This is a genomic window from Desulfovibrio sp. JC022 (assembly GCF_010470665.1).
Classification (GTDB): Bacteria; Desulfobacterota; Desulfovibrionia; order Desulfovibrionales; family Desulfovibrionaceae; genus Maridesulfovibrio.
This window is the reverse complement of record NZ_VOPZ01000014.1, coordinates 1-57,671: the sequence shown is the minus strand read 5'-3', so window position 1 is coordinate 57,671 and position 57,671 is coordinate 1. Positions and strand designations below refer to the sequence as shown.

46 protein-coding genes (1 of these 46 running past the window's edge) are annotated in these 57,671 nt (G+C 45.1%); 14 read left to right on the top strand and 32 right to left on the bottom strand.

Annotation, left to right across the window (positions count from 1 at the left end; all coding sequences use genetic code 11):
• The 18 genes from FMS18_RS18880 to FMS18_RS18795 all read right to left on the bottom strand — a co-directional run.
• Positions 1 to 73, bottom strand: partial view of a type II toxin-antitoxin system RelE/ParE family toxin gene (locus tag FMS18_RS18880; RefSeq protein ID WP_163296226.1) — the beginning only. Its footprint begins 212 nt before the window's first position; only the first 73 of its 285 coding nucleotides appear in the window; its start codon is at positions 71 to 73; its stop codon lies beyond the left edge, outside the window.
• Complete coding sequence (locus FMS18_RS18875; RefSeq protein WP_163296225.1) at positions 60 to 311, bottom strand: CopG family ribbon-helix-helix protein; 252 nt, start codon at positions 309 to 311, stop codon at positions 60 to 62. Before FMS18_RS18875 ends, FMS18_RS18880 begins: the two co-directional genes overlap by 14 nt.
• Before the next feature lie 146 nt (positions 312 to 457).
• Positions 458 to 1,876 carry a carbon starvation protein A gene (locus tag FMS18_RS18870; protein WP_163296224.1) on the bottom strand — a complete coding sequence of 473 codons (1,419 nt, stop codon included), beginning with the start codon at positions 1,874 to 1,876 and terminating at the stop codon, positions 458 to 460.
• Between the two features lie 231 nt (positions 1,877 to 2,107).
• The gene (locus FMS18_RS18865) at positions 2,108 to 2,674 is read right to left on the bottom strand and encodes a flavodoxin family protein (RefSeq protein WP_163296223.1); all 567 of its coding nucleotides are present in this window, start codon (positions 2,672 to 2,674) and stop codon (positions 2,108 to 2,110) included.
• A 184-nt stretch (positions 2,675 to 2,858) separates the two neighbouring features.
• Entirely contained in the window at positions 2,859 to 3,215 is a 357-nt protein-coding gene (locus FMS18_RS18860) for a hypothetical protein (RefSeq protein ID WP_163296222.1), read from the bottom strand.
• A gap of 1 nt (position 3,216) precedes the next feature.
• Positions 3,217 to 3,645 (bottom strand): hypothetical protein, encoded by a 429-nt coding sequence (locus FMS18_RS18855; protein WP_163296221.1) that lies wholly within the window; start codon positions 3,643 to 3,645, stop codon positions 3,217 to 3,219.
• A gap of 66 nt (positions 3,646 to 3,711) precedes the next feature.
• Positions 3,712 to 5,448 (bottom strand): LytS/YhcK type 5TM receptor domain-containing protein, encoded by a 1,737-nt coding sequence (locus tag FMS18_RS18850; RefSeq protein ID WP_163296220.1) that lies wholly within the window; start codon positions 5,446 to 5,448, stop codon positions 3,712 to 3,714.
• Between the two features lie 119 nt (positions 5,449 to 5,567).
• On the bottom strand, positions 5,568 to 6,359 hold the full coding sequence (locus tag FMS18_RS18845) for a LytTR family DNA-binding domain-containing protein (protein WP_163296219.1): 792 nt from the start codon (positions 6,357 to 6,359) through the stop codon (positions 5,568 to 5,570).
• 82 nt (positions 6,360 to 6,441) lie between these two features.
• Complete coding sequence (locus tag FMS18_RS18840) at positions 6,442 to 8,145, bottom strand: mechanosensitive ion channel (RefSeq protein ID WP_163296218.1); 1,704 nt, start codon at positions 8,143 to 8,145, stop codon at positions 6,442 to 6,444.
• 183 nt (positions 8,146 to 8,328) lie between these two features.
• Positions 8,329 to 10,329, bottom strand: coding sequence for an HD domain-containing phosphohydrolase (locus tag FMS18_RS18835; protein ID WP_163296217.1), 2,001 nt, complete (start codon positions 10,327 to 10,329; stop codon positions 8,329 to 8,331).
• 36 nt (positions 10,330 to 10,365) lie between these two features.
• The gene (locus FMS18_RS18830) at positions 10,366 to 11,658 is read right to left on the bottom strand and encodes an HlyD family type I secretion periplasmic adaptor subunit (protein WP_163296216.1); all 1,293 of its coding nucleotides are present in this window, start codon (positions 11,656 to 11,658) and stop codon (positions 10,366 to 10,368) included.
• Positions 11,659 to 11,660: 2 nt separating this feature from the next.
• Complete coding sequence (locus FMS18_RS18825; RefSeq protein WP_163296215.1) at positions 11,661 to 13,928, bottom strand: ATP-binding cassette domain-containing protein; 2,268 nt, start codon at positions 13,926 to 13,928, stop codon at positions 11,661 to 11,663.
• A gap of 11 nt (positions 13,929 to 13,939) precedes the next feature.
• The gene (locus FMS18_RS18820; RefSeq protein ID WP_163296214.1) at positions 13,940 to 14,881 is read right to left on the bottom strand and encodes a hypothetical protein; all 942 of its coding nucleotides are present in this window, start codon (positions 14,879 to 14,881) and stop codon (positions 13,940 to 13,942) included.
• 35 nt (positions 14,882 to 14,916) lie between these two features.
• A complete protein-coding gene (locus tag FMS18_RS18815) occupies positions 14,917 to 22,701 on the bottom strand; it encodes an Ig-like domain-containing protein (RefSeq protein WP_163296213.1) in 7,785 nt (2,594 codons plus the stop codon).
• 2 nt (positions 22,702 to 22,703) lie between these two features.
• The gene (locus tag FMS18_RS18810; protein WP_239061105.1) at positions 22,704 to 24,242 is read right to left on the bottom strand and encodes a TolC family protein; all 1,539 of its coding nucleotides are present in this window, start codon (positions 24,240 to 24,242) and stop codon (positions 22,704 to 22,706) included.
• Positions 24,243 to 24,288: 46 nt separating this feature from the next.
• On the bottom strand, positions 24,289 to 25,371 hold the full coding sequence (locus tag FMS18_RS18805) for a hypothetical protein (RefSeq protein ID WP_163296211.1): 1,083 nt from the start codon (positions 25,369 to 25,371) through the stop codon (positions 24,289 to 24,291).
• A gap of 776 nt (positions 25,372 to 26,147) precedes the next feature.
• Complete coding sequence (locus tag FMS18_RS18800) at positions 26,148 to 27,044, bottom strand: phosphatidylserine decarboxylase (protein WP_163296210.1); 897 nt, start codon at positions 27,042 to 27,044, stop codon at positions 26,148 to 26,150.
• A 109-nt stretch (positions 27,045 to 27,153) separates the two neighbouring features.
• Positions 27,154 to 27,990: a nitroreductase family protein gene (locus FMS18_RS18795; RefSeq protein ID WP_163296209.1), complete on the bottom strand. Its 837-nt coding sequence runs from the start codon at positions 27,988 to 27,990 to the stop codon at positions 27,154 to 27,156.
• 370 nt (positions 27,991 to 28,360) lie between these two features.
• Here FMS18_RS18795 and FMS18_RS18790 point away from each other — a divergent pair, with 370 nt between their 5' ends.
• The 3 genes from FMS18_RS18790 to FMS18_RS18780 all read left to right on the top strand — a co-directional run bounded on the left by FMS18_RS18790 (position 28,361) and on the right by FMS18_RS18780 (position 30,715).
• On the top strand, positions 28,361 to 29,170 hold the full coding sequence (locus FMS18_RS18790) for an SDR family NAD(P)-dependent oxidoreductase (RefSeq protein ID WP_163296208.1): 810 nt from the start codon (positions 28,361 to 28,363) through the stop codon (positions 29,168 to 29,170).
• Between the two features lie 18 nt (positions 29,171 to 29,188).
• Positions 29,189 to 30,061, top strand: a complete 873-nt coding sequence (locus FMS18_RS18785) for a radical SAM protein (protein WP_163296207.1) — start codon at positions 29,189 to 29,191, stop codon at positions 30,059 to 30,061.
• An 84-nt stretch (positions 30,062 to 30,145) separates the two neighbouring features.
• Positions 30,146 to 30,715, top strand: coding sequence for a peroxidase-related enzyme (locus FMS18_RS18780; RefSeq protein ID WP_163296206.1), 570 nt, complete (start codon positions 30,146 to 30,148; stop codon positions 30,713 to 30,715).
• Positions 30,716 to 30,861: 146 nt separating this feature from the next.
• Here FMS18_RS18780 and FMS18_RS18775 read toward each other — a convergent pair whose 3' ends face one another.
• Positions 30,862 to 31,188: a helix-turn-helix domain-containing protein gene (locus FMS18_RS18775; RefSeq protein ID WP_163296205.1), complete on the bottom strand. Its 327-nt coding sequence runs from the start codon at positions 31,186 to 31,188 to the stop codon at positions 30,862 to 30,864.
• Positions 31,189 to 31,446: 258 nt separating this feature from the next.
• Between FMS18_RS18775 and FMS18_RS21005 the strand changes: the two genes are divergently transcribed.
• From FMS18_RS21005 to FMS18_RS18740, 7 genes are all read left to right on the top strand, one after another.
• Positions 31,447 to 33,456, top strand: a complete 2,010-nt coding sequence (locus FMS18_RS21005; RefSeq protein WP_163296204.1) for a methyl-accepting chemotaxis protein — start codon at positions 31,447 to 31,449, stop codon at positions 33,454 to 33,456.
• A 485-nt stretch (positions 33,457 to 33,941) separates the two neighbouring features.
• Complete coding sequence (locus FMS18_RS18765) at positions 33,942 to 35,081, top strand: site-specific integrase (RefSeq protein WP_163296203.1); 1,140 nt, start codon at positions 33,942 to 33,944, stop codon at positions 35,079 to 35,081.
• A gap of 116 nt (positions 35,082 to 35,197) precedes the next feature.
• Positions 35,198 to 36,049: a hypothetical protein gene (locus FMS18_RS18760; protein ID WP_163296202.1), complete on the top strand. Its 852-nt coding sequence runs from the start codon at positions 35,198 to 35,200 to the stop codon at positions 36,047 to 36,049.
• A gap of 20 nt (positions 36,050 to 36,069) precedes the next feature.
• Positions 36,070 to 37,323: an MBL fold metallo-hydrolase gene (locus FMS18_RS21100; RefSeq protein WP_163296201.1), complete on the top strand. Its 1,254-nt coding sequence runs from the start codon at positions 36,070 to 36,072 to the stop codon at positions 37,321 to 37,323.
• Between the two features lie 11 nt (positions 37,324 to 37,334).
• A complete protein-coding gene (locus FMS18_RS18750; RefSeq protein ID WP_163296200.1) occupies positions 37,335 to 37,856 on the top strand; it encodes a hypothetical protein in 522 nt (173 codons plus the stop codon).
• Between the two features lie 135 nt (positions 37,857 to 37,991).
• The gene (locus FMS18_RS18745; protein ID WP_163296199.1) at positions 37,992 to 38,723 is read left to right on the top strand and encodes a DUF6088 family protein; all 732 of its coding nucleotides are present in this window, start codon (positions 37,992 to 37,994) and stop codon (positions 38,721 to 38,723) included.
• Positions 38,720 to 39,667 carry a nucleotidyl transferase AbiEii/AbiGii toxin family protein gene (locus FMS18_RS18740; RefSeq protein ID WP_163296198.1) on the top strand — a complete coding sequence of 316 codons (948 nt, stop codon included), beginning with the start codon at positions 38,720 to 38,722 and terminating at the stop codon, positions 39,665 to 39,667. Before FMS18_RS18745 ends, FMS18_RS18740 begins: the two co-directional genes overlap by 4 nt.
• A 74-nt stretch (positions 39,668 to 39,741) precedes the next feature.
• Here the strand turns inward: FMS18_RS18740 and FMS18_RS18735 are convergent, their stop codons facing one another.
• From FMS18_RS18735 to FMS18_RS18680, 12 genes are all read right to left on the bottom strand, one after another.
• Complete coding sequence (locus FMS18_RS18735) at positions 39,742 to 41,775, bottom strand: DUF6035 family protein (protein WP_163296197.1); 2,034 nt, start codon at positions 41,773 to 41,775, stop codon at positions 39,742 to 39,744.
• Positions 41,776 to 41,879: 104 nt separating this feature from the next.
• Positions 41,880 to 44,162 (bottom strand): hypothetical protein, encoded by a 2,283-nt coding sequence (locus tag FMS18_RS18730; protein ID WP_163296196.1) that lies wholly within the window; start codon positions 44,160 to 44,162, stop codon positions 41,880 to 41,882.
• 12 nt (positions 44,163 to 44,174) lie between these two features.
• Complete coding sequence (locus FMS18_RS18725) at positions 44,175 to 45,800, bottom strand: hypothetical protein (RefSeq protein ID WP_163296195.1); 1,626 nt, start codon at positions 45,798 to 45,800, stop codon at positions 44,175 to 44,177.
• Between the two features lie 17 nt (positions 45,801 to 45,817).
• A complete protein-coding gene (locus tag FMS18_RS18720; RefSeq protein ID WP_163296194.1) occupies positions 45,818 to 46,444 on the bottom strand; it encodes a TerB family tellurite resistance protein in 627 nt (208 codons plus the stop codon).
• A gap of 10 nt (positions 46,445 to 46,454) precedes the next feature.
• On the bottom strand, positions 46,455 to 47,396 hold the full coding sequence (locus FMS18_RS18715) for a YafY family protein (protein WP_163296193.1): 942 nt from the start codon (positions 47,394 to 47,396) through the stop codon (positions 46,455 to 46,457).
• Positions 47,397 to 47,534: 138 nt separating this feature from the next.
• Positions 47,535 to 48,779, bottom strand: a complete 1,245-nt coding sequence (locus tag FMS18_RS18710; protein WP_163296192.1) for a hypothetical protein — start codon at positions 48,777 to 48,779, stop codon at positions 47,535 to 47,537.
• A gap of 183 nt (positions 48,780 to 48,962) precedes the next feature.
• Positions 48,963 to 49,298 (bottom strand): hypothetical protein, encoded by a 336-nt coding sequence (locus FMS18_RS18705; protein ID WP_163296191.1) that lies wholly within the window; start codon positions 49,296 to 49,298, stop codon positions 48,963 to 48,965.
• 15 nt (positions 49,299 to 49,313) lie between these two features.
• Entirely contained in the window at positions 49,314 to 50,849 is a 1,536-nt protein-coding gene (locus FMS18_RS18700) for a hypothetical protein (RefSeq protein ID WP_163296190.1), read from the bottom strand.
• A gap of 12 nt (positions 50,850 to 50,861) precedes the next feature.
• The gene (locus tag FMS18_RS18695) at positions 50,862 to 51,830 is read right to left on the bottom strand and encodes a DUF3150 domain-containing protein (RefSeq protein ID WP_163296189.1); all 969 of its coding nucleotides are present in this window, start codon (positions 51,828 to 51,830) and stop codon (positions 50,862 to 50,864) included.
• Between the two features lie 99 nt (positions 51,831 to 51,929).
• Positions 51,930 to 52,910: an AAA family ATPase gene (locus FMS18_RS18690; RefSeq protein WP_163296188.1), complete on the bottom strand. Its 981-nt coding sequence runs from the start codon at positions 52,908 to 52,910 to the stop codon at positions 51,930 to 51,932.
• A gap of 85 nt (positions 52,911 to 52,995) precedes the next feature.
• Positions 52,996 to 53,673, bottom strand: a complete 678-nt coding sequence (locus FMS18_RS18685; protein WP_163296187.1) for an ERF family protein — start codon at positions 53,671 to 53,673, stop codon at positions 52,996 to 52,998.
• Positions 53,674 to 53,799: 126 nt separating this feature from the next.
• Positions 53,800 to 54,123 (bottom strand): helix-turn-helix domain-containing protein, encoded by a 324-nt coding sequence (locus FMS18_RS18680; RefSeq protein ID WP_163296186.1) that lies wholly within the window; start codon positions 54,121 to 54,123, stop codon positions 53,800 to 53,802.
• A 175-nt stretch (positions 54,124 to 54,298) separates the two neighbouring features.
• On the opposite strand from FMS18_RS18680, the gene FMS18_RS18675 reads away from it, so the two are divergent.
• From FMS18_RS18675 to FMS18_RS18660, 4 genes are all read left to right on the top strand, one after another.
• Complete coding sequence (locus FMS18_RS18675; protein ID WP_163296185.1) at positions 54,299 to 55,291, top strand: hypothetical protein; 993 nt, start codon at positions 54,299 to 54,301, stop codon at positions 55,289 to 55,291.
• A 464-nt stretch (positions 55,292 to 55,755) separates the two neighbouring features.
• Complete coding sequence (locus tag FMS18_RS18670; RefSeq protein ID WP_163296184.1) at positions 55,756 to 56,370, top strand: inovirus-type Gp2 protein; 615 nt, start codon at positions 55,756 to 55,758, stop codon at positions 56,368 to 56,370.
• A 133-nt stretch (positions 56,371 to 56,503) separates the two neighbouring features.
• Positions 56,504 to 56,884 (top strand): hypothetical protein, encoded by a 381-nt coding sequence (locus FMS18_RS18665; RefSeq protein ID WP_163296183.1) that lies wholly within the window; start codon positions 56,504 to 56,506, stop codon positions 56,882 to 56,884.
• Between the two features lie 189 nt (positions 56,885 to 57,073).
• Complete coding sequence (locus FMS18_RS18660) at positions 57,074 to 57,559, top strand: hypothetical protein (protein ID WP_163296182.1); 486 nt, start codon at positions 57,074 to 57,076, stop codon at positions 57,557 to 57,559.
• Here the strand turns inward: FMS18_RS18660 and FMS18_RS18655 are convergent.
• A partial coding sequence (locus tag FMS18_RS18655; protein ID WP_163294810.1) for an integrase core domain-containing protein occupies positions 57,540 to 57,671 on the bottom strand: 132 nt, incomplete at its 5' end. The two genes, FMS18_RS18660 and FMS18_RS18655, sit on opposite strands and share 20 nt — an antisense overlap.

The following is a 57,671-nucleotide window of genomic DNA, read 5'->3' as shown; positions in this document are numbered from 1 at the left end:
CGTCTTGGCGTATGTATTCGTATATGGAATCCAGATCTAAAGTGGCACGCTCAAGCCATTTAATTCTCGGCATACTTTGCCTCTAAGTCTTCATGGGCGGTCCATTTGGCTTCAGGGCTTCTGGCTTCGTCCAGCCCTTCCTGAATTGCCTTGACTTGCCACTCATTTACATCAAGATAGCTTGAGATGGCTTCACCAAACAGAAAAGCTTTTGATCTATTGGTTGCCTGAGCCAGTTTTTCAATTCGCTCTTTCATCTCGGAAGTCATGCGAATTGTTACCACTTCGCTTTTGGGTTCTTTGCTTATCATTTTTATGTCTCCATTTGTAATACACTGTATTACGACGTAGCACAAAAGACAAGTTTCGATTAAATCAAAACCTCCCCCGCCTGCAAAAGCAAACGGGGGAGGTTTCTATTTAGGAAGGTGGCTGTGTCTGTCTATAGGAAGATGGTCTAGTTGCTCTCAACTGCTGCGCTGGGGCGCACGTACTTCACGAAGAAGGCACCGAATGCTGCTACTGCTGCTGCAATACCGATCATGATGGAGATGTTCATGTCCAGTCCGAAACCGATCTTGGCCTGGCAGATGAATGTGGCGACAACTGCGGTCATGAAGGTTGCGGGGATGGATGCGATCCAGTGGAGTTTTGCGCGCTGGGCGAGGTATACTGCGGAGGTCCAGAGAACCAGCATGGACAAGCACTGGTTGGAGAAGCCGAAGTATCTCCAGATTGCTGAGAAGTTCTGGGTGGAGATGATGTAACCGAGTATGAACAGGGGTACTGCGATAAGCAGACGCTTGATAGCGGGGCCCTGATCCATTTTGAAGGTTTCCGCTACGATGAGGCGGGTGGAGCGGAAAGCGGTATCACCACTGGTGATGGGCAGGATTACTACTGCGATGATGGCGAAGATTCCGCCTACGGGGCCGAGCAGGGAGTTAGCAACTTCAGATACCACTGCGGAAGGGGAACCGGCAGCGATAACAGCGTTGAGTGCTTCGGGGGATTCGTAAAAGGACAGTCCGAGGGTACACCAGATCAGGCCGATGATACCTTCGATGATCATTGCGCCGTAGAATACGGGGCGGCCTTCTTTTTCATTCTTTACGCAGCGGGCCATAAGCGGGGACTGGGTCGCGTGGAATCCGCTGATCGCGCCGCAGGACAGGGTAATAAAGAGCAGGGGCCAGATGGGCTTGCCGCCGGGGTTGGTGTTAACTGCGAAATCGAGGTTGGGCAGCATGGTGTGGCCGCTGAACATGAGGGCGATTGCGAGGGCAACAGTCATAACCAGCAGCAGTGCGCCGAATAAGGGGTAGAGTCTGCCGATGAGTTTATCAATGGGCAGGATGGTGGCGAGGAAATAGTAACCGAAGATGCAGGCCACGAGGATTCCGGTTTCTACTCCGGTCAGTCCGGTGAGCAGCTTTGCAGGGGCGAGTACGAATACAACACCGACCAGCATGAGCAGTACGAATGCGAAGACACGCATTACCTGACGGGCGGTCATGCCGAGGTATTCCCCGACCAGTTCGGGAACGGATGCGCCGTTGTTACGGATGGAAAGCATACCGCTGAAGTAATCATGTACAGCGCCGCCGAAGATACAGCCGATGACGATCCAGATAAGGGCTACGGGACCGTACAGGGCACCGAGGATAGGGCCGAAGATGGGGCCGATTCCGGCGATATCCAGAACCTGAATGAACATGAGCTTCCACATGGGCATGGGCATGTAGTCAACACCATCGCGCATGGCGTATGCGGGAGTGGTGCGGTTTACGTCAGGCGCGAACACATTGTCCACGAATTTACCGTAAAGAAGATAACCGACAATAAGGGATGCCACACAAGCAAAGAAAAATAGCATAAAAAGTTCCTCCGTCTTTTTGCTGAAAAAAATTATGCCCTTCTTCTGGCATAATGGGAGGGATCAATTCTACGCTTTGTGTTTGAAATGCCGTTTTCGGTGTTTGAAATGACTTATGGGGGATGGGATGGATTAATTCTGCGCTTTATCTGGGAATGTAATATTACAAAATAAAGCCTGACGCGATCATAAATCGTGTCAGGCTTTTACTTATTCAATTTGCTGCGATTCTTACTTAACGAGATCTTTTGCAAATTCTACAGCTTTTTGTTTGGCTTCTTCCCCGAGGTTGTCGGGGTTTTTACAGCCGCCCATAAACAGAGTCGCGGTGTGTTTGGTCATGTGCGGCTTTTGCATTCTGGCGAGGCCGATGAAGGTTTCTTCGGCGTTGTTTTCGAGAGGTCCGCCGCCGGTGATCAGAATGCCGTGACGCTGGCCTTTGATCAGGGACTCGTGGGTTGGCATATGGTAGTCGACGTACAGGCTGTATGTTCTGTCGATAACAGCTTTGAGCTGTGCGGAAACACCCCAGAAGTAGAGCGGGGAGGCGAATACAACCGCGTCGGCCTGAACCATCTGTTCCAGAATTTCGGGGATATCATCTTTGATCACACAGCCAATTTCTTCCGGTTTTTCCTTACATTTCATACAGGCCATACAGCCTTTCAGTTCCTTATCATTAAGGTAGACGGTTTCAGCTTCATGGCCCATTTCTTTAAGTTCAGCTTCAACCCATTCGATCATCTTTGCTGTGTGACCATTTTTTCTGGCACTGCCTTGAAGGCATATAACTTTCATTTTCTGCTCCTGCTTTGTTAGCTCGTGTGGCGATATGGATTTGGTATCAGGCGCGACACTGGCTTGATTAGTCGAGATTGTGTAGTTGCCTGCATGGAAAGCAGGCGGAAATATTGCCGGGCAAAGTTAAGCAAGATCGGCAGGAAGTGCAACGGACAAAAGTAGTAAATTGTGCGGGAGTGATTTACCCCTTCAATTCGGCAACAACATCGTTAACAGCGCGGTTGAAAAGTTTCATGACCTGTCCTTCAGTCTGGGGGCGGCCTTTCTTGAAGATGAAGATGGGCACGGCTTTATTTTTTTTTTCGGAATAGAAGTAGAAAAGACGTAAACCTTTACGCGGGGAGATGCGCAGGATTCTAATGGATACCCTGATTTTGCGCAGGGCAATTTTGTTGAGACCTCGGTAGACAACTCCTCGGGCCGGTCTTTTTATGATTTTCTTTTTGGCGCGTTTAATATCCCGCTTGGCCTGCGGGTATTTTTTGAGCAAACTTTTTTCGTAACGCAGGTAAGCGTCTGTTTCCTGAAGCATGGTCATGCTAGAGCACCTCCTCAAGCTCGCTGAGGGAGTGCTGAATTTTCGGGTCCGAAGCAATGGAGAGGTCTAGCACAAGGTCATTCCAGTCCAGCACAGGGCCGGTAAGCCTGCGCCCTGCCCAGCGCGCAAAGGGGGAGGGGAGGGTGCAGAGTCTTGCGTGTGCCGCAGTGAGTTGATCCTTTAGGTTTACTGCATTTTGAAGCACGTCCATACAATCTTCACCTGCATTGATATGGCAAGATGCATCCTGCCAGTCTTTGGAAAAATTGCGGATGACTATTCGGCTGAGGCTTTTGATTACAAAGAGGGTCTTGATGGTGCTGTAGAGCTTGATGCCTGTGGTGGATTTTGCGTACACGGTTTCATGCAGGGTTTGAATCCGTGCAGCAAAGGAATTGAATATGCGGGTGTTACAGGAACATTTACTCATAATTGCGGCCTTAAATTGTGATTATTTAATGGGTAATTTAGAGCAGCGGAGCTTTTTTATCAAGGCCTACCCCGCATTCCTCGTAAATTCACGCATCTGTACAGCTGTGCGCAGCTTGGGAACCCGGAAGGTTATTTCGGTTCCTGTTCCTTCCTCACTTGTTATGATCATCTTGTACTGCGGTCCGTAAATCTGTTCCAGACGTTGGATGCAGTTGCGGACCCCGATCCCTTTTTCGCGGGAATCGATTTTCTTTTTGGCATAGATGGCTTCGATCTGCTCTTGTGCCATGCCGATGCCGTCATCTTTAATGGAGACATTCATTTCTTCATTTTCACAGTAAATGTTGATGGTAATGGTTCCGCCCTCTTCGCGGCCCATGAGACCATGTTTCACACTGTTTTCCACTAAAGGTTGAATGATCAGGGGTGGCATGGGCCATTTCAGACATGTCTCATCTACATCCAGATCAACCTTGATACGTTCACCAAAGCGGGCCTGTTCGATAGCAAGATAGCTGTGCAACTGGGCAAGTTCCTCGTGCAGAGGTACGTATCCGCGGCTGCTGTCGAGGTTTTTGCGCATGTATTTGGAAAGTTCCAGCAAAAGTTCGCGGGCCCGGTCGGGGTTGGTGCGGCAGAAGGACGTGACTGTGTTCAGCGAGTTGAACAGGAAATGCGGGTTTATCTGGGCCTGCAAACGGCGAATTTCCGCATGGGTCAGCATCTGTTCCTTGATCTGGATTTCTTCCAATTCAAGCTGGGTGGAACATAGATTGGCCAGTCCTTTAGCCATTTCAAAAGAAAGCTGGTTCAGCTGATTTTTGCGGGTTCCGTATAATTTGAGGGTGCCGACCACTTCGCCGTTCTTGTGCAGGGGTACCACAGCCGCAGAGGTGAACGGGCAGCCCGGATGGGTACAGCCGATCTTTTTTCCGGATTCCAGAAAGAGCGGTTCTCCTTCGGCTAGGACTTTCAGAGTGGATTCGGTTCGTATTTTTTTACCCGCCAGATGATGGTCCGCCCCGGCACCTACGTGGGCCAGCACATTCACGTTGTCGGTGATGGCAACGGCTGCGGCGGTTAGGTGGGTGTGGATGATCTTTGCTGTTTCCTGTGCCGATTCAAGGGTCAGTCCTGATCGTAAATGGCTGACCGTAAGGTTGGCAATATCTAGGATATGCTGGGCCTTGACTGAATCCTGTTTGGTTCCGTGGCGGAAAACTATATGGATAACCTGCGCAAAGAGAGCCGCTCCGAAAGTGTTTAGCACGATCATGGGCATGGCGATAAGTTCAACTAATTGCAGGGCTTCTTCGTAGGGATGGGAGAGGTAGAGGACCATGAGCATGTGGACGATTTCGCCGACAAAAGCCAACCCGGCTGCGGCCCGCCAGTCCATTTTTTTGCTCAGGTAAAGTGATACTATTCCGGCGGCAAGTCCTTCGATCATGGTTGCTGTGCCGCAGGGGATAGCACTGAAGCCGCCGAGATCTATCAAGATACGATGGCCTCCGGCAATGAGTCCTGCGCCGAGCCCCACCAGCGGTCCGCCGAAGAGTCCGCCGGTAATGACAGCCATGGCGCGTAGGTTGGCAACGGATTGAAATACAAAGTTGCCGCCATAAGTTCCCAAAATTCCGCAAATCCCGAAGATAAGAATCTGCATGGCAATATCAGTTCTGGGAGAACTCTGGCGAAAACCGATCTTATGGACCGGGGTAATTGTCAAAAGCAGGAAAGCCCCGGCAACAATAAGGCCGAAACGCTCGGCCAATGTGATAATTAAGGTCTCTGGATTCATAATAATATCTGTAAAATTTATATAACGAAGCTGCGAAGCAAACTAAAAGTTTTTGAAGAGTGCAGAGAAACTTTTTTCAAAAAGTTTCTTTGGCCCTCGGAGAGCCGCCGGAGGCACACTTAAGCCAATCCTAAACGTTGGCGGAAATCTTTTACTCGTCCTTTGCTGAGGATAATTTCCTGCTCATCAATATGCTTCATGGTTACTACATATTTGCCGTTAAACCACGGCGCAAAATCGCGCACATGGGTCAGGTTGACCATCTCGCCGCGATTGGTGCGAAAAAAAGGCTGGCCCAGTAAACGTTCTTCAAGTTTGTCGAGAGTTTTGTCGCCGTAGCAGGGGAAGATTCCTTTTTGCGTGTAAATCATGATCTTGCGGTCTTCCACCCGGCAGAGAATTACGTCAGACGGCTCGAGAAGCAGAATACGACCGCTGTCTTCCACTGAAATGCGCAATACCTTGGTGCCCATACCCATGCTGCTGAGCAGGGCGTTCATGTCCGGCATTTCAACTTTTTCTTCACAATTGGCATAAACGAGACAGCGAATGCGTTTAATGGATTTTTCCAGCCTTTCTCGGGAGAGGGGCTTGAGGATGTAATCTACAGCGTTTTCTTCGAAGGCTTGCAAGGCGTATTCATCGTAAGCCGTAGCGAATACTACTAACGGTGGTTCAGGGAATTGCATGATCTCCTGCAAAACATGAAAACCGTTTTTGCCGGGCATCTGAATGTCGAGAAATACGAGATCGGGATTCTTTTCTTCGATGAGTCTTATACCTTGTGATGCTGAATTGGCAGTGCCGACGATATCAATGTCATTGAAATCGGACAGCAGAAAACTTAGCTCGTCAATGGCCGGGACTTCATCGTCAATGAGGATACAGCGTATGTTTTGTTGGCTGGACATGAATTGGTTGTTAAGGTGAAAATTTTAGAAAAGCAAATAACAGTAAAAAAGGGATGCCGATAAATTCGGCACCCCTTACTTTTTATTCAGCCTTGTGAACAACCAATTGGTCGAATGGAATATTCCATCCAAAATGGGTGCAGGCATCTACGCTGTAGCGTTGCAGAGCGCGGTTCAGTCTTCCGTATAGTGCTGCAATATCGCTGTGGAAATCTGCAATAATAACCAGATTAAGTGATGATGCGGCAGCGGATTCAAATTCAACATTCAGGTTGAGGACATGCTTGGTATAACCGTCCTTTTCAAGTTTGGCAGTGATGAACTCTTTGGCTTGTTTTACGATAGTGGAAGTGCAGTTAGCCTGATGAGCGTAGTCGATGCCGAATACTGATTTCAAACGGAAATTGCGGGAAAGGTTCTTGGGATTAAGGCCCAGAAAATCCGAGGTCTGATAAGTTACGTAGGCTCCGCCGCGTTGGATAAGCTCAACCATATCCGGGGACTGGCTGATTACTTTACCGCGAATACCGTCAGAAAGGATGACCCAGTCATCGATCATGCAGGGGAACCATGGCTCGTTTTTACCCACTGGACGGGAGATAACATTTTCCAGTTCACCGATGGGCAGCCTGATGCGGCTGGGGCTTAGGGCCGGGTTTTTAAGTTTGGCGAAGAGCGCGAGTCTGTCCACCTGCCATGGTACGCCGTTGTAAGTGATGCGCTCGTTTTCACGTACAGAACCGAGATTGAGAATAAGTTTAACCTGTTCGTAATAGCGGGTGAAACCTTCACGTGCGGTCCAGAGGGCACCGATGATGAAGATGATGGCAATGCTGAGCAGAAACCAGTCGCCGGAGATATAGAGTGTGAAAAGGGAGGCTGAAGTTGCCGCAATTACAGTGAAGATCAGTAGCAGAACTTCTATGAGCCTGATGTAGAAGGGGCGTTCCTTGGTCTTGAATGCCGGATGGCTCTTCTTGAAAATACGATCCACAAAACGGAAAAATAAAAATACTCCGGCAAAGGCCAGCATGGCAAAGAGAATGTTCTTTCCTCTGCTTTTAAAGAATACAGCCATTACTTTTTTGGTGGACTGGTAAAAGGACTGTTTGTCCTTGGTCAGTTCTTTCAGTTCAAATCGGGCGACATCAAGTTGGTTGTCGATATTGGTGCGTCTTTTTTCGAAATCGGTTTTAAGGACTGTTAACTCCGCTTTAAGTGCCGGAGATTTTGCCGCTGCAATTAAGGTGTCGATATTTTGGACTGCTTCTTCGGCTCTGGGCAGTCTGCTTTCAAAGTAGGCTACCCTGCTTTTCAAGCGTTCAATCTGCCGGGGCCGTTTGGTCATTTCCTTGAGTTCCTGAAGCAGGGGACGGACCAGTGTTTCCACTTCCTCCTGCCATACGAAATCCTGCTGCGCAGCTTCATTGAAAATGGTTAGATCCAGTCCGGTTGCAACTTTTATAAAATTCTGGCGGACATTTTTAAGCTGTTGTTTCAGGTCGGTGAGCTTAACGGAAAGGACTTCCTTGTCCATCTGGTGACTGGTTTTCTTGAGTGTCTTTTTGGTTACTTTGATTTGCGCTTCAAGTTCGGATTTATACTGAAGCAGGTTGGCAAGGGTTTCCGCCTGAGTGGTTTGTTGCTCAACAAGGGTTTCTGCTGCTTTTGCAGGGGCGGGTGTAGCTTGTTCGTTTTGGGCTATTGCGCTGGCGGGGCTTTGCAGCAGAAGAAACGTGAGTAAGAGGGCTATAGCTGAAAATGTGCGAAAATTTTTAGTCGTCATGGTCAATTCCTGATTGAATTAAAAAATTAGAACAGCTTCAAATAAATAGCTGCATTTGCCGGGAACGATCAAGTATTAATTGTTCGCTGTATGAGTGTCTTTCAGGCAGCAAAAGAAAAGCAGGCATGAAGGGGAATTTTCATACCTGCTTAATAATATTTTAAATTATTTGTCGTGGATGAGCTAAAATTCTACCTGACTTTCCTGCAAGATAGCCTTGCCCGACTGGGTATCAATGACGGCTCCAAGTGCTTCGATAACTGAACTGTCGTATTTCTTATCAGCCATACTTTGCAATATTTCTACTGCCTGACGTGCTGTTTTGGCTTTTCTGTAGGAACGTTTCTGGACCAGTGCGCTGAAAGTATTGGTCACGCCGAGAATTCTGGCCAGCGTGGAGATACTTTTACCTTCCAGTTTGTTGGGATAGCCGGAACCGTCGAGAGTTTCCTGCATCTGCCAGATTGTCTGGGTAATGGGCAGGTCAAATTCCACACCTTCGAGAATTTTGCAAGTGTGTTCAATATAGCGTTGGGTTTCCTTGATTTCTTCAGGGGTAAGCTTACCTTCTTTTTCCATGATTTCTCTGGGAACAAAGGTTTTACCTACCTGGGAGAGAATAGCCGCAGCCTCAACTGTTGCGCAGTCTGCATCGCTAAGGAGCAGGGTTTCGGCAATTTCAAAGGCCAGTTTACGCATGAGGGAAGTATGACCATCCAGAAACGGGACACTTTCCACTGCCCTGATCAAGGCATTGATAACCTGTTGACGAACTTCGATCCCTCTCTCAGCTGCATTTTTTTCCGAAGTAACATCGCGATATACAGTGAGGATGGAGTCGCCTTCTTTTTCAACCGCGCAGGGCACAAAAGTAACCTGCATGGTTGATTTGCCGGATCCGCGGGTCATGGTCAGTTCTTCACTGTAAGCATTGTTGGACATGCTGACCATTTGGTCGCCATGAGAAAGAGTTTCGGCTTCATTGTGGTCAAAGACCTGATTGTCAGTAAGATTGAGGGCTTCTGTCTGTTTCAGTCCGGTGAAATTCGAAAAGGATTTGTTTACGTGGATAAATGCACCGCTATCGCTTTTCTTCAAGGTTACCGGTTCCGGCAGGGCGTTGTTGATTATGCGCAGCAGGGAAAGCTCTTTTTGCAGGGCCGGAATTTTTTCTTCCAGTCTGGAACTTTTGCGGTGGTATTTTCGTGTGGATGCAATAAACCGGATAGTGAGCACAAAGAAGACCATTGCTGCAAGGGTCAGGGAAGCGTAGATAATGCTTTCCTGTTTGTAGGTTGAAAGAATTATGCCCGGAACCGTAGCTTCGGTTTCAATCATTACCCACCAGTTTACCACAGGGATGAACTGAGCTGAGGAGTATACCTTTTTATCCATGGAAAGGTCTGTTCTTACTCCGAAGAGTACTTCGCTGACTCCGTCGAAGGATACTTTCATAGCCTGAAGTTTCAGACTGTTCGGATAGCTGAAAACTGTTTCTTCGCTGGTATCGCCGTTCTGCTGGATGAGATGGATTGTACTTTCATATTTGAAGGTACGTTCTGATCCGAGAAAGGCCCGCAGGATGGAGGTCATTGGAACTTCGAGCATAAGTACCCGTTCCGGTGGCGCGGATGTGCTGGTGGCATAGGCATCATAGACGGGAAGGAAAAGATCGGTCACAAGGCCGTTTCCTTTTGTGCGCAGGGGCGAAAACATGGGAGTGCGGCTGTGCAGGGTGTTCAGGACTGACTGTTTGTAGCCGTGGCCCAGAATTTCTTCCGGTCCCTGAGTGGATGCGAAAACCTCTCCGTTCGGTTCAAAAAGACAACCCGCAGAATAACCGCTGACTTTTACGAAGTTCTTAAGGTCTTCCTGAGCCTTGAGGACTTTTTTATTATCCGGGGAATTGAGGCCGTCAATTGCCATTCTGAAAATTCTGGAACGGGCTACTTCCTTACCGCGCATGACATAGCTGATCAGCTGGGAAGAAAGCAATTCCGATTCGTTTTCCACAACTACTTTCTGATATTCTTTAAGGTCAGATTGGACTGCCTGTTCTTTTTCTTTCCAGAGATAGCTGAGTGTTTCAAATGTCCCGCCTGCCAGTGCCAGCACCAGCAGGATGAGCAGCAGGTTTTTTATAGAGAAAACTCTTTTGAGAGTTTGTGTTATTTTATTTGCCATTTTATTTCCTGTTCATGAACTTGGTGATCACGATTATTAGCGGGTCCTGTGTTCGGAAAGAGCTCCGCGCATGCCCCGTGTGATGGGGGAGAGCAGGTATTCGAGAACGCTTTCTTCGCCGGAGAGGATGTTGACTTCAACTATCATGCCCGGCAGGAACTCTTTAACCTTCTCCGCGTCTTCCTTAACGGTGTTGAAAATTACCCGATAGTACCATGTGCGGGTCAGGTCATCGAAGTAGGTCTTGGCCGAGATATTGACGATCTTGGCTTTGAGCATAGTCTGGTCGGAAAATTCATATGATGAGGGCCGGATTTTGGCTGTCATACCGTTCCAGATTTTGGTTCTGTCGCTGGGCTGAACTTTCCCTTCAATACGGATGGTCGCATCAAGGGGGACGATTTCAGCCAAAGCTTCACCGGAGCGGACAATCCCGCCTACGGTGTTGGCACTCAGCTTATAGATGGTGCCGTCAATGGGGGAACGGATAACGCTGCGTACAATCTGTTCATTGGCAGCGTTAAGCTCTTCGCGTACGCCTTTCAACTCGGAACTTACGAGGTTGATTTCTTCGCGAATGTCCCGATAAAAATCAAGCTCCGCCTGATTGATGCGCTGCTCCAGTTCCCGGATTTCCAGTGAGTATTCGTCTCGTTTGTTGTAAATCTCGGCAATACTGGTGGTGATTTTAGCCAGTTCGGTTTTGCGTTGCAGCAGAAGCTGGCGGGAACCGATTCCCTTTTTGACCATGGGTTCCAGCATGTCGTGCTGCTCTTTGAGTACTTTCTGTTCATCAAGCAGGTTTTTTACGTGTTTTTCACTGGCGGAAAGGGCGGCCCTTGACTGCTGGATTTGAGTTTTGAGGATGTTGATTTTCTCATCAAGAGCATCTCCCCTGATACGGGCGAATTGGATTTCACTCCTTTCTACCGGGGTGGATGCTTTTTGTGCAAACTCGTCAGTCGTGTCGTTGCTTTCTGCAATAAGGCGGTTCAGTTTGGCTTGAAGCCTTCTCATTTTGATGAGGGACTTGTTTCTCTTTTCAGTAATATTGGTGTTGGCAATGGCCACAATTTCCTGACCTTTGCGTACTGTATCGCCTTCCTCTACAAATACCTTTTCAACGACGCCACCTTCAAAGTGGCCTACTATTTTATCAGTCAGATTGGTTTCAACCACGCCTTGGGCGCGGACTGTCTTTTCAATTTTGCTGGTGTGGGCCCAGAGTATGAATACGGCCGAAAACGCCAGAATGAGCAGCAGGACAATGCAGTTTCCAAGGCTTTTTTCCAAGGACCAGAGCAGGTTGCTTTTCCAGTTCTTTCCCATGATTATCCCTTTCTGGCCGGAGCCGGGCTGGAAAGTTTCCGGATAATTTCATCACGCGGACCGTCAGCAACGATTCGTCCTTGATCTACAACGAGAATTCTATCCACGACTTCGAGAATCTGCGGTCTGTGGGTGACGACGTAAATGGACTTGTCAGTCATGGTATTTTTGATCTGGTTAATGAGTATCCTTTCCTGTGTGGAGTCCATGGAGCTGGTCGGCTCATCAAGGAGCAACAGAGGCGGAGAGCTTATCAGGGCACGGGCAACCGCTACTGCCTGTCGCTGTCCTCTGGACAGGTTTTTGCCTCCCTCGAGGATGGGCATTTTCAGGCCAAGCGGATGTTTGGAAACAAATTTATCAATGCCTGAAATGGTCAGAGCCTGATGAAGGGATTTTTGGGTTGCTGTACGTGATCCCATGAGCAGGTTCAGTTCCAGAGTGCCGTGGAAAAGCACCGGGGACTGGGGCACTACGCCCACAAATTCGCGAACTTTTTCAATATTCAGGTGGCCCATGTTATGCCCGTCCAGCATGATCAATCCTTCACTGGGATCGGCAAGTCCGGCCAGAAGTTTGAGCAGGGTACTTTTACCGCTGCCCATGGGCCCGATGATCCCGACTTTTTCACCTGCTTTGCTTTCAAAGGATACGTTTTCAAGGGCGTAGGGTGATTCCGGCTGATAGCGGAATGATACACTGTCAAAACGTACACCGCCGCCCAATTGCTGGATTTTAAACTGGCGGGTTTCGCAGCTTTCTTTTTCCAGTTTCAAAATTTTACGCAAGTCTTTGTATGAACGGCGTGCAAACAGGTAGGAGGTGATCAGGTTGGACACGCTGGCGGAAACCGCTATGCAACGTCCGGAAAGGACCATGGTCGCCAGCAAACCGCCGCTGCTCATGTCTCCGTTTTTGATCAGGAAAAATGCGACTATAAGCAGCCCTGCTGAGTTCATTTGTCCCAAGAATCCGGTGGTCATGGAGCAACGGGACTGGGCAATGCGGTATTTTGAGGACATTTCCCCTGATTTTTCAATTTCAGAAGCCCAGCGTGAAACAAAAAGCCTTGCCGCATTGGTTACCTTGATTGATTCAACCCCATTGAAAATTTCATTTAAAAACGAAGTTTTACGTGATTGTAGCTTGCTCTGTGCCGATACATTTGTATCAATGAAGAAGCCGTAAACAATGGCTACGATCAGTACCAGAAACGAGGTGACAGCCGGGACGGCGAAGAGCATTCCGCTGTTCAGGTAAATGACGAACAAGAAGAAAAAGAGGAAGAAAAAGTCAATGGACCCGACTACCAACTGGGTAGTGAACAGGGATTTGATGCGTGAAAATTCTTGTATCGCATGGGTCAGATGTCCGGCTGAGACAGGCAGTTTGGAGTAGTTTGTGTCCAGCACAAGTGATAGCAATTGCGGCTCAGCATCCTGCTCCACGCGCAGGGCTGCTTTTTCGACTAAGGATGTGCGGACATTCTTGAGAATGTAGTCAAAGGCCAGAACTATGATAGCCCCGGTGATCAGCACTCTGAGGGAGTTTTCCGCAAGGTTTGGAAGGATGCGGTCGTAGAAGATTCCCATCAGCAGGGGGATGACCAGCGTGAAGCAATGGATCATCACTGTCGCCAGTATCACCTGAGAGTACATGGGCCACATCTTGCCGACCTGTCCCATAAACCAAGTCAGGCTCAGGAAAGGAACCTTGTCTGTTTCAAATACGGGCTTAAGGGAACAGGACCAGTCTTTGAATTCGGAAAATTCAGATTTCTTGTTTCTGATGATTTCCTGCTTACCGTTCCAAAGAGTCAGTCTTCTACCTACTTTCTCTTCAAGAAGGGCAAAGCTGCCGTCCGAATACTGGACGATCAGGGGCAGCATCTCATCATCAACTTTCAGTGGCAGGGGCTTTATGGATAGATTCAGCCCCATGTTATCCGATTGTAGACGCAAATATTCATTGATGGGTGAGGAGCTGCCTAGTTGCAGGGAACTGCCGGTAACGACAATTCCGTATTTGTCCGCAATCTTTTTCAGGCAGGAAGTAATGGACGCACCTTTCTCATCCTCACCGGGATTGAATAGTCCTATATTCTCTTGAGATACGAAGTTTTTTTTATCAGAACCGTTGTTTTCTGATTTTCCGGCCGCCTTTGTATCGATGGTGTCGCTCTTGGAGCTTGCACTGGCAGATTCAGGGGTTTCGTTTTGCTCGCTACTCTCCGTAAGAGGTGCGGGGTTAGGTCTTTTCTGATTGTCCAAGTCCCTGCCCCTTACTTTCTAACGGAAATGTTCAGGTCTTTATTGCTTTTTCCAAAGCTTTTGCCAATGTTGACCACAACCTGATTGGTTCCCGGAACACCTTCATTCAAGGCCCGGAATTTGATCTTACTTTTGGGAATGTGTGCCTGTTCATTTACGAATTTAATCAATCCGTAAAGTCTTTTGAAGGACACAGAGTTGGACATGCTGGAAGAAACCCCTTCATGGTGGAGGGTTGCTGTCAGCAGCAAACCTTTCTGCATGATGACAGATTCATTTTGTTTAACCCAGGCCAGCAGTTCGGATTCTGTTTTTTCCTCAAGAGTACTGGTCAGTTTATTGTAGAGGATGATTACCCGATTCTTGTTATTAAGTCCTTGAACCAGCTTGGTGATGAACGGCGGCGGGACGAATTCGTCTTCGGTCTGAACTTTTTTTTCAATTGCCCCGTCTGCTTCAAGACGCTTGATTTTATCAAGGGCGGCCTGAAGTTTTGCAGCAAGTTTCGGGTCCTGCTTATCCTGCTGGTCTTTTACTTCCTCTTTTAATTTCTGAAGTTCCAGATGAGCGGTCCAAGCAGCACTTTCTGCAAGGGCAACTCTTTTCTGAAGCATTTCTTTCTCACGTTCAAATTCTTCGATATCGAATCGCTGTGGCGGGGGAGAGGTGACAAGGTCTTCCTTTCCAAGAACTGCACTCTGGGTCATGGCTTCAGCCAATTTGTCCATGGATGACGGTTTTTCCATAAAAGAAAGATCCTGCGCCGCAGCCACCATGGTTTCCACCTGTTCAGTGGATGTGGCGGCTCCGGGCTTAACTTCCTTAAGCGCGACAATATATGAGAGCGTCCCTGTAACCAGCACCATGAGCAGGGTGAAGAACACCATCATCATGAGCACGGTTGAGAGCGCATCAACAAAACCCGGCCACGGAGGGCCGCTATCAGCAGACATTTATATTTTTCCCCGTAAAACTTATTTATTTAAACTTATGCAATATCAAATTCAATATGGGTCTGGGTCACTTCAACGCTTACAACAGTGTCCGAAGCAGGTGCCGTATCTGTTGTATCTCCGCCGTTTCCTTCTTTTGCTCCATTGTAATCCTGCTCACTGGTGGAAGTGAAGAAATCGTCGGTGGTAGTACCGGGAGTGTCCATATCGTCAAGACTAAAGCTAAACTCTTTTGTTGAAGTTACATTTGCGTCAGTAGGGGTGGTGTCATTGTGCCCCTGAATCTGCAAAATGTAATTTCCTTCAGCAAGTGCTGCAAAGTCAGTGCTCCAGTTATCAGTAATTTCACCGAAGTCTTGTACAGCTTCACCGTCATCAGCGATTCCGTTGTTGTTGGCATCATTGAATAGTGTGGCGGTTACAGACCTTACCTCAGCATCGGTTCCGAGTTTTGCGCTGTAGTTTACGTTGCTTTTGTTCAAGTCAACAAATTGTGACTCTGATTCGTTACCTGCTTTGTCAGTTACTTTTACTTCGGCGTATTCATACTCTTGGCCATCATTTCGAAGTGAAATTTCAAAGTCACCGCCTTCTTTGATTTCGCCGGAGGTTACGTCTTTGTTGCCTGTGTCGGTATCGTGCTTAGTTACTTCGAATTTGTAATCTATATCGGTCGTGGCCGGGTCATTGTCCCCGGTATATCCGGACTGCTCAAGAGTTACATATCTTTTAGAACCGACAACATCCTCGGTCATGGTCAGTTGAGTCTGGTTTATGTCGTTGTTGTCCAGCTGGAAATCAACTGTCGCAGCATCAGAGGTGTTACCCGCCTGATCAATTGCTTTGATGCTGACATTGTAATTCCCATCGTCAAATGGATCAGATGAATCGTTGTCTACAAAATCAAAATGATAGGTTCCGTCAGCATTCACAGTAATGTTCTGTATATGGCCGTCTTGATTCGCGCTGTCAGTGGAGTTGTAGGTCCATGTGTCCGTGCCATTGGAAATGACAATGAGATAGGCCATTTCAGTGGTGTAGTTGATGGACCTGTCCTCGGTGAACTTGCCTTCGAAGGTGAAGGATTTACCACTGGTAAGACCGTCCGCGAGCGTTGCAGCGTCATAGCCATGATCAGAACTGCTGGACATTTTTACGGTGACCGTGGGGTCGGTGGTATCAACAACGAGATTAACGGTTACGTTGTTGGCATCAAGCTGGTTGCCCACACCATCATAGAATTTCAGAGTGTAGGTGTAGCTGCCGTCATCAATGATGTTCAGATCTTTGGTTGTCAGGTCCAGAAGTGCATTTCCGGCTCCGTTAACAGCTCCGCTGGCAATTACGGTACCATCAGACCTGACCAGTTCCACCAGAGACGTTCCTGTTGCTGTTTTTACCAGCAGGTCGGTAGTGTTGTCGTTGGTGCTGATATTGATGGAATTGCCGGACTGAGCCACGTAGGTGTTGACCGTGGAAGGCGTAGCACCGGTTTCATCAATCTGGGTAAAGGTTACACCTTCCGCAGCCGCAGGTGCGGTCAGGTCCACATGGATGGTGTAATCAGTGGACTGAACATTACCTGCCGCATCAACGGTTACCAGTCTGTAGCTGTGGTCACCTTCATCAAGGGCATCCGCATTGGGAACTGTGTAGGTCTGGCTCGTATTAGTAAAGCTTCCGCTTTTTACTGCCGTGAGGTTACCGGTAGTTCCGTCTACATAATACAGGACATAAGCAGACCCGTTATCTCCAAGAATAGTCAGCTCTGGGGTCGCGTCATTGGTGTATGTGTTGTCATCGTTGGCAAGATCAATATACGCCGCACGGGTGGGGGTACGGTCCACTTCAAATGAAAAATCATTGCTGGTGGAGCTGTTTCCTGCTGTATCGGTAACGGTTACAGAGGCGGTATAGTTTTCGTCTGCGAGATTACCGGGCTGGCATTCCCAGTGCCCGTCTTTATCGGCGACAGTTTCGTACTTGGTGATTACGCCGTCTGCTGTGATGGATACAACAACTTTTGCTCCGGCTTCTGCATCACCGGTCAGGATTAGGTCCCGGTCATTGGTGATATTGTCTTCGTTGTAGGCCACAGTCGGGTTGCGGAACCCGGTAGGCAGGTCTGCGTATGAACCGACCTTGGTTCCGCTGGCGTTAATAATATCGCCGTCAGCATCAGGCGCAAGGTAGGAATCATCTCCGGTTTTGATGCCGATGGTCGGTTTAGCGATTACTGTATCCAGATCAAGGATATCTGAAATGACAAGATCGCTGCTGTTGCCTGCAACGTCAGTGGATTTTACAGTAACCTGATACTGACCGTCCTTACCGCTGAGGATGGTTTTTAGTTCCCCAGTCTCGTAGGAGCCGTCAGCTTTAACGTTTTTCGCAGCTACGGTATAAGAGTAAGTGTCATTGCTAACGAAGTAGTCTTTACCGCCTATATCGGTTACATCGGCAGCGTCAGTGATTGTCTGGTTGGTACCGGAACTGTCTGTATATGAATATGTTCCGTCTCCATTGTCTGTCAGTTCGTATACTCTTACAGCTTTTACTTCTACTGTGCTGCCAGCTTCGACATTACCTTCGATGGTCGGGTCGTTTGTGACCCAGTCGCCATCGGTGCCGCTGTCTTTTGTCAGGTCAGCGGTCGGGTCGGGGGTGGAGTTGTCAACGTTCAGGGTAAAATTGTCGGATTTTTTCCCGTTAGCCACAACGTAGTAGACATTTACGCCCGAAGGATTGGTGCCGAAGTCATAGGTCCAGACTCCGTCTTCGCCCGCTTTGGATGAGCCTATTAAGGTATTGCTGTCATCGTAAATTTTGACTTCCTGAAAGGCTACCGCAGTACCGGTCAGGGTCAGCTTGGCATCTGCTGCCAGCAGGGCGGTACTGGTTATAGCGTCACCTACAATATTGGTGTCATCATCTTTGGCAAGTTCAACTGTTGGCTTAGCCGCAACATCCTGTAAAATCTTAAATTCAACCGTATCGCTGATATCATTACCTGCTTTATCCGTGCTGGTGATGGTTGCAGTGTAGTCTCCGCCTTTGAGGTAGGGCTCATTACTACCTTGCCCATAGTGGTATTCCCAACTTCCGTCGGCATTAGCGATAGTGCTGACATCAAGAGTCAGAACTTCTTTTCCGGTCTGGTCTGTAATGCGGATCTCGGTGGTAACACCACTCTCAAGAGTGGAAGTACCAGCCAGACGCGGCGTTAGATCGGTAATGGAATTGAGCGCAGAGTCAGGATAAACATCACCGTCATCCTCGGTCAGGTTTATTATCGGTGCTGTCGGGTCCTGAGTGTCGAGGTTGATGGATATGGATTCAGCCTCAACGTTACCGGCCTGATCTTCGGAAACAACAATAACCTTGTAGTATTTATCTCCGGCGGTAAGGTTGGGGGTTGCCACCCATTTGCCATCACTGCCGATGGTTACATCATTGATCAGGGACCCCTTGTAAGTTTCCATGAAAGCACGAAGCTGAGTATCGTTCATGGAAGTGGGGTCGGCACTGGCATTGAGATCTGCTTCAGAGTCGAAGCTCATGATCATCATCTTGGCTTTGCTGCCGACTTCCGCATTACCTGAAAGTTCAGGCGTGGCATCGTTGGTCAGGATGATGGGATTCTTGCCGATGTCGGTTTTCCCGGTGTCAGAACCGGAATCCATGGCAAGGGTAAAGTCATCTGCATCGTACTCAGAATCAATAACAACAGTCTTAGTGGTCGTGCTGGGGTTGCCGTAAGCATCTGTTGTTGTGAAGGTAAAAGTGTAGGTACCGTCTGTCAGTGATGTGTTTACATCAATACTGTCCGAGGCTTGATCAGCAGCTCCGGTATAGGTTTGGTTGAAGGAGAACGAAGAATCCCCGGCCTTGGTGGCGGTCACCACAAGTTTGGTCCCGACATCTTTCTGGATAGTGAAATCAGGATCGGAATCACGGGTTACCCAGTCTTTGTCTGTATCATCCCCAAAGTATTTAGCCGTGGTATCCTCTGTCATGGTGATGACCGGGGCCGTGGGGTTGGATGAGATTACAAGCTGGGAATCAAGGCTGATTGACCCGGTATTGCCCGCAATATCGGTGATCTTTGCTGTAACGTCATAGCTGCCGTCAGGGATATTGTGATCCGGGGTGATTTCCCAGTTCCCGTTTTTGTCAGCAGTAACACTTTCAGCATACTCAACAGCGTTGCCAGCTTTATCAGTACCCTTGATGAGCAGTTCCACCAGAGCAAATGCTTCGGTAGTTCCCTGCATGGTCGGGCTATGGTCGCTGGTGGCATTATCGCCGCTGACACCGGTATCGGAAGCTGTTGCCAGCTTAATAGTGCTGGTGTCGGTGTCGACTTTGTTATCAATGACCAGATTTTTATTAATGGTCGTGCTGTTACCTGCCGGGTCAGTGGCTTTGATAACAACGTCGTTATCACCCAAGTTCAGTTTGTTGTTGTCCAGACTGAGTGATGAAAGATCAAAATTGATTTTGCCCGCAGCGGCTTCAGCATCGGTTACGATATGAGTGAAATCGTGTCCGTTTACAGTAACGGTAATGGTTGCCCCTTCATTGGCGGTAACGTCAATACTGAGGTTGTCATCTATGCTGGTGATCCAGTCATTTTCGTATGAAACGTCACGCCCGGTATCCAATCCGGTGCCGAGTGTGGCGGTTATGGTCGGATCAGTGCGGTCAATGTTGATATCGTAAGTGCCGCCTGTGGGATACTGGGTCTGGTTTCCTGCGGCGTCCTCAACAACAATGCTGAAATTGTGTTCGCCTTCTTTAATGTATTTTGAAGAACTCCCCACATCAAGGGACCATTTGTAGCCGGATGCGGTGCTGACGATAGCTGCATTGCCGATGAACTTGGGATTGCCTGCACCATCCACACCGTCATATACGCGCACAACCACATCAGCTGAGCCTTCGTCCAGAGTTCCGGTTAGGGTCAGCTTGGTGGCGTTGGTCTCGTTATCTACATCGGAAAGGCCGAGGGCCGCAGCATTTTCAACTCCGATATTATCAACCACAGGTGCTTCATCATCTATGGTTACCGGATAGATTGTAGAGGTGGCAGTGTTTCCGGCTTCATCCTCAGCAACCGCGATGAACTGGAGATCGGTAGTATCATTTTCATAAGCGGAAGCATCAAAAGAAACGGTCTGACCGTTCTTTGCTGTGCCGACCAGATTGCATTTGTAGTCCACACCGCCGACTCTGACGGTATGTGTGCCAGCAGCATCTACAACATAGACACTGATGGTATCGTCATGGTCCCCGGTGACTTTGAATTCAATGTCAGTATCTTTGGTCCCGGAGCCGTCTTTAACGAATCCGGTGATGTTGTCGTTCGCAGTACCCGGTCCGCCGATGGTGTTGCTGGCAGCATCAAGGGCGATAGTAGGGGCGGTTATCTGCTGGTCGGAAGTAAAAGTAAAAGTTTCGGAAGGGTCGCTGATGTTTCCGGCGGCGTCTTCCACAGTGACGTAGTATGAGTACTTATTACCATGTACCAGTCCGCTTACATCATAGGACCAGTTGATAGACCCGCCGGACTCACTAATGGAAAGGGGACCGCTGCCGTCAGCAAGGCTGTTCGCAATTGCGGTAAAAGTGCCGTCAGCATTTTTTTGATACAGGGTAACGATTACATCATCCGCTTTTTCAAGAATCTTCCCGGTCATGGTGAGCGAGTCACCTTTCACCGTCGCTGAGTAACCCTCAGAGTCATGGGAAATTTTAGCGGCATCAAGGCCGTCAATGGTGATGGTGGATTTTACCGGGTCGGTATTATCCACTGTTACAGTTAAATCCGCGCTCTCGATGTTGCCTGCTACGTCTGTTATTTCAGCACGGAATTCAAGTGTTTCAGTACCAGAAGTGCCTTTACCGCTGGCGTCATAATTATATGTCCAAGTACCATCAGGGTTTGCCTGAATAAATTTATCAGTATTGACCAGAGTTTTACTGCCGTCACTGTTGATCAGGTAGAGATTTACTCGGCCTGCTGTTCCGGCTCCAGCTCCGCTAATTTTCAGGAGACCTGCACCGTCAGGATTACCTGTTTCGGTCCCGTGGGTATAGTTGTCAGTGTCATTCCCTAAAAGTCCGCGACTGTGAGACGAGTCACTGTCAGCGTCAAGATCAATGTCGAGTCCTTCGGTAGGGGCTGTGCGGTCAATTTCCACAGGCAGAGAGGAAGCAGGCTGGTATACATTACCAGCCATATCCATGGCTTCTACCATGAAGGTGTAGTCTCCGTCTGTGGGGATATCGCCATTCTTGACAGTGTATGTCCATTTGTTGTTGACGGAGTCAAAATCCGCAGACCCCAGCTCGGATTTGGTTCCGTCTGCATGTGCCAGATACACCTTTACCTGACGAGCATCTGTACTGATATTGCTTATTGTCAGGTCAAGGTCTGCATCATTCGTTATTCTGTCGTTGGCAGCTGCATTGGCGTGTGTACCCATGGAGTCGGATGTTGTGTCCAGAGTAATAGTCGCACCAGTAGTGAAATCAGTCTTAACGATAACATTTTGAATCTGCTGGGTCGCAGCAAGAGCGTTACCTGCATCGTCTTGACCTGCAATAGTGAAGGTGTAGGTTCCATCAGCAAGTTCACTGCCTTCTGGGAAACGGTAGCTCCAGTTACCACTGCTGTTTACGGTTATACCGTTAAGTGTTCCCGTAACCGATCCGTCTGTGCTTGTGTACGTGATGGTCAGTATTGTATCACTTTCACCTGTTCCTTCGATCAGAGGACGGTCCTGATTGGTGTAAGTTTTCCCATTATCTTCATCGAAGGTGACTTTGGACGTTGAGTCCGCTTTCGCATCATCATTGAGCGTGGGCGCGGTAGTGTCTACCTCTACTTTTAAGGTGCTGGATTTGGGTGCGCTTTCACCTGTGCCGTCATTGATACGTGCAAAAAATTCGTGTTCGGCTTCAGCTGCTCCAGTAACGGTAAGGTCATATTTACCGTCTTTATCGGCAGTTGCTTCCCCTACTTTCTTGCCGTCCATAAAAATATTGAGTTTGGTATAGGGGTCAGCAGTTCCTTCAATTTTCAGGTCAGTTTCTTTGGTGATCCCGTCATCTTTAAACTTGGTTTCACCTGTATCGCTGTCCGTAATTTTTATACCGGATTCTGATTCCTGCGAAAGGGCAATAGTTACCTTGCCGCTATTTTCATTGTTGGCGTTGCCTGTATTGTCGCCATCGCCTGTAGTGTCTTTTTTTTCTTCTTCAACAGGTGTTTCTTCTTCCTCATCCTCTTTCTTCTCATCCTGCTCATTTTCTTTAACTTCGATCTTGTCAATCGGATCGGGAGTACTGGAAATACTGTCTTGCTGCGCGAACTTGTCGATATCATCGAACATGCGCTGCTGAGTCTTGAGGATATCATCAGTGGGGTCGGTTACCAGTGCGGCCTGAGCGGTCTGGAGGGGCTGAAGTTGTCCGTCTTTGAGGTTACCCTCATCGGAGTTGCCTTCATCTCCTGAAGGAGTGGGATCTTCAGTGACGGCTTCCCATTGCGGGGCTTCTTCGTCCTGCTTATCCATGTCCAGCATTTCTGAACGGCTGAAAATTTCATGCGACTGCAAGGAATTACCATCGGCGAATTCCATGTTGACCTTACCGTCGAGGCTCATGATGTTACCTACAAAGAGGAACACCTGTTCTTCGTTGGTCTGCTTGTTGACCAAAATAAGGTCAGCACCCTTGAGGACGTAGTTGTAGTCATCGGGGGAGCCTTGAACATTATATACTGTTGACGGAGATACTTTCTGTGCGTCAGCCATGATTATTCACCTTTAGCGGAGTAAAGTGCGTTGTTTGATTCGAAAAGAGTTTTTTCAGTGGGCAGTCCCAGTATTTCGGGGAGTCGGCCTTGTTCTAAGAAAATATTGAGTGCTGCCCGGATTCTTGCGTAGCGGGCGTTCACTTCGCGTACAGCCGCGCTTGTCTGTCCTTCGCGGGCTGTGATGAGATCAAGCAGGGTTCGGATGCCGAGATCAAACTCACTGAGGTAGAGACTCATGAGGTTGACACTTGAGTCATAAGCGTCGCGGGCCAGTTCGAACTCTTTTTCAGAAGATTTGTATGCGTTGAAAGCATCGGAAAGGATGTTCTGAATTTCGAGCTCAGTAGCTTCTTTGGTAGCCATAAGCCTTTTAAGGACAGCTTCTTCCCGTTTTACACCTTCATCTGTGGCATAGCCGTTGAAGAGGTTCCAGTTAACGGTGACCTGAGCGTCCAGAGCGTTTTCGTAGCCATCATATTTTTTGAATTCGCTTTTAGCCTGCAGTCTGTACCCGAATGAAGGGTAATAGCCCGCTTCAACGGTGGAGACTACTTTCTTTTGTGATTCAATTTCAGCATTATATGCCCGAAGGTTGACGTTGTTGCTCTTGGCTAGCTCGTATGCACCTTCAAGGGTGTCTGAGATGTCCATTTTAGCCATGGCAATGTCAGTCTCAACTTCATTGACCGATTGCTTGATGATGTTCTCAAGAAGCAGTCTTGCGGTCTTAAGCTGCTGTTTTTGCACTGTGACTTGGGATTCAGTTGAACGCAGAGATACTTCCACCTTGCGGGCGTCAGCTTTGGAGGAAATCCCGGCATTGTAGCGTTCCCAGAAAGTTTTTAACAGTTTGTTGTAGAAATCCAAGGTGTTGTTGTAGACCTTGAGGCTTTCCTGCGCCTGCATCACGCTCAGGTAGGAGTTAATGGCAAGGGCGGCGATATCTTCCTGAGTCCGGGCCAGACGGTACTTCGCGCCTTCTGCCTTCATCTTGGCACTGTCAACACTGTCATCCAGACCGCCGAAGTTGTAGAGGGTCTGGGTCATGGCAACGGAAGATTGTCCGTAGCTGGTGGTCTCGGTATCGAGATTGTGCGAAGGACCGGCCTGCGCAGTGAAATCAATACGCGGGAAGTATACTTTGCGGGCCATTCCGTACTCAGCATTTTTTTCAAGCATAGAATAGCGTGAGGATGCCACCAGCGGATGGTTGGTCACAGCCAGTTCACAGGCGTGTTGCAGAGTCAGGGCCGTTGCGTTAGCGGCGTTGGGGGCACTTTTTTGCAAGGAAGAACCTGCCACACCGGGGTCTTCAATTTTGATGACACCTTGTTTGAAACTCTCTATATCTTCCGCGTTTGTATACTGTGGGTCTTTATTTTCCAGACCTGACAGGTTTACTGTCTCAGTGGATCCTGCTGAAACGTTCTCCACGGCAGGCAGGGGAGTGCCTTCCGTGGAATTTGCAGCAAAACCGGTATTGCCCTGAAATGTAAGCAGCGCACAAAGTATGCAAGCTGTTCCAAATTTCTTTATCATCTGCCCTGACATATTTTCACCCGAACTATATTAATAACAGTTTAAATTAATTTTTAAGCTGTTTTCCATTAACGGTATTCATTGTCTCAATGTTTTTTTCCAAAGCTGTGACCATCTGGCGCGATTCTTTGATCAGTCTTCCGGTTAACTCGTTGCCGAGACCGATTTCTTTGGTTGTTTCAACTGATTGATCCTGAACCGTATTGATAGCTTCTGCTGAACGCTGCTGGAGCAGGGTAAGTTTCAGCAGAAACTTGTTTGTGTTTTCAAGGGATTCAAGCAGAGCTTCGTTGTTCTTTTCCAACTGAGTGGAAATAGCGTCCATCTGGCTGCCCAGATCCTGATCAGCGGGGAAAGCACCGGCGGCTCCGCTTTTGGTTGCGGAGTATTCTGTCTTTTCGTTGAGCCAGTTTTCAAGGCGTTGTTTGAGCTGATCGTGCATGCGACCCATAAGGATAGACAGAACACCCACAACAGCACTGCCCGCAAGACCGAACAGGGATGTTGAAAAAGCTGTACCCATACCGGCCATGGGGTTTTTCAGTTCTACAATGAGCTGAATCATGACTTGCATGATGGATGTGTCGCTGGAGTCAGTCAGGCCGCCTGCAAGGGTGGAGAGGATTTCTCCCATGGATTGCAAGGTCAGGGTCAGGCCGAGGAATGTACCCATAAGCCCCAGCAGAACAAGGAATCCGCCGAGAAAAGAGATCAGCGATGAACGAGAAGATACATTTTGTTCAAGACTCTCTATAATGGAACGGCTGTCACTGGTCGATTTAACGATCAGGATGCCATTTTCCTTAATTGAGCATCCGATGGAAACAAGGACGTTTCCGAGTAGCCCTTTATTCAAATCATCAAGCTCAAAAGTGCTTTCTTCCGGGTGTTCACACCATTGGGTGAATGCCGCAAAAAGCTTCATGTCCCTGCGTACGGAAAAAATATAGCGAAATGCAGTGATTACACTACCTATAAAGACCGCAAGGATAATCGAGTTGATTATTTCCGAGGTGGCGAAAAGAGTCTTCAGGAAGGCGAAGCTGACTACCACACTGGCAACTACTGCAACTAAAACAAAGATGGATAAAGTTAAGTATAATTTGTATTTATTACTATTGTAAGCCATGAGAGAGTGATTCCTTGCTCTTTTTATCTTTTATATAACGCCAAATCGGCACTATTTGCATATAAGGCAAAAATAATTAAAAGAAAAGTTCTAAAGAAAGTTTATAAAACGATTTTTCGTAAGGCGGGGTTGCCTTTAAAGAAATATTCGTTTTCAATTTTGACTTTTAAACTTTTATTCGTTTTTGGTTCCGAGTAAAACCCTTAAAGAGGGGTCTGCATGTGCTTGTAAAATTTTCCCATTACCAGCTCCCGTTCATCATTTGAGGAAGTGGTTATGAATTTTTGAAAAGCACTTTTGGGGCATCCGGAAATTCCCCCGCAGACCTTGCATTGGTGGAGGGAAAAAGAGATATTTCGTATAGTAAAATTACATGTATTTTTACTGAACGGAACAGGACAGGCGAGACTTTCTTTACAATTGCAAATCGGAAGAACCTTTGAGGACTCTCTCAGTTTGTATGTAAAGAATAGAAGAAAAGAGCAGATCATGCTCCTTAAATTAAGAAATATTGTTTTCACAGATTCCCTCCCCGGATCAGTGAAATTGTATTCTCAAGAAACGGCTTGATTTTATTTTATTAATAATTGTGCCATACGAAGTATATATATCTAAGTTATTTCTAATTAAAAGTGAACCCTTTCTAGATTATATATTTCAAATTATAAACCGAAAATTATACATTTTGAAATGTTTATTATAAAGTTCAAAAAAATAGAAAGGATTGAACGATGTCTCGTTCAATCCTTAGTGATTAAAAAATATCAAGGAAATGTTCAGTCGCAGACTGTTGCGATAGTTTCGCCGATCTTAATGCTGGTTTCAAAGCCGTTTTGAGTATTTTTGATGATGTCCGCATCAATCTGAGCTTTTCCTTTTTCAAGCAGCATTATCACGGTGGAACCGCCGAATTTGAAACATCCCTTTTCCTGCCCCTTCTTAACTTCACTGTCCGGGGTGTAGCTCTGGATAATAGAACCGACCATAGTGGCGCCAACTTCACAAAGTAGGATATTACCTGCTTTTGCAGTCTTAAGGATACTGTATTCCCTTTTGTTTTCCCAGTACACGCGAAGCATGTTTTTGACTGCGTAAGGCGATACTGAGAAGTAATCACCATTAATCGGGCTTGAGGCGGAAATGGTTCCGTCTGCCGGGAAGTGAAAACGGTGATAGTCTACGGGCGCAAGGCGGATGATGAGCAGTGTGCCTTCTTCGTATTGTTTGCTGAGCATACTGTTCTGCAAGAATTTATTGAGAGAAAACTGTTGTCCTTTTACAAAGAACGAATCAAGCCCTTGAATGCCTTCGAATGCTAGAATCTTGCCCTCGGCAGGGGAAACGATTGTGGCAGAAGTATTATCAATGGGTCTGGCTTCGGCCTTTAGTTCACGGATAAAAAAGTCATTGAACGAACCGTAATCTTCCATCGGACGGATGGCTTCATTCATGTCGATGTTCAAATCTTTTATGAATCCGGGAATTTTGTCTTTTGATGCCGGGCTGTCCATTTTATTACCGTACCATTGGGATACAAATTTCCTTTTAATCGCACCGTGCAGCGCAAGTTTACCCAAAGGATTGTGGTACAGCCATTTTAGCCATTTCTCACCGGGTACTGTCTCTTTGCAGATTTCACCGGATTTTCGGTCTATGTATTCTATATAATCCATGTTTGCCTCATGTGTGTTCATCTCGCTTGAGGCGTGTGATAGCACTAGAAGGGTATGGCGGCAATAGAGAAAAGTGAAGGGTCCGTACAGAACCCTTCACTGTTTATACTTAGAATCTATTTACGAGATTCATTTCAGTTGCAGCGCGTTGAACTGTGCGCCGGTACTGAATTGACGGGTGTCCAAAAACCATGCTGTATCCTATCTCATGGTCTTCAGGTACGCCGAGTTTGTGGGCAAGTTCAGGGAAGAAGTCATCTACGCACCATTTGAGCATGCCGTCCCACAAGGTTCCCACGCCCATAGACTGAGCCAGCAGGTCAAATGTCGTCAGGGCAATGATACAGTCTTCCTTGGGCAGGGGGATGGTCTTGGGTGCGCTGGCAATAAGGATATGGGGTGCGCCGCGCAGGATAACGTCTACGTCATGGTTGGTATAGGCACCGTAGGCCATTTGCAGGTATTTGAAGCGCATGTCGTTCTCGTCAAAGTCGGAATCGGTCAGCAGTTTGCCCAGTTTGGAATAGATTTCCTTGCGTAGTTCTTCGGTTGCTTCAGCTGTAGTTGTGGCGGTGAAGAGTACTGCTTGGGCGTTAGTCCCCGTAGGGGCATGCCATGCAGTTTCCAGCAGTTTGGTAATAGTTTTTGTCTCAAGGGCTTTCTTTTTGTATTTGCGAACAGAACGGCGGCCCTTGATGAGAGTCTCCATGGAGTGCGCTGTGGGCAGTTCATATTTAAGCTCAATGCTGTTGTCCGGGTCCAGGTCCAAGATGGAAATAGCTCCGGTAGGGCAGACAGCCAGGCAGTGCTGGCAACGCAGACATCTGTTTTCATCCTGAATTACCGGGAAATCACCTTCCTGCATGGAAATACACATGGGCGGACAGTCGGTAATGCATTTGCCGCACCTGATGCAGCGTTCTTCGTTTACTTTAAAATTGAGCATAAGTTCTTTCCTTTTATATTAATACAGGATCAGTCCTGCATGAATGTCATTTCTCTATGAACATCAAATCATATCTGTATTAAAAGCAGATCGCATCAGATAAATATCTGAGAATTTTTTTTAATCTCTAAGCTACCTATTTATCACAATTGTCTGCTTATTGATACTACGTCATATTTTTTTGCCTACTTGTGTGTTTTGTATGTACGCCATATTCTCTGCATACAGTGATTGAGCGGCTTACTAATTAAAAACGATCTATCGGTCACTGTGGTTTCATCAACTTAACATTTTTAGGTGTCCGTGTCTTGGTATGGAGTACGCTCTCATACAAGCACGACATTAAATCTTCTGAACGGGAGAGATAGCAATGCAGAAAACAATCCTCATAACCGGATCAACTGACGGCATCGGTCTTGAAACCGCGAAGATGCTTATTGCCGAGGGGCATAAGGTGTTGGTTCATGGGCGTAATAAAACAAAACTTGAGAGAGTTGCCGGTGAATTGTCCAGATTTGGAGGCGCAGGCAGTGTTGAAAGCTATGTTTCCGATCTTTCTATCATGGCTGAAGTGGTAAGGCTTGCAGCTGAAGTCGCGGAAAAGCATGATTCTCTAGATGTGCTGATTAACAACGCCGGGGTGTACCGGGTCTCTGCAACCGCATCACCGGACACTCTTGATGTGCGTTTCGCAGTGAACACTATTGCCCCTTACCTGCTGACTAAAAAACTGCTGCCGTTGCTGGGTGGTTCCGGCAGGGTGGTCAATCTTTCATCTGCTGCACAGGCTCCGCTCAATCCGCAGGATTTGAACGGAGTGAGTGCGCATAATGACGGTATGGCTTATGCCCAGTCCAAACTTGCTTTGACCATGTGGTCCGCGGCCATGGCTGATTCGCTCGGTGCTGACGGTCCGGTGGTGGTGGCGGTGAACCCCGCATCCATGCTGGGTAGCAAGATGGTCAAGGAAGCATACGGCGTAGACGGGGCTGATTTACGCATCGGTGCGGATATTCTGCGTCGGGCAGCTTTGTCCGATGAATTTGCCGCAGCTTCCGGTAAATATTTCGATAATGACTCTGGCCGTTTTTCTTCACCTCATCCTGATGCATCTAATCCGCAGAAATGTGCGGAGGTGGTGAGTGTGATTGAGAATGTGCTGGCCCGGTTTTCCAACTGATTGAACGAGGTCAGAAAAATGAGATTTGAAGGAAAAGTATATCGGCCGTGGATAGAGTGGGACAGTCTGCTCATACAGACCACTCTCGGATGCACCCATAATAAATGTACCTTTTGCAACATGTTTCGCGATAAGCGGTTCAGCATCAGGAGTCTTGAAGACATCTTTCAGGATATTGAGGAATCCAGACGTTTTTATCGCAATGTTCGTTCTGTCTTTCTGGTTGACGGAAATGTGTTGGCCCTGAAGACCGAGCTTCTGCTGAAGATCATCAACACGGTGAAGGATACTTTTCCTGAGTGCGAGAAAATTTCCCTTTACGCCGGACTTAATGATTTCAGGCGCAAGTCTGTGGAGGAACTTAAGGAATTAAGGGTCGCAGGTTTGACCAAAGCATACACCGGGCTTGAATCCGGTGATCCGGTCATTCTTGAGGGGGTGAAAAAGGGGCTGACCCCGGAACAGGCAATCGAAGGTATGGCCAAGGCCAAGGAAGCAGGTATTGAAGTTCTTGCCTCCTTTATCTTCGGCATGGGCGGAAAAGATCGCTCGCAGGAACATATTGAGAAAACTGTGGAGCTGCTTAACATCCTTAAGCCCGAAGAGATCGCCCCCATGGCTTTGACTGTTCAGCCGGGAACCGAGCTTGAAGAGGAAATCCGGTCCGGGCAGTTTATTCAGGCCACGCCGCTCCAGATGCTGGAAGAGGAAAAGTATCTGCTTGAAAATATGAATTTTGAAACATTCTATTGGGGTGATCATGGAAACAACATAGTTTCGTGCAAAGGTATGTTTCCCGGCATCAAAGAAAATTCACTTCGGAAAGTGGAAAGTGCTATGGTTGCCAATCCGGTAGCCAAAATGGACATACTTCATAACTACGCCTGGTAGTAATCAAGAATTTTGTCCTGTCTGAATATAGATTTTTATAAACTTTTAACCAGTAAAGATAACTGTCACTATAAGGAAAATATCATGAGTGAAGCAAAAATCAGCCGTTACCCTGTCCCTGAATTTAACGAGATGCCTGAAGATGTAAAAGAAACCATCCTCGCATTTCAGGAGAAGCTCGGTTTTATCCCTAACGTACTTACCGCACTGGCTCATCGCCCTGAAGAATTCCGGGCATTCATCGCCTACAACAATGCGGTGATGGGTAAAGAGAGCGGGCTGACTGCCGCTGAAAAGGAAATGCTGATCATCGCCCATTCCGCACACAACGGTTGTGTCTACTGCGTTGCATCCCATGGAGCGGTGATGCGTCTTGAAACCGGTGATCCGACCATTTCTGAGAAGGTCGCCATCAATTACCGCGAGGCAGGGCTTACTGATCGTCAGGTCGCTATGTGTGATTTTGCCATGAAACTGACCAATGATTCCAAATCCGTAAATGAGACAGATTTTGAAGTCCTGCGCGGTCACGGTCTTTCTGGTGACGATATCTGGGATATTGCCGGAATTGTGTCTTTTTTCAACCTGTCCAACCGCATGATGAGTTTTCTGGCCGTTCATCCGGACAGTGAATTCTACGTCATGGGACGGTAGTTTTTGTAGCTTGTTTACCACTTGGTCCCTACCGGGATATATCATAGAAAAACGCCTGTTGCTTAAAAGCGGCAGGCGTTTTTTATGCCCATTAGGGCAGGCAGAAAGTTGAGTTCTCTGCCTATGTTTATAGTCAATATTAACGATTAAAGATCGAAATGTTTCTGACCCCAGTCACGCATCATCATGATCAGCGGACGCAGTGTTTCTCCGTATTCGGTTACAGAGTATTCTACTTTCGGGGGAACCTGCGCGTATACTTTGCGGTTGACGATTCCTTCTTTTTCGAGTTCGCGGAGCTGCTTGGTCAGCATATGCTGGGTTATGTTCTGCATGGTCCGTTTCAGCTCGCCGAACCTGTATGGTTTTTCCAGCAGATGATAAAGAATAGCTCCTTTCCATTTTCCGCCTATGACTTCCAGAGTGGCTTCCACCGGACAGCCCTGATTGCAATCATATTTGTCGTGACGCATTGATTTTCCTTAACTCTCTATTTTTTGACACTATCAAAAAAATATTAATTACTCATATAGAATTTATGTACCATATAAATATCCTGTGAGGAAGTTAAGGTCAATGCAATTTGAAGAGCTGAGTCTGAAATGTTTTTATACTTTGTTTTTTTTGTGAGTATTAAGTAATATATTAATGCTAATAAGCAACTTATAGTAGCTTGTGAGGCTTTCTCGTTTTGAGAGTGGGTTTGGAAATGCTGAGAAGAGGAGTGTGCTGTGAAACGTTTTTCTAGTATCGGTTTTCGTTTGAATCTGATTATTGCTTTGCTGTTGGTGACATTAAGCTTGTCCATTACCGCAGTAAACTACTATGAAGCGCGGTCAAGCCTAGAGTCTCAATTGCTTAACGAAGGATTACCCGCCAAAATTGAGAATATTGTAAATGTCGTAGAAAAGACATTACTTGTTCCGGCTGAAGTCCTAGGGGCAGCGGCAAACGATCCTTTTCTGCGGGAATGGATGGAGGCAGGGGAAGATCCTTCCGGTGAGGACAAAATATTTAAATATTCATCAAATCTTGCCAGGCAACTGGGAACTTCCGGTTGTAATTTCGTATCCAACCTCTCGGATAAATATTATAATTTTGCGACCGGGAAGGCTAAAAAGTTAGGTCCTGAAGACTCATGGTTCGCCGCATTCGGTAATTCTAATAAAGCTGTAGGGATTAATGTTTATGTCGATAATCCTGATTTCGGTTCCAGAGCGTTTATCAACAGGCGTATAGATAAAAACGGTAAATTTCTCGGGGTTATTTCTACGGCACTTGCCCTTGATGATTTTGTCCAGAAAGTTTCCTCCATGAAAATAGGGGAAAGAGGGATGACAGCCATGGTGGACCCAGAGGGCTTGATCCGGTTGCATCAGGATAAAAAAGCGATCAATAAACTAAATATACGGGATATTAAAGGGTATGAGAATGATGTATCTTCTTTGCTTAAGAGTAAGAGCTATCAGTTTTCATACACCGATGAAAATGGTGAAACTTGGTATGTTGTCTCCCGTTATATCCCGGAGCTGAACTGGTATTTGATTACTAAAGCCAGCAAGAGTGAACTTTTCGCAGAAGTTAATCATGGTTTGTATGTCACGTTTGGAGTGGCACTGCTGTTTCTGGTCTTCGGCATGGCTGTGGGTGCATTGCTTGTGCGCAGTATTACCACGCCCCTTAAGAATTGCGTGCAGTTTGCGGATAAGGTTGCCGGTGGAGATTTGAATGCCACTGCTCCCAAAAGCAGGGAAGATGAACTTGGATTGCTTTCCGGGGCCATGGTCTGCATGGTTGGTGAGCTTAATAATAAAATATCAGAGGCAGATGAAAAGAGTAATCTGGCCAACTCCAAAACTGACGAAGCAAACAAAGCACTGGCTGAAGCTGAAGAAGCAAAAGAACAGGCATTTAAGGCTAGAAGTGACGGTCTTAATGAAGCTGCGGACCGCCTTGAAAGTGTGGTTAACAGTTTGTCTTCCACCAGTGAGGAACTTTCCGCCCAGACTGTTGAGATTGTGAGGGGGACTGATGTTCAGAACTCCCGCATGGAAGAGACTGCGGCCTCCATGGAGCAGATGAATAATACTGTAATGGAAGTGGCCCGCAATTCATCTTCGGCTGCCGATAACGCCAATACTGCCCGAAATCTTGCTGTGGACGGGCAGGATACGGTCCGGATGAGGAAAAGCCTCGGAGAGCTTGGTGAGCAGGCTGACAGCATCGGGAGCATTATTGACGTAATTAACGATATTGCGGACCAGACCAACCTGCTTGCCTTGAACGCCGCCATTGAAGCAGCCCGTGCCGGTGAAGCGGGAAGAGGTTTTGCAGTTGTGGCGGATGAAGTTCGCAAGCTGGCGGAAAAGACCATGGCTGCCACCACGGAAGTAGGTTCGGCAATTCATGCAATTCAGGGTGGTACCCAGAATAATATCAAGGAAATGGAAGGCGCAGAAAATGCTGTAAAGCAGTATGATGAGCTTGCCCGTCAGGCAGAGGAAGCCTTGGTGAAAAATGTTGAAGTTGTTACTTCCACAACTGATCAGGTTTCCGCTATTGCAACTGCTGCAGAAGAGCAGTCCGCAGCCAGTGAAGAGATCGGCAACGCCGTTGAAGAAGTTAACCAGATTTCATCTGAAACCGCCCAAGGCATGACTCAGACGCAGGCTGCAATCAATGAACTGACTGAAATGGCCTCGCAGCTTCGGGAAATGACCGAAGATCTTCGTGCCGGATAAATTATACTGAAATCAAATATTAAAACGGCTGCGGATTTTAATTCGCAGCCGTTTTTTTTATGCAAAATAGGCCTATTCTGTATGAATTATGGGCAAGTTTCACTGGTAGTTTAATTGACTTCCATCTTTGCAAAAACTAGACGGGGTGGGTGCAGGTTAAGTATAGTGATATAAAAGTTGTCGAGTCTATCCCGTTTTTGACTCAACTTGTCTATTACTTACCCACAAAAGAAAAGGGTTTACCTTCCGAAGAAGATAAACCCTTGAAATATCATGGCGGGGCAGGAAGGATTCGAACCCTCGGCCAACGGCTTAGAAGGCCGTAAATAGCTGTTTGCACTGATTTTCATACTTTTTCATATTTTACATGTTTTCAGTGGTTTAGTCGAATCTGCTTTGCATCCTTTTGCTTGCTTTTTCACTCATTTTGCGCTCAAGTGTGGGGGAGAGTGTGGGGGAGAGTGTGGGGGAAAACAGGAGGCAATATGGCAAAGGAAACAAGGCATAAGACGAAATACCCCGGTGTATTTTACGTCGAAAAAAAGCACGAACTGACCGGAAAGCCCGAAAAGGTCTATTTCATCCGCTACCGCAAGCACGGAAAACAGGTTGAAGAGAAGGCTGGACGGCAGCATCGCGACGACATGACCCCGGCCAAGGCTTCAAAGCTGCGGGCCATGAAGATTGACGGAGACCTTCCGACCAACGACGAGGTCCGTATTGCCAAAAAGGCTGAGAAAGAAGCCGAGAATGCCAGATGGACCATCGATAAGCTCTGGAATGAATATGTCCGGCAACGCGGTGAAGTAACCAAAAGTCTGAAGAGCGATATCAACCGCTACAACAGGTATCTAAAAGATGGCTTCGGTAATATGGAAACCGGAGAGCTGAGGACCATCGAGATTGACCGGCTCCGTTCCGACCTGCTGAAAAAGCTATCCCCGCAGACCACCAAACACGTCCTCGCGCTACTCAAGCGCATTGTAAATTTCAGTATCAAGAAAGGGCTCTGTGCAGCCCCCGATCCCCGTGTACTCCATTTCGAAATGCCCAAGATCGATAATATCAAAACCGAGAGCATGACCTCCAAGCAGCTCAAGGCTTATTGGCAGGCCCTTGATGAAGAGGAAGACCAGAATGCTGCTTCGCTTATCCGTCTGGCACTGGCTACCGGTATGCGTCGTGGAGCACTCTTTGCCCTGAAATGGGAAGATGTCGATTTCGAAGAGCGGTTCATTACTCTGCGCGGGGAAGCAGCCAAGAAAGGCAAAACTGAAAAGATCCCCATGGCCCAGCTCGCCTACGACATCCTGAAGCAGGTAGAGCAGAGCGAGAGCGAATATGTCTTTCCCGGCCATGATGGCGGCAAACGCAAGGAGTTCGTCAGGATTGCCCGCAGAGTTCGGGATAAGGCTGGTCTGCCCAAAGATTTTAGACCCCTCCATGGATTACGCCACACCTTTGCATCGTTACTCGCGTCCAGCGGCAAGGTTGACCTCTACACCTTGCAGAAGCTCCTCAGCCACGGAAGCCCTCAGATGACCCAGCGGTATGCCCATTTAGCGGATGAGGCCCTACGGCGGGCTGCGTCTGTTGCGGATGATGTTTTGGGTGGAGGGGATTGATTGTTGAAGTCTTACTTTAGGGTTTGATTCTTTACCTGATGTTGATGTAAGTGTGATTTTTAATTTAAATATGTCGATCAGCCTATTTGTATTGTCTTTAACTCATAGGAGATAGCGTGACTTCATTTCAGCGAGGGTTAACTGATCCTGTTGTTAAATTTTTGAATGACGAATATCAAGCGAGTGATAGCTTTTGGAGGTCATTAATTGATGATAATAGATTTTTCTTAGCTATTCGGAACAACTATTTAAATGCATATCGTCATGGTTGTAGTTTTGTTAAAATCGATCCAAATTTAAATTCAAAAGAGTTAAAGTGTTCAACTGCAAGTAAGTATCTCGTAAAATCAGGAAGTGTTGTATCAATTAACGGTTTAATTCCGTGTGATTCACTTGAAATGTATGAAGATTTGCGGTCAGAAAATGATCGCCAAGGGATTCTGCGTAATATGCAAAAATATGCAGGTCCTGAAGCAATAGGTGTAACGGAGCTTCTAAAAAAGAATATTAATGTAGTTGACGTAGAAGTCGCAATTCCTGGTGAAAAAACAAGGGTTGATCTTGTCGCGGCCCAAAAGACAGATTTAGGGCATGAACTCGTCTTCTATGAAGCAAAAACTATTTTTGATTCAAGAGTAAGAGCGTCTGGTGAAGGAATTCCAGAAGTGATTGGGCAAATGGAAAAATATGCTCATGCCTTGAAAGCTAATGAAGGGTTAATTTTAGACTCATACCGAACTGTAATATCGAATTTTAGAATGCTTAAAGGGTTTACGGGGGATAGACTGGATTTTTTTGAAAATATCGATGTGGATAAATTGAGCTTGTGTCTTCAGCCGAAATTAATTTTTGTTGGATATACTGCCGCTAGTAAGAAAGACTGGCTGGAATCAAATGCCCTTCATCATGAAAAGCTTATAGGGGCTTTAGGTAAGGAGTCTGTTTTTATCGGTAGGAAGACACTATAAATTTTAATTGGGAATAAGCTGTGAAGATTATAATCCATAGAGGGACTAACGAAATCGGCGGAAGTTGCGTTGTCGTCGAACATCAAGGAACGCGAGTTCTTATAGATGCTGGCACTCCTCTTGATGATTCCCCGGCTTCTCTTCCAGAGAATGTTGGGGATTTTGATGCGGTGCTGATTTCGCATAGTCATCAGGATCATTATGGTTTGCTGGCTCAATTACCGCCAGAAGTGCCTGTCTATATTGGGAAGGTGGCTTGGAATTTTGTTCAAGGCGTGAGTTTTTTTAAGCCAGATGGTTCTTTACTGCCCCATAAGCCTATCTTTTTCGAAGCAGGAAAGCCGGTCCAGATTGGTGCTATAAAAGTGCTTCCGTTGATGGTGGACCATTCCTCTCCCGATGCCTTTGGCTTTTTGCTAGAGGCAGGGGCAAAGAAAATATATTACAGTGGTGATTTTCGTGCTCATGGTCGTAAGGGTAAGACATTTGAATACCTTTGCTCTCATTTACCCAAAGATATTGATGCGATTCTTCTTGAAGGGACCATGCTGTGTCGGGATAATTCCAAGTATTCCAGCGAGAATGAAGTAGAGCAAGGTGTTCTTGATGCTGCAAAGGCTGAGGATGGGCTAGTTTGTGTTAATTTCTCAGCGCAGAACATTGATCGACTTGTCTCTGTATATAGGGCTGCGAAGCGAAGTGGAAGAATCTTTGTCGTAGATATTTATACTGCGTGGATCATGCGCGTTGCTCAAAAATTGTCCCCCAAGATTCCTGATATGAGTTGGGATGACATAAGAGTGTTAAGCAAGGATCGTCCTGCTGGATTCTACTATGGTGTGATTAAGAAAAATCCAGATTACTTTGGACGTTTTACTCATGAACTCTATAAGCAGGGAACGGTTTTGACAGTTGAGGATATAGTTACATCTCCCTCTCGTTACCTGATGCGGCTCAATGAAAATTATACAGGGTACATTCTTGATAGACTTGAGGGGAAGTCCGCAACAGTAATTTATTCTCAATGGGCTGGATATTTGGATAACCGCTGCACGCACTATAATGCTAAAGCTGCCGAATTAAGGGATCGTGAAGATTGCAAATTCGATCTTATTCACACAAGTGGGCATGCCGTCGTTGAAGATTTGAAGCGTTTCGTTGAAGCTGTCCAGCCACAAAGAATAATCCCTCTGCATACAGAGTATAAAGAGCTTTATGCTAGCACGTTTTCCAATGTTCATGTTTTGGAAGATGGTCAGGTGCTGGAATTGTAGTAGAGGTGCTTATGCCATACATCGGATGTACTAAAAAATTATTGGATGAGTTGGGTATCAAGGAGCCAGCCGAAGAGGTGGATCATCGGGGACTGCGTGGCTGGCATGGCAATACCTTTCGTCTCTATCGAAGTAAGGCTGTGTTGCTGGTTAATGATGAAACTAGATTTGCGGTTTTCATTCCGAGGATGGTCAAAAAGGATTTTGTGAACTTTGATCAGATTTTTCGTGATCGATTCAGGCAGGCTCTGGAGTGGGCCAATGTTGATTCTGCCCGGATTGCCAAAGCTCTGCTTCAGTGCGGTGGGTGTTCATTCGGTAAAACCCACAATAGAAGCGTACTGGGCACCATGAACGATATGAAGCAGGCTATTGAGTTTATCCTTGAAACCGAACTTGGACGGCTGCCGGAATCAGAGTGGGAGCTTCGACGCATCACCATGTTGCTCAACAAGACTCCTTATCAGGGTAAGGATCTGGGCAAGTACGTGTTTGCTGCTGTCAGCATGCATAAAATGCTAAACGGATTGTAATCCTGTATTGAAGTTTTATTTGAGTAGGGCCGTTGCGGTGTGTTGTCGAGCGAATAAAGTAGTCATGTTTTTGCATGTAAAAACTTGACATATGACCATAAAAGAATATTTCTTGATTAAGAAGAGGATATTATCATGCAGGTCGCAGCACAGATAAATAATTACATTGAGTCCGTCCCGCCGGGAAGAATCATTACCTACGGTGACTTTAAGGATTTGCAGGAAACCAAGCCACAAGCTTTGGCAAAGGCTTTGGGACGTCTGGTGAAGAAGCAGGTTCTTATCCGTCAGGCCAAGGGGACTTTCTATCGCCCGAAGAAAACTCTTTTCGGATCGGTTGGGCCTGCTGATGAAGAGCTTATTTCCTTCCTGACCCGCAAAGGGGATGAGATCACCGGAATTCTTACCGGTCAGTCCGTTTACTTACAGCTTCAGATTGCCACACAGGTTCCGAGTGTGCTGACCATTGCCAGTGTTGCCCCTAGAAGAAAGCAGGGTATTGGTAAGATTCAGGTCCAGTACGTGCGTAGCTACGTAGATGAAATTTTAGAGGCAGATATTCCGCTGCTGCAATTGCTTGAGGCTTTACGCTTCATCAAGAAGGCGCAGGACTGCACCCCTGATGATGTGGTTGAAGCGATCAAGACAAGGATGACGGTGCTACCGCAGTCTGATCTGGAAAGGCTTGTGGAGATGGCTGAATCCTATCCTCCAATGGTTCGCGCTCTTTGCGGATGCCTTTGCGAAGGGATGGTTAAAACCCCAGATATTGGCTCCTTAAAGGGTAGTCTGAATCCTTACACTAAGTACAAGGTTATGGTTTCGGATACGGTTTTGAAGAATAAGAAAGCGTGGGGGATAATGTGAGGCTTCATGAATCAAATGAGCTTTTCCGGGATGCCATTCAAGCAACTGCGGAACATCTGCGGCTGCAAAGTATCTTTATTGAGAAGGACTACTGGCTGACTCTTGCGCTATACCGGATTGCCCAGACTGACCTTGCGGATGTTACGGTCTTCAAGGGTGGGACTTCTTTGTCCAAGGCATATGGTTGCATCGAACGCTTTTCAGAGGACGTAGACCTTGCTGTCATCACAAAACAGGGCATTGCATCCAATCAGATTAAGAAACTGCTTAAGAAGATAACAGAGGTAGCCAGCACGGATTTGACCGAAGAGCCAACGGAAAGCAGCAAAGGCTCCATGATCCGCAAAATTTATTATTCCTACCCGCAAACTTTTGAAGGTGCTTTTGGGCCTATCTCCAACAAGATTCTGCTGGAAGTGAATGCTTTTGCTCATCCTTCGCCATACCAGCCGTTGCCGATCTCTACGTATATTTATGACTTCCTGAGAAGCAGGGGAGAGGATGCGCTTATCGAAGAGTTTTGCCTTGAGCCTTTTTCATTTCAAGTCTTGTGTCTTGAGCGGACATTCACGGAAAAGGTCATGGCGATTGTAAAAGCATCTTGCAGCGACAATCCAATTGAATCCCTGCGTCACAAGATCAGGCATATTTACGACATCCACCAGCTCATGCAGCGGGAAGAGATTCAGAAGTTTCTCAACTCTACTGATTTCCTGCAACTTCTTGAGGTCGTGCGCAAATTCGATCAGGAAGCTCCGGTCGGTGATGCAAAGTGGGTGGATATGAATATTACCGAGTGTCCCATTTTTTCTGATACAGATGCCGTATGGAAGTCCCTGCTGCCCGCATATCGTGATGGTCTGGGGGCTATTGTCTATGGGGAACTGCCTGCTGCGGATGATGTTTTGGGGAGTTTGTTGGAGCTGGGCGGATACTTGCGATGAACAATGTGAGTAGTTGGTAATGGCTATTTAACTTAATCATTCACAATTATTTATAAAAGAAATGGACTTATGTGCTAATCAAATTTTGCGATGCTAGCTATCTGATAGGCTTCTTGTAAACCAGATCCCAAACCATCAAGAGCAGGACGTTCTCCATCGTCAGTGCTTTTTTGGGCTAGGTTGATATGGTTTTCGCAGAAATCGAACATGTCTGGGCATAAACATAGTTCTGGCTGGACTGACCTTCTGGCTAGTCCAAAATGGTGAGGTTCTCCCGCTATAACATTGTTATATATCTCTTGGTGTACCGGGTTCTTACAGTGTAAATAGAGATAAGCTGAGTAGCCGTCCTCTTCAGGAGGGCCGTCTATTACTACAATGCTCTTGCCTGTCAGTCTTGCTAGTTCTTCATAGATTTTAAAGTGATAGCGTTGTTCTTCTTTTTTTAGAATTAAAAATTGGCATTGATGCCGATAGACGTTGAAGTCTCGGGAAATATTTTGGTTCATGATATTGATTTGTTCGCTTGAATAAGTCCATGGTAGTTTTAGGTAATCGAAGAAGACTGACCATTGGGCAGCTCTTTCATGTTCAAAAATATTGCCTGTGTATTGAATTTTATATGACGATTTGTCACCAGAATTTGCTGGTGTTGCCGCGCAAGATTCTACTACGCGGTCTGATGTGTTACATTTCTTTTGAATTTTTTCGTTAGCCATTATTTCATTATATATTGGCATGACTTCAGGGAATAGTTGTGCTGTGAGTTCTGTAAATATTGGGGCGTGGTGGAATTTTGAATTTATTCCGTATTGTTTAAGTGACTCCCATGTCTCTTTTTTTCTCCGTATTATCGATACGCTATCTTCTGTTATGCCATATGCCTTTGTGGCACAGCAAAAGAGAAAGTAAAATTGTGTGTGTGACTTATACACATTATCGTAAATTTCTTTAAAATTGTTATATTTCCATCCACTTCCAGATATTGTTGGGTCTTTAGTCCTTGCTGAATTCATTGATCTCAGAAAGCTTGTTAATGACCATCTTAATTCGGTCTTTTTTAGATCAAATTCAGGAAATAACTTGATGCATAATTTTTGGTGAGTGTCTTCTTCAGCAGGGTCAAATTTTTCGAAAAAAGTGTTTATTCTATTTTGGGCTTGTTTAGCTTTTTGGGTTTCACTGAGTTCTTTTTGGGCTTTTTCAAAATGTGATTTATAATCGTAATGAAAAATAGTCTGTGATGGAATACTCATTTGAAACTGATCAAACGGAATTATTGCTGTTTTTTGAGTATGACACAGTTCATTGTTAATGATGCTTGGCTCAACCCATATGCATTTTAAATGTAGTTTATTTTTTATTCTACTAATAACCAGTGTTTCTTTATCTAGGACTAGTGCATTTAAGTTGTTGATATGGAATGTGTCCAATTTCATCATTCTCGCTGAATTCAGAGTAAAAATATCAAAAATCCATACAAGAAGATCACCTTTCTTTTTGTAAAATTCTTTCCTGCCAATTACTACATCAAGAAATGTTGTTGAAAGCTGGATTTCGAAAGCAATGTTGAACTTATTTTTGAAGTTGGCTCTTATATCTGGTTTACGCCAAGTTGTAGGGTCAATCCCTTTAACTACCTTCTCAATGTCAATAGTGGAGAAGGAAGAATCTTTTGTTAGGATACTACTTAAGTCAGCTTTTAATTGCTTATGCGGTTCGGACTCCCGTTTTCCGCAATATTTAGCTGTTAAAATATCTTCGCGCGACCATTTTTGTGTATTCATTTGTGGGCAATTGTCTTTGTGGTGCGTGTGCTGAAAGTAAAACCTTTGGCCGGTTTCCATGCAATTTAAGCGTAGTTCATAGCCGCATAGCGGACAAATATATAATGGTCTTAGTTTTTTTTCGATGATTTCTGCTAAATTATGTCTGAGCTCCATAGCTCTGTGAACATTACATCCAATAGCCTCTTGTGCAGTATATTCTTTGCCTGTCCGGGCATTTAGGACGATTTTTACCTCTGGGTCTTCGCAGCATAGGTTTTGAAGATTGTCTAAGTTGCCTGCGATCCGCTCGAAATTAGTTTTTCTATTGCTGTCATTCATTTGAGTCTCAGGTTCTTTGTCGTATTTACTTAATTTTACAGTCCGTATATAAAAGCGAGCTTTTTTTGTATGGAAACCTAAAGATATTTCAATAGGTTTATCAATTACTTCTTTTCCAAAAAAACAATCTCATCATCAGGTTCAAGAATTAACTGTTCGTCGACCATACTAAAGTCGGCATATTCAGGCTCTTTGAGTTGTTCTGTCCTCAACGGATTGATCAATGGCTGATTTCCATCTCTTATTACACCCAGAACAATGTAGCCGTGTGTCTCGTAAAAGCTGTGAAAGAAATCTCTGAAAGAGAGTTCTTCGAACGGAGCATGGGAGATCATGTTGTCGAGCTTGGCAAAGTTAAGACTGGCCCCTTTGAGAGATATCAGTTCATCAAAAAAACTCAGTGCATCTGGGTATACAAGTGACATGTTAAGAATCTTAGCGAGGATATTGGTCCCGACGATATATTTGATGCCATCAATTTTTTGGAAGAGAGCTTCTTCATTAGGATTGATTACCTCGGCTATGACCGGCTTTTCTGAAAGCCTAGCTTTAATGTCGAATAATTTGAAAAGGGAGTCAGTATCACATGTATCGGAGCCTACATTCAATGAGTGTACATCGTCTGCTAGAATAATGGTTCCGAAGCAGCTTTCAAGGTCGTAATTTTTAATATTTTGGGTGCAGAAATTAAATTGTTTGTGCTTCACGGGTACGTCAGCGAAGTAATCTGAAGCAATATTTTTGCCTTCTTCGTCCGTGATTATATCAACTTGCGTGTTCCAGAGGCTTAATTCGTTCAGCAGACTGGGAAGAGTCTCGTTAACACCGACAATTGCTATTTTTTGTTGTTCGAGGATGTAGTTTTGGTTGCTCGCAGCATAGCTCCCAACGTCAACTTTAGCCTCGTTTACCCATGATTGATCAAGCTTTTCATCCAATAAAGAGTCTTTGCTTTCCGCAAGTAATATAAGCAGATCACCATCTTCCAGCAGATAATCCGGCGAAGGCAATATATCAATTCCTTCAACTTGGGTAACAATTCCAACTGGAGTTATATTTTTGCTGGCAGATATTATTTGACCAAAAGTTTTCCCAGACACGTCATTTTCTGAAACTTTTACGAAATGGAATTCGTCATTTGCGAACCCGAAAAGCTCAAGCATAATATCGTAGTAGTGTTTATGAAAAAGTAATGCGGTCAACAGCAATGCTGAATATTTAGAGCTATCAAAACCAAGAAAATTGTCAGAAAGATGAGGGGTCAGCCTATCTCTATTGGATTTGCAGGTTGTTTCGTAATAGCAGGTGGGACAATCCGTTTGCCCATCTAAGGATGAGTTAACAGCTAAACATCCTTTAAAAACATCTGATTTTCTAAACTGTAAAGGAAGTGACAGGTCTTGGTTCTCATTCAAAATAACGACTTTTGATGCCTGAGCAACATCTACAAGTTGCAGAGTGCTGCTCTCGAAATATTCACCTTTTCGTTTGATTAAGTCTAGGTAGCGATAGTTACCTAGCTTGATGAATTGTGTTACGCTATCAATCTCTTCTGTTACAACGACCACTTTTTGTTTGCTTTTTGATTCCTGCTCTGCATAGTCATTTATTTCTTCTAAAAGCTGTTGTCCCAATGAATTCCAGCCAAGGATGAGGGTATGATTTTGTTCCACAACATCACCGTACCCATCTTGAACACGGTTCAAGTATGATTCAACTTTTGCTACAATGATACCGATAGTTAAGCCATTAAAGAGGATAATTCCCAGCATGGTCAGAAAGTTAAAAATGACCTGAACGACGAGACTTTTACCAGCCACTTCCATGGAAGTTCCCGGATCAAGAAGGGCCATGAAGGTCATGTAGAAGATGCTGGTACCTTCCCTGTTATATCCTATTATCCTGAATAAAAAACCGAAAACAACAGTCAAGGAAACTATTGCCCCTAGAAGGATAAGGCATTGGCGAAATAGGCTTTGCTCAATTTGTTTCTTAATGATGTATGCAATTCGGCTTTTAAGAGAATCTCTCCATAGGCTGAGGAAGCTTCCAAGGCGCAGTAGTCGAAATAGTCTTATAAGAACCAGCAGGTTGCTGCTTGCGGCGTGTCCTGTCGTGTACAGAATGAGCAAATCCCAAGGGAATACTGCGATAGCGTCAAGGGTATGGGCTTTGAGGTAGTTGCTGAATTTCCGGTAAGTAAATGCCCGACAAAAGATTTCAAGAATGAAGGCGAAGTTCAGCCAAAATAGGAACCCTTCATATTCAGTAGTAGATTCCGCTACAGCTATCAGAGTGAGGGCTACGTATACAAGGATGCTGAAAGCAATGACTCCCGCAATAGCGGGAGTCATGAAGAATTGTTTTAGTCTTTTTGAGTAAGGCATAATACTATCAGGTTAAGGTAAGTGAAGCAGTTCTGGGCCGTCAAAAACTTTAGAAAGTTTCATTGCTTCATTATAATGATCTTCAGTAATACTGTGTAACTTTTTAATTGTAGCCTGATATTCTGCTTCTCGTTCGACTCCAAAAAGGTCGGCTTTATCTAGAAGCCAGGCCGCAAAAATTGTTGTTAAACCTGTTGCTAGTCCTAAAAGGACAGAGCTAATGATTGAAGCAAAAGGGGCAAGAATTGGCAAAATTGATAAGATTGTTTCTTCAACAATTTCTTCAATCATTATTCCGCCAGCAAGAATCACACCCCCTGTTAAAATTTTGGTGGCAGCGTGAGCAGCTTCTATCCATGTCATGTTTTCTGGGGGAAAGAGAAGCATCTTTATTGCCTTCAAAAAGGCCAGAAATCCTTCCCTAATGACCCTTGTGACACGGGCGGATGTTGTTTTGAAAATATTAATCATCACTGTTATCATATTTGAGAAAAAACCGGATATTGCACCATCTTTAAAAGCAGAAACAGCATCTTCCCATTTAGCAGTTATACGCTTAGCAATCCTATTAAGTCGTCCTTTCATCACAATAAAAAAAATTGAATTCAGGTGATTACCGTTAAATCCATTATTCCATATATCCTTAATTTCGTAGAAAGTTGCTCTGACAAATTCTTCAAGCATAATACCTATTGCTTGCTGTAGTCCCATTTTTCCGGCTTCTTTAGTTCCCGTTGTCGCTATGTCTTTGGTATAATAGATTGTTTTGTCCGTTAGGGTGGGAGAGTGTTTCTGAGCTACTTTTTGACCTTTTTTGTGTTGAGTTTTGAGTCTTTTTTCGTCAATATCAAAATGTTTTTTATTGGTTGTTTTTCGGCCATTTTGTTTTTTTTCTTTCCACTCCATTTTATCTTGATCTTTCATGGATTGATTTATGTCACGCCTAGTTATGACAAGATTTTCTCTGTCTGTCGCAAAATCTGCTTTTTGTTGATCGCTCTGCATGAAGCCACCATTCTTATGATGTCCAGAAAGAGAACTTTCATGGTCCGGGCTCGTGTTGCTAGATTTTTCCATTTTTCCTGTATAACCATCTTGCACATTGCCATTTTTATCCATTTTCGATCTTGTAACCTGAGCCCCTACAGAGTTCGGTCCTCCGGCAAAAGATTCACCTGCGCTATTCTTTGAGTTTGTGTAATTTAATCTGTTGTATTTATCTTTATCTGATGCATAGAGTCCCTTCTGCGCATTGTGTATTGTTGTTACGTTGCCACCATCATTGTCATCGAATAAGTATCGAGCTATTCCAAAAGGGCGGATTATATTTTCAAGAATTGTATTTTGGCACTCATTAAACATTTTTTCATACTTTTCGTTTTCATATCCTTTTTTAATGTCATTCAGGAGTGCATAAGTTTGTTTTTGAGAAACATGCGGATCAGATAAAAAGTTTAAATTATATTGAGAGTCAAATTTCGTATTTATGCTATCAAAAAAAGCAACATCTTGGGCACAAACGACACTCTTTGGAGATTGACTTACTTCTGACTCATCTAAGTCAAGATTATCATAAAATTTAGAAACCTTAACTCTACTTTTCTTCATCCTTTTCATTCTATCCGCACGTTTGTTCATGTGTTTACTCCAGAATTTTAATGGGAAGCCTTAAATTCAATCCAGTTTTTCATGAATTTTTTTTCATTGTCACATACGCTCCCATCAGCTTCTGCTGCTACAAATAATAATTCATCGACTAAATCCCAGTGCCGTTTAGGTATATATGACTTAACATAAAGCATTGCTCCATCAAATTTCGGGGGGGTTGCTTTTAATTCGTTTATTTTTTCAGTAAATGTATTAGAGAAAGTAAATTGAGATAGTCCCAATACAAATGCATTTACATCCTCTTCTTCATTTTGTTCGAAATTGCCATCTATGCTAGATATTGCGAATCCTACAGCAAGTAGGCCAATCAAGAATTCTTCTTGTTTCTTTTGGTCAGTAAATTTTTGAGCGGCATGGCTAATTTTATCTTGAAGTATTTTTACTTTTTCTGCTTGTTCAGCTAAGCCATCTTTCCGACCATCACGATAACCTTCCTTTTTCGCTTCCTCCTCACTATCATCGCAAAGTTCTGCTACTCCTCCCGCAACAGCCCCGGCTGTTCCAGCTACAGCAGCACCAAGAGCTGTTACTGCGCCGACAGGACCAGCTACAGGTGCAGCAACAACACAAGCTACTCCAAGAGCCGCTCCTCCAACAACTTTCCAAAAACCCATAATAGTCTCCTTAGTTCTTTAAAATGTTGGCTTCTTTCCCAAACCCACGAACCCAACTCATAAGCTCAGGCTCACTAACAGTCTTGATTTCTAAAATGACAGAACCATCATCCTGTTCTTCAAATCTCTGCTCAGAACTCCAAATCCGTTCCATAACAAAATCAGAAACTGCTTGAGAAAAATGTATACGAAATGTTTTAGGCTCGTGAAATTTCAATCCGAAATAGTCCGTTCCTTGGTCCGCAGCCTCAAAGTCAAAGACAATATCTGTCAGAGTCAGGCTCTGAATTCTGTGAATGACAAGATTTCTGGGATCACCTTTTTCCGGTGTGCCGGTAGTTGTCTTGTGGCCTATAGCGTACAAGGCATTACTCTGTGATGTAATTCGTCCCGGAGCATAAAAGAATTGCTGAATATCAGACTTACGGCCTTTTTTATAATCAACATGACAGACCCTTTTTTCCTGAGCAGCCCGAATCAATTTATCGATGATTTCGTTATGACTGGAGTAGTCTATGTAGCCCTTGGGACTAAAGGATATTGGCAGGCATTGTCCTGCTGAGCGATTAGGGAAATCTTGCTCTGACAGGTGGAGAGAAATGGTTTTGATTGTGTCATCAATACCTTCGAGTACATGATCCGGCAGTGTTGAAGCAGCTAGCTGTCTACATAATGTAAGGGCTCTGATCTGCTCAAGCTCTAAACCATATGGCGAACGATATGGCTGGGTTGATATTCTGTAATATTTTTTACGGTTTTCAATTCCAGTCTCAAAATGTGAACCCGTAAAGAATTCGATCTCATCAGCGAGTCGTTGAATCGTGCTTGGGCGGCAATCGAATTCGTTTGCCAGATCCTGTTTGAAATGTTTTTTGCCCTCACGATAAAGCTTAAAAAACAAGGTCAATAGCTTATAGCCGTAGGTAGTATCTGGATCATTTTTTCTAGGCATAATTCTCCCTGAACAGATTTCTAGCAAATGACACATTTGTTTTCAATATCATTGCCGAACGAATATCATTAATATCAAAAAAATATTTATTTTGAGATTTGAAATCCCCAGTCCCTGCAAAAGGACTGGGGATAATATTTAACTTTTTAGAACTATTTCTGCTGCTGAAGACAATCCTCTTAAATCAAAGCTGAATTTGTCTTGAGAGTTTACGAATTCTACCCGCTGTCCAGATACCATAGCCTTGTATATAAGAGAGATGGCAGGACACTCGGAATACTCCAGATACATGTACCCTTTAGAAGGAGTGGGCCTGCCGATCATTTTAATGCGCCCCTGCTTTTGACCATCAACAAGTACATCAAACATTTTCACTCCGGCATATGCTTGAATCGCTTCGTCAAGGCTAGTGACGATACCTACAGCAATATTGATAGCCGGAACGGTTTTGTCTCTGTCATCAAAGTCGATGCACAAAAAGTCTCGTGAAACTCTGGAGCCGGTTTCATGAGCATCATCGGTGACAAGGCGTGTAACGCTACCACCGTATTGATCGGGAAGTTTTCCGATATGGACCCAGTTGCCAATTACATTCTCTTTTTTCGGAGGAGAAAGATATGCAACTGCAAGCTCGTCCACCTTCTCGGTGGGAATACTGAGTAATTTTGCTTGTGCCCTGTTTTTCATTTTTTGTTCGGCTTGAGCAGCAATAAAATTTTGCACAATCGGTTTAACTTTTGTGATTATTTGTTCAGCACTTGTTCCTGCTTTCTGTTGAATTACGGTATTTGGAGTGAAGGCAGAGCCATAAATAGAATCCAGAATTATAGAAACAGTTTTACCGGCAAGTGCATCAGATTGGATTTCTTGAAGATCAAACCTTTTCCCATCTGGATGAATGATCCAAGTAATAGAAACAGGAGTTCCTTGAGGCCATTCTGTCATACTCAGGGCCAGATATATTGCTGCCCTTGAAGCATCATCTTTACTTAGATTTTGCTTCTGAAATTGCCTTACGATTTGTTCATATTCTTTTTCGCCACCAAAGATCTTTTCAACTTTTTCACCAAGTTCAAGAGCTTTAAAGATCTGACCACTTTGATATGATTCCACGGTTACTACAATGAAGTCGATAAAGGATCTGTCTACCGCACGATCATGCAGTTTCGGGGAAATTATTCCACTAAAATTGACCAGCTTTTCTCCTCGTTCTCCTTTACTTTCTGACCATAACGGCATGTCAAAAGCCGAATCAAAAGCCTGTCCTATGGTAAGTGCAGGTCTGTTATTGAATGTTCCCCCCTTTACTTTATCAATGTCATTGGTACATCCGGCAAAGAAGAGAGTCAGAACTGCAAGCATGGGCAGCAAAAGATGACGCATAAAATTTCTCCTGTAGAGTTTTATGAAGCCAATACGCATAATGGCTCTTTGGGTAAAAACAGCTTCAATCCCGTCTAATGTGACTTTGTTATAAGAGACCTAGTGTCGATTAGACGGAAACTTGCTTTACAAAATTACTTTCAAGCCGATTAATTTACGGTGTATGTTTTTTCTCAACAAACTTTACCCCTCAAACTCCTCCCCACATCGATTACAGCGATATTTCCCGATTACCTCTACATCGACCTTTTTCCCAACGGCATTCCCAGTTGCGGCACCGGCGAAGAAGCCTGCTACGGCTCCAGCCAGTCCACCGGCCATTGCTCCGATTCCGGTTCCAATAACCGGGACTACTGATCCGATGGCAGCACCGGCTATGGTTCCTGCCTCTGCTCCTACGTATCCGCAGGCTGCTCCTGTTACTCCACCAGCTACTGTTCCTACTTTCTGGGCGGTATTGATGAGGATGACATGGGTGTTAACCTCACACTGAGGGCATTTGGGGAATTCTTCAGACATGGTGTTTCTCCTTGTTTATTTGATTAATGATTCTTGAAGCAGGTCAAACATGGCCGGAGCAAGATCGGTTAGCTCAGTGATGACTCTGCTTTTTCCGGGGAACAAATAAAAAACGGCCTCGGATTTGATTCCGAGACCGTATATTTCAAAGCCGTTTCTGCTTCCGTCTTTAATGGCCTGATGAGTGTTGGCAGGGTTATCTGGAACACCGTCAGTTATGCACAGTATGATTTTTCGTTTTTCCGGCAGCGGCAGCATTTGCTGGAAAGTCCACCAGAGCACTTCACCCAGTGGGGTTGATCCTGATGCGGCCAGACCGAAACGGCTGTGCAGCTTTTGGCCGTGGCTGAGAATTGGGGCTACAGTTGGTTCATCGTAGTTCTCACCCCCTTGAACCCTTATTGCTGGAAAGGTACTGACACCGACATTTACACCGTTGATGGAATTAAGTGCGCTGACCACAGTATGACTGACCTGCGAAGCTAAGCCGATCCTTCTGCGCATTGACCCTGAGCAATCCATTAAGATGTGGATAGCTGTGCTGATCCCATGGCTTTCCTGTCTGCTACGAAACATTTTGGGATTGCCAATGGCTATACGATGCAGATGGGCGGTACTTAAACGGCCATTTCTGCCGATGCGATCGTGTTTGATTGTCTTGGCCTGAATAATTCCATGCAGACGGGATTTAAGAGCGGTTGACGCTCTACGTGTCCGGGTCAGTTCGTCCTTATCCAGTTCGGTCAGTCTTTTGTAACCATCCTTGGCAACTTGAAGACCTTCATCAATATTATCAGGTACGTTTTTTACCAGATGTTCTTCCAAGACTTCGCTGAATCCTTTGGGCATATCAGAAGGGTTTGATCTGATTAGTTTTTCCAGATTCTGAGCAGGACCTCGGCCTTTGGATTTATTCTTCTGGGATTCGTTCAGGTGCTGCTTCAGCAGGACTACAATTTCCCTTGTGTAGAGGATGCAGTCCTGCGTTGAATCGCACTTTGCTCGTACCTTTTGCAGAATGGATTTTATACGATCAACAAGTCCGGGATAATGAACTTCGAGAATTGAAGCGGTATCAGCACATGCTTTCTCCAGCTCAGGAACATCCCATGACCTTACAGTCAGCAGAATCCAGTTCAGGATCGCTGTAGCCGGATCGTTCTTAGCTCCCTGATCCTGACCGCTATCATTAATAAATAGGTGACGGATCAGCCGCTGGAAGTTTTGTCTGCATCCGGGGAAGATTTCAGCAAGCTTATTTTCAACTCGCCAGTCTTCCAGTGAATTCCAGATATGCATTTCAAACGGGGTGAATTTTGCCAGCTTGAGCCATTCAAAGTTTGTCTCCCTGATATGCGCTGCTTCGTGATCCAGAAACCCACGAGCCATACATTGCAAGACTTCATCGCTATCAAGAGGAAGTGCTGGCAGTTGGATGACCGTCCCGTCAGTAAAAGCCTTATCTCCACCGATTCGGACTTGGACTCCGTACTTCCGACCCAGAACACTTGCCACCAGCGGCAGCGATTTCATGAGCAGTTTGTTGTTCATGTTTCCTCCTGATCACCACAAACCGTGGCTGTCTATTTGCTGAGTAGCAGCCTGTGCTGTGGTTTGCTGTTTGGGATTTTCAGGAATGTCTTCTGCAATTGGCTGCTGCGGAGCTGCAACCAGATTTTCCAGAAGGTCCTCGGCAGATGAGCCGTCAAGGATTTGCTGGGCATTCTCTACGAGTAAAGCCGGTTCGCGGAGCAGAGACACTACTCCCTGAAGCATGAGCAGGTTTTCATTTCGGATGAATCCACGGGATGGGATTTTTTCGAAAGCGGTCTGAAGCAGATCGGTTATAGGCAGGACCCTTGGGTCTACAAAGGATAAGCCATTCAGTTTGTCATGGATGGACCGCAGCGGCGAAAGAGCCTTGTGGCTGACTTTGACCTTTCCAGCATAGCAACGGTTCCATGTGTCGGTGGCAGCTTTGGCAATTTCATCAAAGAGGGTGAAACCAAGATTGTTGACTTCTTCCTTGAGTCCTTTCTTCACGGAATTTTTATCCGGCGCAGCCAGCTTGAAGAATTGCCATTTGAAACCGATCCGGGAGCGTACATATTCTGCACTGACAGTAGAACTCCCGATAAGCTTTTCCCAGCCGGGGTGAAGTCTGATCCAATCTTGTACAGCCTGATCGTAACGACTGAGGAATTCTTCCTTGGCTGCAAAGAATTCTTTCTGGATAGCAACAAGTTCGTTTGTGATTTCTTCGGCTACTTTTTCAGGAATGGCCCAGCCACCGAGGAAACGTACCCCATGACGGTCAAGCATGTTGAATGCACGTGATTTCAGGGTCCCGAAAATACGCAGATCTTCAGGATTGCAAACCCTTTTACTTCCCAGCGATGCCAGCTCTTCGGGAGGAAGCTGGGTTTCACCAAAGTCATAAGGGGTAAGTTTCTTTCTGGCCGACCAGATGTTCACATCCAGATTCAAGGCCAAGATATGGTTGAGGACCGTGATACGGGTTTTGGATTTCATGATTATCTCCTTTTGCGGACGCACAAAATAAAAGCGGAGACAGCCGAAGCCATCCCCGCTCATATAAATTTGCGTCTATCATTAATATTCAGCTGATCCCTAATCTGTTTCCACCGGGAAAATACGTTGGGCAAGTTCATGCAAAACTGTACGTGTTTCACGACTGGCCCGATACCCAAGAGCCCGATCCAAGGCATAAGTCACCGGCTGGATTCCCTGACGGGCTAATGGCTGAAAGCGTACCGTCAGATCAGCCCAACGAATCAAAGTACGAGTTGAAAAGGTGACTTCAATAGTATCAGTGAGATTGCCTGATGCTTCGCCCATGAACAGCTTTCTCACGGAGTTGGCGTATTCGACCATTTTCTTACGGATATTCTCAGGCAGATTCTTGGCCTTGCGTGCAAGCAGCTCAGTTTCAGCTTCAGGGGTGGGGTAGCCGATTTCACAGAGCCAGAACCGATCCATGAAAGCCAAGTTCTGACGAACAACACCTTGATAAAGTCCTGTCTCATCTGCTGCGCCGTTAGAATTGGCAGTAGCTGCAAAACGGAACATGGGATGCGGTTTGATAATTTCACCTGAATTTTCAGGAATACAGAGCGATTCACCATCCAAGATTCCGTTGAGGCCCGCAGCTGTTGCAGGATCAATGATGTCGATTTCATTGAGCAGGAACAATCCTCCATATTTCATGGCAAGAGCCAGCGGACCATACTGGAATTCCATGTTGCCATGCTCCACAGTGAGGTGACCGATTATTTCAGGGAACTCCAAACGACTGTGACCGGTAATTTCAAATACAGGATAATTGAGCTTTGCAGCCAGCTGTTTGATAAGACTGGTTTTACCACTGCCACTAGGGCCGAACAGATAGATCGGATCGGAACTGTCCATAAACCAGACCACCACATCACGACTGGATTCATGGAAAAGATATTCAGTATCCAGATTCGGAGTGAAAGATGATGCAGCTTCAAATCCCTGAACCATACGACCAGAAGCCTTACCGCTGAAGACCTGTCCTGCATCAAGCTCAGCTGAAGCCAGTTTATCAATTTCTTCTTTTATTTTTGACATGTTGTACTCCTGAACATTGAGCAATAAAAAAAGGCACACCTTGATCAGATGTGCCTGAGATTAAATAATATGTTTGGTATTTAGGCTAAGCTGCCTGTTCGTATTTCCACCACAGTTTGCGGTTGCCATCCCAGCGAAATCCAGCCTTACGCAAAGAGTCCTTCTGCGAATGGGTATTGCCGGTTGCTAAGATGCATGACCTGCCATTCTGTCCATTTTCTTTACGGTACTGAATCCCATCAAGACGAGGTAGATTCGATGAAGAGCTACCTTTGTTCTGAGGCTGTTGTTGAGGACCAGATGAAGCCGTTCCCAGATGTCTGGATGGATCATATCCGTTATCCGTGTTTTGCGGATGACATGAGCCTTCAGCATCGTCATCATGCTCTGTAACCACACCGATGAGTGCTGCAAGTCCATACCTGCGGGCATACGTCATTGCAGACCCATACCCCTGAGGATCGGATTTCGGCAAAGGCATGACCAGCAGAGAAGATTGCCACTGACCTGATTCAGCGTGGACGATCTTGCTGATCAGTCCCAGATTTCCCTTTTCCACCTGCACAGGCAGCTGAGTCAGCCAGATGCCATTGGCAAGCAGGGCCTCTCTGCATGTACCCATAACAGATTGGAGGCTGGCATATTTGCTGTTGGTGAAACTGTTCTGTCCATCCTTGGCAGCAGGTTTCAAAGTCTGCTGCACCTTCAGCATGGCTCCAGCCAGCTCGGTTATCTCCGGCGAACAAAGCGTGAAATTTTCCATATTTACCTCCTGCAATAAAAGAAGCTCCTTTCCGTTAATATGTGGTCAGGAGCTTCTGCGATAAAAAATCGGTTTATATTACAGAGATAATATATATTTGAAATTGTTTGATAATCAGGGGTAGAGTCAGGAGGAGTGTTTCTTCAGAGCTTCCAACAAATCAATTGCTCTCTTTACATCCTGTTCAGATAATTCAGAAAGTAAAAACTTTGCCCTTGAAAGGTCAGCACTGTCAGCAGATTCCATGGTGAGGATCTCAGCCGGTTCAACATGCAGAGCACTGGAAATCTTGATCAGAATCTCAACGGACAGATTAACCTGCCCCCTCTCTATCTCACCAAGATATTTGTAACTTATTTCTGCGAGCTCAGCCAAATCCTGTTGACTGAGATTATTTCTTTTTCTGATGGTCTTGATCGTTTGTCCAAGCTTTTCACCTACATGTGCCATATTACCTCCAGTTATTTGTACAGTTAGTGGAGGTATGGACTTTTTATAAACCCGTGAACGGTAATGTTTTGAGTTGAATTCTAGAACTGATTGGTGTTAAACAAATTTACATTCTGGTACTTTGATATTTCGCGCACACTAAACTAACTACCAATCCTCAAAAGGAGTTCTGTCTATGTATCGGTTATTACAAAGTTTATTATTTTTAACCCTAATGTTCCTGTTTTGCTCTTGTACCAAGGACGAGATTTCAATTGTAAAAAATGGACGTATGAACTTTGATCAAACCGTCACGCTTGGTGATGTCCTCGACAATTGCAAAGGACTGGAGAACCGCAAGTGGACAAAGTTTGAAACGGACCTAAAGCGGAAAGTTGTGGATTTTACTGCTGAAATACCTGTGAAAATTGATTCGTTGACTGCCAACACTCCGTTGACCACACCGGAGATAGACGTACTCAAAAAAGTTATAACTGGTCCTGATCCTATTTTTCGACTGACTTTGCAGTTTCAGATAAAGCAAAATGACTCTTTCCAATTAACATATGCTGGAATAACTCTTAAGCCCAATATATTCATAGGCGATATTGTTCTGCCTGATGCTTACAAGGCATTTGTAGACAAAGGGCAAACGTATCCAGATCCTTCATACCTGCTGAAGCAACTGTACCAAAATCAAGAAGTGGTCCCTTATCACCTTCTTCATCAGATTTATTTTAATTATCAAGAAAAACAAAAAGAAATAAAAAACAAGAAAAGGCAAATTATTGGTAACGCCTTCAATACCTTTGAGTTCCCGTATGGGCTGGGAAGAGTTAGATACTTAGTGTACTTAAACGAAGAGAAGGGAACCATTTTATTTGGGAATGTCGTTGACGGAATTCTGGGTGGCGCATTCAACAGGACTGGTGGACTGGCATGCTCTTTCTTTGAAAAGGGCAACGTGAACGAGACCGGTGATAAATTTGTATTTAGTAAACCGGGATGTTCACCTGATATTATTTTAAAAAATAAAAATTCAAACGGTACTCCATCAATTATCGCTGTTAATAATGCCAAGAATTGCAGTTTTTGCAATGGTGCTGAATATTTGAACGGCGAATATCATGCTGTCGGATACATCGATTTATACGCGGAGGGAGGAATTTCATTAACATTGTTTGATTAAAATATAATTCCATAATTTCCAAAAGAGACAGTCCCTATCTGAACAATGGTATCAGGTAGGGGCTTCTTGTTTGATGCATTGTATCAAAAACAGTCTTACAGAATTTATTTCTACTATATTATAAGTAAAATTAATTCAGTCACAATTTTCACTGTTACAAATAGCTTCAAACTAAACAAGGAATGCATAAACAAGCCTTGAAAGCAAACCACTTCTAGCTAGGTAAATAGGTAATATCTAATAATATAAATATTTTATTTTAAATAGTTTCTGTAAAGAAACTTGTATTAGACAAAAAGACCAGACTATATACTCTGCTATGGTTTCTGAGAAGAAACCTGTATTCTGAATAGTAATTTTAAAATTATTTATTTTTTTAAATTAATTCAGTCATATTATGAGAAAGAAAATCCCAAGAACATAATTTAGAAAAAAATTATTCTTGAAAACTTATGGAGGTCAATATGGCTGTTACATACGAATCAACCTACAAAGGCAATTCAATTTTAACGGACAAAGAAAAAGGCTATGGCTGCAAGACCGAAATACTGGATGCAATGAGGTCAGTCATTGATAGTTCAGTCCAAAAGCACAACAAAGTCTTATGTGTAAGATTTGACTTACGCTTTCCAAGCGGAACTTCTGCTTCAGAGAAAAATAAGAACATTCAAGATTTTGCATCCAAGTACAAAAAGCATTTCAAGCGACAAGGCTATGACCCTCAGTATCTTTGGGTACGTGAGCAAAGTAGAGAAAAACGCCAGCACTACCACTTGATGGTAACTGTGAATGGAAACAAAATACAATATCCGAATAGACTTTTAAGCAAGGCTGAAGACTTGTGGAAATCAACCATCGGATCTGAACAGGACGGCCTTGTTGATCATTGTAACAGATCTCGTAAAGGGGAAAACCAGCCTAATAGCTATATGCTTCGAAGAAATGCTCCTGACTTTGATCAGGTTTATGATCGCTGCCATAAGCGGTGCAGCTACCTCACTAAGGAGAATACAAAAGGTTATGCTCCAAAGGGACATCGTGAATTCGGCTACTCTAGGATTCCGAAAAGTAATAATTAAAAAAATAAGAACGGGTGTTGGAGATCTTTTCCATGTCCGTCTTTAAGTTGAAACGGTCACTTGGACCGCAGTAAGCGCAAGCCTTGATACGAGTGTATTGGGGCTTTCTCATTTTCAAATAAAGGGGGAAAATATGCTATATCTTAAAATTTTTAAAAAAGATTTCATGTGTTTTGATGAATCATTTGGAAATACCATTGAGGCAAGGCTTGTTCCTGTTAACTTTAAAATTTTCCGGTGGGAGAATTGGACTCTTGCTGAACACAAAAAATGGGACCCAAAGGACCAAATCCCTGACGGCTGGGTTCCTGCTATTGATTTCGATTTAAATCTCAAAGGCAGGACTTACAGGCTCACCATCCATTCAGATGCTGCAACCCATGATTTGGCTCCTTATGTGGAGACCCTGAATCGGAACGGAAAGAAGATTAAAGACGTAATTACGCAGATGACCATCACTTCCCGCAGGAAGGTTAATCCTTCTGTCCGGTTTGAGATGATCAGGGATGCATAGTGGATGCAAATGGACGTGTAGAATGACTGAATAAAAAAATAAATAATTTAAGCATATTATACAAAATTGAAATTTTAACAAGGAGGTGCATTAGCTGGGTACTAAATTAATCCAAGTAATGAATTACGTTGTAATGTATTTTGTCCAATTCAAATATTTTTACATGCATACTCTAAAAGGAGTGTAATAATGAGCTATAAAACAAGTTTTTCTTTCTCAGTGAAAGATATTATCGTTCATAATAATAATTTTGCAAGTTGCAATACCCAAATTGTGGATAGCCCTAATAGAAAGAATTTAAAATGCTTAGGTAATTCTATCAAAGCTGTAATATTTGGTGTGAATTTCAAGGTGTATCATAATTCTAAAAAAGCTAGTGGTCTATTTGGAAACAATAAAAAAACTGATGGGTGGTTCTATTCCTGTCGCTTAAGCTTAGAAAGCAACGGTAAATATTATTACATGACTCTTGTTGATGAAAAATCAGTAAATGGTTTGCAAAGTTATATAGAACAAATATCCGGTATGGAAAGATGGATTGGTGACGTTAACACTCATATTTCCTTGGTATCTGAAGGTGAATTTAGCCCATGTGTTAAGTTTAGCATGATAGATAAACGTAGAAAACAAAGTTTATTATGTAAACCTCCCCAAGTTAGTGCCATCCATAAGTAGAGTTCTCTTGGGGTGAATGTTTTTGGACATACTCGACTGGGGTCATGTCTCCGAGCGATTCATGTGGCCGCTCTTCGTTGTATTGACGAATCCAGTATTCGGTTATGTCCTT

Coding starts and splice junctions, on each gene's coding strand:
- FMS18_RS18705 (WP_163296191.1), bottom strand. CDS start 49,298: ATGTCTGAAGAATTCCCCAAATGCCCTCAGTGTGAGGTTAACACCCAT.
- FMS18_RS18685 (WP_163296187.1), bottom strand. CDS start 53,673: ATGGAAAATTTCACGCTTTGTTCGCCGGAGATAACCGAGCTGGCTGGA.
- FMS18_RS18790 (WP_163296208.1), top strand. CDS start 28,361: ATGCAGAAAACAATCCTCATAACCGGATCAACTGACGGCATCGGTCTT.
- FMS18_RS18855 (WP_163296221.1), bottom strand. CDS start 3,645: ATGAGTAAATGTTCCTGTAACACCCGCATATTCAATTCCTTTGCTGCA.
- FMS18_RS18665 (WP_163296183.1), top strand. CDS start 56,504: ATGCTATATCTTAAAATTTTTAAAAAAGATTTCATGTGTTTTGATGAA.
- FMS18_RS18805 (WP_163296211.1), bottom strand. CDS start 25,371: ATGGCTTACAATAGTAATAAATACAAATTATACTTAACTTTATCCATC.
- FMS18_RS18700 (WP_163296190.1), bottom strand. CDS start 50,849: ATGAACAACAAACTGCTCATGAAATCGCTGCCGCTGGTGGCAAGTGTT.
- FMS18_RS18765 (WP_163296203.1), top strand. CDS start 33,942: ATGGCAAAGGAAACAAGGCATAAGACGAAATACCCCGGTGTATTTTAC.
- FMS18_RS18710 (WP_163296192.1), bottom strand. CDS start 48,779: ATGCGTCATCTTTTGCTGCCCATGCTTGCAGTTCTGACTCTCTTCTTT.
- FMS18_RS18785 (WP_163296207.1), top strand. CDS start 29,189: ATGAGATTTGAAGGAAAAGTATATCGGCCGTGGATAGAGTGGGACAGT.
- FMS18_RS18670 (WP_163296184.1), top strand. CDS start 55,756: ATGGCTGTTACATACGAATCAACCTACAAAGGCAATTCAATTTTAACG.
- FMS18_RS18725 (WP_163296195.1), bottom strand. CDS start 45,800: ATGAACAAACGTGCGGATAGAATGAAAAGGATGAAGAAAAGTAGAGTT.
- FMS18_RS18695 (WP_163296189.1), bottom strand. CDS start 51,830: ATGAAATCCAAAACCCGTATCACGGTCCTCAACCATATCTTGGCCTTG.
- FMS18_RS18875 (WP_163296225.1), bottom strand. CDS start 311: ATGATAAGCAAAGAACCCAAAAGCGAAGTGGTAACAATTCGCATGACT.
- FMS18_RS18775 (WP_163296205.1), bottom strand. CDS start 31,188: ATGCGTCACGACAAATATGATTGCAATCAGGGCTGTCCGGTGGAAGCC.
- FMS18_RS18780 (WP_163296206.1), top strand. CDS start 30,146: ATGAGTGAAGCAAAAATCAGCCGTTACCCTGTCCCTGAATTTAACGAG.
- FMS18_RS18830 (WP_163296216.1), bottom strand. CDS start 11,658: ATGGGAAAGAACTGGAAAAGCAACCTGCTCTGGTCCTTGGAAAAAAGC.
- FMS18_RS18735 (WP_163296197.1), bottom strand. CDS start 41,775: ATGAATGACAGCAATAGAAAAACTAATTTCGAGCGGATCGCAGGCAAC.
- FMS18_RS18865 (WP_163296223.1), bottom strand. CDS start 2,674: ATGAAAGTTATATGCCTTCAAGGCAGTGCCAGAAAAAATGGTCACACA.
- FMS18_RS18870 (WP_163296224.1), bottom strand. CDS start 1,876: ATGCTATTTTTCTTTGCTTGTGTGGCATCCCTTATTGTCGGTTATCTT.
- FMS18_RS18675 (WP_163296185.1), top strand. CDS start 54,299: ATGTATCGGTTATTACAAAGTTTATTATTTTTAACCCTAATGTTCCTG.
- FMS18_RS18815 (WP_163296213.1), bottom strand. CDS start 22,701: ATGGCTGACGCACAGAAAGTATCTCCGTCAACAGTATATAATGTTCAA.
- FMS18_RS18795 (WP_163296209.1), bottom strand. CDS start 27,990: ATGCTCAATTTTAAAGTAAACGAAGAACGCTGCATCAGGTGCGGCAAA.
- FMS18_RS18820 (WP_163296214.1), bottom strand. CDS start 14,881: ATGTCTGCTGATAGCGGCCCTCCGTGGCCGGGTTTTGTTGATGCGCTC.
- FMS18_RS18845 (WP_163296219.1), bottom strand. CDS start 6,359: ATGTCCAGCCAACAAAACATACGCTGTATCCTCATTGACGATGAAGTC.
- FMS18_RS18660 (WP_163296182.1), top strand. CDS start 57,074: ATGAGCTATAAAACAAGTTTTTCTTTCTCAGTGAAAGATATTATCGTT.
- FMS18_RS18680 (WP_163296186.1), bottom strand. CDS start 54,123: ATGGCACATGTAGGTGAAAAGCTTGGACAAACGATCAAGACCATCAGA.
- FMS18_RS18860 (WP_163296222.1), bottom strand. CDS start 3,215: ATGACCATGCTTCAGGAAACAGACGCTTACCTGCGTTACGAAAAAAGT.
- FMS18_RS18800 (WP_163296210.1), bottom strand. CDS start 27,044: ATGGATTATATAGAATACATAGACCGAAAATCCGGTGAAATCTGCAAA.
- FMS18_RS18750 (WP_163296200.1), top strand. CDS start 37,335: ATGCCATACATCGGATGTACTAAAAAATTATTGGATGAGTTGGGTATC.
- FMS18_RS18840 (WP_163296218.1), bottom strand. CDS start 8,145: ATGACGACTAAAAATTTTCGCACATTTTCAGCTATAGCCCTCTTACTC.
- FMS18_RS18835 (WP_163296217.1), bottom strand. CDS start 10,329: ATGGCAAATAAAATAACACAAACTCTCAAAAGAGTTTTCTCTATAAAA.
- FMS18_RS18690 (WP_163296188.1), bottom strand. CDS start 52,910: ATGTCAAAAATAAAAGAAGAAATTGATAAACTGGCTTCAGCTGAGCTT.
- FMS18_RS18720 (WP_163296194.1), bottom strand. CDS start 46,444: ATGGGTTTTTGGAAAGTTGTTGGAGGAGCGGCTCTTGGAGTAGCTTGT.
- FMS18_RS18850 (WP_163296220.1), bottom strand. CDS start 5,448: ATGAATCCAGAGACCTTAATTATCACATTGGCCGAGCGTTTCGGCCTT.
- FMS18_RS18810 (WP_239061105.1), bottom strand. CDS start 24,242: ATGATAAAGAAATTTGGAACAGCTTGCATACTTTGTGCGCTGCTTACA.
- FMS18_RS18745 (WP_163296199.1), top strand. CDS start 37,992: ATGCAGGTCGCAGCACAGATAAATAATTACATTGAGTCCGTCCCGCCG.
- FMS18_RS18730 (WP_163296196.1), bottom strand. CDS start 44,162: ATGCCTTACTCAAAAAGACTAAAACAATTCTTCATGACTCCCGCTATT.
- FMS18_RS18715 (WP_163296193.1), bottom strand. CDS start 47,396: ATGCCTAGAAAAAATGATCCAGATACTACCTACGGCTATAAGCTATTG.